52 protein-coding genes and 2 pseudogenes (2 of these 54 running past the window's edge) are annotated in these 56,370 nt (G+C 70.8%); 28 read left to right on the forward strand and 26 right to left on the reverse strand.

All coding sequences use genetic code 11. The annotated features are described in order from the left end of the window. The 9 genes from ACWD0A_RS20885 to ACWD0A_RS20925 form a co-directional block, all read right to left on the reverse strand. On the reverse strand, positions 1-205 hold the 5' portion of the coding sequence (locus ACWD0A_RS20885) for an MCE family protein (RefSeq protein ID WP_451300154.1). The gene continues 953 nt to the left of window position 1, outside the view; 205 of the gene's 1,158 nt are visible here — the first part of the coding sequence; the start codon lies at positions 203-205; its stop codon lies off the left edge, out of view. Further along, on the reverse strand, positions 202-1,206 hold the full coding sequence (locus tag ACWD0A_RS20890; protein ID WP_451300156.1) for an MCE family protein: 1,005 nt from the start codon (positions 1,204-1,206) through the stop codon (positions 202-204). Before ACWD0A_RS20890 ends, ACWD0A_RS20885 begins: the two co-directional genes overlap by 4 nt. Continuing rightward, on the reverse strand, positions 1,203-2,240 hold the full coding sequence (locus ACWD0A_RS20895; protein WP_392322717.1) for an MCE family protein: 1,038 nt from the start codon (positions 2,238-2,240) through the stop codon (positions 1,203-1,205). Before ACWD0A_RS20895 ends, ACWD0A_RS20890 begins: the two co-directional genes overlap by 4 nt. Then, positions 2,237-3,505, reverse strand: a complete 1,269-nt coding sequence (locus ACWD0A_RS20900; RefSeq protein ID WP_451300158.1) for an MCE family protein — start codon at positions 3,503-3,505, stop codon at positions 2,237-2,239. The genes ACWD0A_RS20895 and ACWD0A_RS20900 overlap by 4 nt, the downstream gene beginning before the upstream one ends. A gap of 6 nt (positions 3,506-3,511) precedes the next feature. After that, positions 3,512-4,330: an MlaE family ABC transporter permease gene (locus ACWD0A_RS20905; protein WP_307712735.1), complete on the reverse strand. Its 819-nt coding sequence runs from the start codon at positions 4,328-4,330 to the stop codon at positions 3,512-3,514. Between the two features lie 3 nt (positions 4,331-4,333). Continuing rightward, the gene (locus tag ACWD0A_RS20910; RefSeq protein ID WP_307712734.1) at positions 4,334-5,104 is read right to left on the reverse strand and encodes an MlaE family ABC transporter permease; all 771 of its coding nucleotides are present in this window, start codon (positions 5,102-5,104) and stop codon (positions 4,334-4,336) included. Next, positions 5,101-6,057: an ABC transporter ATP-binding protein gene (locus ACWD0A_RS20915; RefSeq protein ID WP_451300160.1), complete on the reverse strand. Its 957-nt coding sequence runs from the start codon at positions 6,055-6,057 to the stop codon at positions 5,101-5,103. Before ACWD0A_RS20915 ends, ACWD0A_RS20910 begins: the two co-directional genes overlap by 4 nt. 1,149 nt (positions 6,058-7,206) lie before the next feature. After that, the gene (locus tag ACWD0A_RS20920) at positions 7,207-8,226 is read right to left on the reverse strand and encodes an RNA polymerase sigma factor (RefSeq protein ID WP_451300162.1); all 1,020 of its coding nucleotides are present in this window, start codon (positions 8,224-8,226) and stop codon (positions 7,207-7,209) included. A gap of 130 nt (positions 8,227-8,356) precedes the next feature. Beyond that, on the reverse strand, positions 8,357-9,400 hold the full coding sequence (locus ACWD0A_RS20925; protein ID WP_451300164.1) for a lytic transglycosylase domain-containing protein: 1,044 nt from the start codon (positions 9,398-9,400) through the stop codon (positions 8,357-8,359). Between the two features lie 199 nt (positions 9,401-9,599). Here ACWD0A_RS20925 and ACWD0A_RS20930 point away from each other — a divergent pair, with 199 nt between their 5' ends. From ACWD0A_RS20930 to ACWD0A_RS20965, 8 genes and pseudogenes are all read left to right on the forward strand, one after another. Next, positions 9,600-9,848, forward strand: a complete 249-nt coding sequence (locus tag ACWD0A_RS20930; RefSeq protein WP_451300278.1) for a hypothetical protein — start codon at positions 9,600-9,602, stop codon at positions 9,846-9,848. Further along, positions 9,845-10,222 carry a helix-turn-helix domain-containing protein gene (locus ACWD0A_RS20935; RefSeq protein ID WP_451300166.1) on the forward strand — a complete coding sequence of 126 codons (378 nt, stop codon included), beginning with the start codon at positions 9,845-9,847 and terminating at the stop codon, positions 10,220-10,222. The genes ACWD0A_RS20930 and ACWD0A_RS20935 overlap by 4 nt, the downstream gene beginning before the upstream one ends. Before the next feature lie 151 nt (positions 10,223-10,373). Next, complete coding sequence (gene uraD, locus ACWD0A_RS20940) at positions 10,374-10,895, forward strand: 2-oxo-4-hydroxy-4-carboxy-5-ureidoimidazoline decarboxylase (RefSeq protein WP_451300168.1); 522 nt, start codon at positions 10,374-10,376, stop codon at positions 10,893-10,895. Continuing rightward, complete coding sequence (gene uraH, locus ACWD0A_RS20945) at positions 10,892-11,284, forward strand: hydroxyisourate hydrolase (RefSeq protein WP_451300170.1); 393 nt, start codon at positions 10,892-10,894, stop codon at positions 11,282-11,284. The genes uraD and uraH overlap by 4 nt, the downstream gene beginning before the upstream one ends. A 5-nt stretch (positions 11,285-11,289) precedes the next feature. Beyond that, positions 11,290-12,213 (forward strand): factor-independent urate hydroxylase, encoded by a 924-nt coding sequence (pucL, locus tag ACWD0A_RS20950; RefSeq protein ID WP_307712727.1) that lies wholly within the window; start codon positions 11,290-11,292, stop codon positions 12,211-12,213. A gap of 163 nt (positions 12,214-12,376) precedes the next feature. Beyond that, positions 12,377-12,712 (forward strand): annotated as a pseudogene (locus ACWD0A_RS20955) (solute carrier family 23 protein); the annotation flags it as partial. A gap of 51 nt (positions 12,713-12,763) precedes the next feature. Beyond that, a complete protein-coding gene (locus tag ACWD0A_RS20960) occupies positions 12,764-14,164 on the forward strand; it encodes an 8-oxoguanine deaminase (protein ID WP_451300173.1) in 1,401 nt (466 codons plus the stop codon). A gap of 247 nt (positions 14,165-14,411) precedes the next feature. Beyond that, positions 14,412-15,839 carry a nucleobase:cation symporter-2 family protein gene (locus ACWD0A_RS20965; protein WP_451300175.1) on the forward strand — a complete coding sequence of 476 codons (1,428 nt, stop codon included), beginning with the start codon at positions 14,412-14,414 and terminating at the stop codon, positions 15,837-15,839. A 72-nt stretch (positions 15,840-15,911) separates the two neighbouring features. On the opposite strand, the gene ACWD0A_RS20970 is transcribed toward ACWD0A_RS20965, so the two are convergent. From ACWD0A_RS20970 to ACWD0A_RS20980, 3 genes are all read right to left on the reverse strand, one after another. Continuing rightward, on the reverse strand, positions 15,912-16,769 hold the full coding sequence (locus ACWD0A_RS20970; protein ID WP_451300177.1) for a chitosanase: 858 nt from the start codon (positions 16,767-16,769) through the stop codon (positions 15,912-15,914). 150 nt (positions 16,770-16,919) lie between these two features. Continuing rightward, positions 16,920-17,588 (reverse strand): 3'-5' exonuclease, encoded by a 669-nt coding sequence (locus tag ACWD0A_RS20975; RefSeq protein ID WP_451300179.1) that lies wholly within the window; start codon positions 17,586-17,588, stop codon positions 16,920-16,922. Positions 17,589-17,689: 101 nt separating this feature from the next. Continuing rightward, on the reverse strand, positions 17,690-18,316 hold the full coding sequence (locus ACWD0A_RS20980) for a TIGR03086 family metal-binding protein (RefSeq protein WP_451300181.1): 627 nt from the start codon (positions 18,314-18,316) through the stop codon (positions 17,690-17,692). Between the two features lie 158 nt (positions 18,317-18,474). Between ACWD0A_RS20980 and ACWD0A_RS20985 the strand changes: the two genes are divergently transcribed. Beyond that, positions 18,475-20,640 (forward strand): hypothetical protein, encoded by a 2,166-nt coding sequence (locus ACWD0A_RS20985; RefSeq protein WP_451300183.1) that lies wholly within the window; start codon positions 18,475-18,477, stop codon positions 20,638-20,640. 37 nt (positions 20,641-20,677) lie between these two features. Beyond that, positions 20,678-21,214 carry a hypothetical protein gene (locus ACWD0A_RS20990; RefSeq protein WP_451300185.1) on the forward strand — a complete coding sequence of 179 codons (537 nt, stop codon included), beginning with the start codon at positions 20,678-20,680 and terminating at the stop codon, positions 21,212-21,214. Positions 21,215-21,307: 93 nt separating this feature from the next. Here the strand turns inward: ACWD0A_RS20990 and ACWD0A_RS20995 are convergent, their stop codons facing one another. The 4 genes and pseudogenes from ACWD0A_RS20995 to ACWD0A_RS21010 form a co-directional block, all read right to left on the reverse strand. Then, positions 21,308-21,514 carry a DUF397 domain-containing protein gene (locus tag ACWD0A_RS20995; protein ID WP_451300187.1) on the reverse strand — a complete coding sequence of 69 codons (207 nt, stop codon included), beginning with the start codon at positions 21,512-21,514 and terminating at the stop codon, positions 21,308-21,310. Further along, positions 21,511-22,302: a helix-turn-helix domain-containing protein gene (locus ACWD0A_RS21000; RefSeq protein WP_451300280.1), complete on the reverse strand. Its 792-nt coding sequence runs from the start codon at positions 22,300-22,302 to the stop codon at positions 21,511-21,513. Before ACWD0A_RS21000 ends, ACWD0A_RS20995 begins: the two co-directional genes overlap by 4 nt. Positions 22,303-22,375: 73 nt before the next feature. Further along, positions 22,376-23,836, reverse strand: coding sequence for an IS607 family element RNA-guided endonuclease TnpB (gene tnpB, locus ACWD0A_RS21005; RefSeq protein WP_451300189.1), 1,461 nt, complete (start codon positions 23,834-23,836; stop codon positions 22,376-22,378). Next, positions 23,833-24,410, reverse strand: a pseudogene (locus ACWD0A_RS21010) (IS607 family transposase). The gene tnpB and the pseudogene ACWD0A_RS21010 overlap by 4 nt, the downstream one beginning before the upstream one ends. Positions 24,411-24,749: 339 nt before the next feature. On the opposite strand from ACWD0A_RS21010, the gene ACWD0A_RS21015 reads away from it, so the two are divergent. The 5 genes from ACWD0A_RS21015 to ACWD0A_RS21035 all read left to right on the forward strand — a co-directional run bounded on the left by ACWD0A_RS21015 (position 24,750) and on the right by ACWD0A_RS21035 (position 31,544). Then, positions 24,750-25,265, forward strand: coding sequence for an ATP-binding protein (locus tag ACWD0A_RS21015; protein ID WP_451300191.1), 516 nt, complete (start codon positions 24,750-24,752; stop codon positions 25,263-25,265). A gap of 89 nt (positions 25,266-25,354) precedes the next feature. After that, entirely contained in the window at positions 25,355-26,539 is a 1,185-nt protein-coding gene (locus ACWD0A_RS21020) for a helix-turn-helix domain-containing protein (protein WP_451300193.1), read from the forward strand. Next, positions 26,536-27,078: a hypothetical protein gene (locus tag ACWD0A_RS21025; RefSeq protein WP_451300195.1), complete on the forward strand. Its 543-nt coding sequence runs from the start codon at positions 26,536-26,538 to the stop codon at positions 27,076-27,078. The genes ACWD0A_RS21020 and ACWD0A_RS21025 overlap by 4 nt, the downstream gene beginning before the upstream one ends. A gap of 879 nt (positions 27,079-27,957) precedes the next feature. After that, entirely contained in the window at positions 27,958-29,880 is a 1,923-nt protein-coding gene (locus tag ACWD0A_RS21030; protein WP_451300197.1) for an ATP-dependent nuclease, read from the forward strand. 266 nt (positions 29,881-30,146) lie between these two features. Further along, positions 30,147-31,544, forward strand: coding sequence for a PIN-like domain-containing protein (locus ACWD0A_RS21035; protein ID WP_451300199.1), 1,398 nt, complete (start codon positions 30,147-30,149; stop codon positions 31,542-31,544). A gap of 54 nt (positions 31,545-31,598) precedes the next feature. On the opposite strand, the gene ACWD0A_RS21040 is transcribed toward ACWD0A_RS21035, so the two are convergent. Both ACWD0A_RS21040 and ACWD0A_RS21045 read right to left on the reverse strand, forming a co-directional pair. Next, positions 31,599-31,844: a hypothetical protein gene (locus tag ACWD0A_RS21040; RefSeq protein WP_451300201.1), complete on the reverse strand. Its 246-nt coding sequence runs from the start codon at positions 31,842-31,844 to the stop codon at positions 31,599-31,601. Between the two features lie 385 nt (positions 31,845-32,229). Then, entirely contained in the window at positions 32,230-32,451 is a 222-nt protein-coding gene (locus tag ACWD0A_RS21045) for a hypothetical protein (RefSeq protein WP_451300203.1), read from the reverse strand. Between ACWD0A_RS21045 and ACWD0A_RS21050 the strand changes: the two genes are divergently transcribed. The 5 genes from ACWD0A_RS21050 (at position 32,444) to ACWD0A_RS21070 (ending at position 37,292) form a co-directional block, all read left to right on the forward strand. Next, entirely contained in the window at positions 32,444-32,800 is a 357-nt protein-coding gene (locus ACWD0A_RS21050) for a hypothetical protein (protein ID WP_451300205.1), read from the forward strand. The two genes, ACWD0A_RS21045 and ACWD0A_RS21050, sit on opposite strands and share 8 nt — an antisense overlap. Positions 32,801-32,853: 53 nt before the next feature. Then, entirely contained in the window at positions 32,854-33,543 is a 690-nt protein-coding gene (locus tag ACWD0A_RS21055) for a response regulator transcription factor (protein ID WP_451300207.1), read from the forward strand. After that, complete coding sequence (locus tag ACWD0A_RS21060) at positions 33,540-34,838, forward strand: ATP-binding protein (protein WP_451300209.1); 1,299 nt, start codon at positions 33,540-33,542, stop codon at positions 34,836-34,838. The genes ACWD0A_RS21055 and ACWD0A_RS21060 overlap by 4 nt, the downstream gene beginning before the upstream one ends. Positions 34,839-35,172: 334 nt before the next feature. Further along, positions 35,173-36,705: a hypothetical protein gene (locus tag ACWD0A_RS21065; RefSeq protein ID WP_451300211.1), complete on the forward strand. Its 1,533-nt coding sequence runs from the start codon at positions 35,173-35,175 to the stop codon at positions 36,703-36,705. A gap of 161 nt (positions 36,706-36,866) precedes the next feature. Continuing rightward, positions 36,867-37,292: a hypothetical protein gene (locus ACWD0A_RS21070; RefSeq protein WP_451300213.1), complete on the forward strand. Its 426-nt coding sequence runs from the start codon at positions 36,867-36,869 to the stop codon at positions 37,290-37,292. Positions 37,293-37,412: 120 nt separating this feature from the next. Here the strand turns inward: ACWD0A_RS21070 and ACWD0A_RS21075 are convergent, their stop codons facing one another. Continuing rightward, positions 37,413-38,246, reverse strand: coding sequence for a CAP domain-containing protein (locus ACWD0A_RS21075; RefSeq protein ID WP_451300215.1), 834 nt, complete (start codon positions 38,244-38,246; stop codon positions 37,413-37,415). 292 nt (positions 38,247-38,538) lie between these two features. Here ACWD0A_RS21075 and ACWD0A_RS21080 point away from each other — a divergent pair, with 292 nt between their 5' ends. From ACWD0A_RS21080 to ACWD0A_RS21095, 4 genes are all read left to right on the forward strand, one after another. Beyond that, complete coding sequence (locus tag ACWD0A_RS21080; protein WP_451300217.1) at positions 38,539-39,474, forward strand: fibronectin type III domain-containing protein; 936 nt, start codon at positions 38,539-38,541, stop codon at positions 39,472-39,474. A 148-nt stretch (positions 39,475-39,622) separates the two neighbouring features. Further along, on the forward strand, positions 39,623-40,489 hold the full coding sequence (locus ACWD0A_RS21085) for a PhzF family phenazine biosynthesis protein (RefSeq protein WP_451300219.1): 867 nt from the start codon (positions 39,623-39,625) through the stop codon (positions 40,487-40,489). Between the two features lie 281 nt (positions 40,490-40,770). After that, the gene (locus ACWD0A_RS21090) at positions 40,771-41,322 is read left to right on the forward strand and encodes a DUF6232 family protein (RefSeq protein ID WP_451300221.1); all 552 of its coding nucleotides are present in this window, start codon (positions 40,771-40,773) and stop codon (positions 41,320-41,322) included. After that, on the forward strand, positions 41,322-41,681 hold the full coding sequence (locus ACWD0A_RS21095) for a hypothetical protein (protein WP_451300223.1): 360 nt from the start codon (positions 41,322-41,324) through the stop codon (positions 41,679-41,681). Before ACWD0A_RS21090 ends, ACWD0A_RS21095 begins: the two co-directional genes overlap by 1 nt. Positions 41,682-41,751: 70 nt before the next feature. On the opposite strand, the gene ACWD0A_RS21100 is transcribed toward ACWD0A_RS21095, so the two are convergent. Next, entirely contained in the window at positions 41,752-42,258 is a 507-nt protein-coding gene (locus tag ACWD0A_RS21100) for a hypothetical protein (RefSeq protein ID WP_451300225.1), read from the reverse strand. A 288-nt stretch (positions 42,259-42,546) separates the two neighbouring features. Here ACWD0A_RS21100 and ACWD0A_RS21105 point away from each other — a divergent pair, with 288 nt between their 5' ends. Further along, the gene (locus ACWD0A_RS21105) at positions 42,547-43,872 is read left to right on the forward strand and encodes a penicillin-binding transpeptidase domain-containing protein (RefSeq protein WP_451300227.1); all 1,326 of its coding nucleotides are present in this window, start codon (positions 42,547-42,549) and stop codon (positions 43,870-43,872) included. Between the two features lie 24 nt (positions 43,873-43,896). Here ACWD0A_RS21105 and ACWD0A_RS21110 read toward each other — a convergent pair whose 3' ends face one another. From ACWD0A_RS21110 to ACWD0A_RS21120, 3 genes are all read right to left on the reverse strand, one after another. After that, entirely contained in the window at positions 43,897-44,352 is a 456-nt protein-coding gene (locus ACWD0A_RS21110; protein WP_451300229.1) for a hypothetical protein, read from the reverse strand. 14 nt (positions 44,353-44,366) lie between these two features. Beyond that, positions 44,367-46,010 (reverse strand): restriction endonuclease fold toxin-2 domain-containing protein, encoded by a 1,644-nt coding sequence (locus ACWD0A_RS21115; protein ID WP_451300231.1) that lies wholly within the window; start codon positions 46,008-46,010, stop codon positions 44,367-44,369. A gap of 179 nt (positions 46,011-46,189) precedes the next feature. Continuing rightward, on the reverse strand, positions 46,190-47,302 hold the full coding sequence (locus ACWD0A_RS21120) for an NADAR family protein (RefSeq protein ID WP_451300233.1): 1,113 nt from the start codon (positions 47,300-47,302) through the stop codon (positions 46,190-46,192). A 258-nt stretch (positions 47,303-47,560) separates the two neighbouring features. On the opposite strand from ACWD0A_RS21120, the gene ACWD0A_RS21125 reads away from it, so the two are divergent. Beyond that, positions 47,561-50,152, forward strand: coding sequence for an MXAN_6230/SCO0854 family RING domain-containing protein (locus ACWD0A_RS21125; protein ID WP_451300235.1), 2,592 nt, complete (start codon positions 47,561-47,563; stop codon positions 50,150-50,152). Between the two features lie 58 nt (positions 50,153-50,210). Here the strand turns inward: ACWD0A_RS21125 and aceB are convergent, their stop codons facing one another. Together aceB and ACWD0A_RS21135 are read right to left on the reverse strand one after the other, a co-directional pair. After that, positions 50,211-51,842, reverse strand: coding sequence for a malate synthase A (gene aceB / locus ACWD0A_RS21130; protein ID WP_451300237.1), 1,632 nt, complete (start codon positions 51,840-51,842; stop codon positions 50,211-50,213). A 257-nt stretch (positions 51,843-52,099) separates the two neighbouring features. Next, the gene (locus ACWD0A_RS21135; RefSeq protein ID WP_451300239.1) at positions 52,100-52,720 is read right to left on the reverse strand and encodes a nucleotidyltransferase family protein; all 621 of its coding nucleotides are present in this window, start codon (positions 52,718-52,720) and stop codon (positions 52,100-52,102) included. A gap of 169 nt (positions 52,721-52,889) precedes the next feature. Between ACWD0A_RS21135 and ACWD0A_RS21140 the strand changes: the two genes are divergently transcribed. Beyond that, complete coding sequence (locus tag ACWD0A_RS21140; RefSeq protein WP_451300241.1) at positions 52,890-54,818, forward strand: protein kinase domain-containing protein; 1,929 nt, start codon at positions 52,890-52,892, stop codon at positions 54,816-54,818. A gap of 132 nt (positions 54,819-54,950) precedes the next feature. Further along, positions 54,951-55,262: a DUF5955 family protein gene (locus tag ACWD0A_RS21145; protein ID WP_451300243.1), complete on the forward strand. Its 312-nt coding sequence runs from the start codon at positions 54,951-54,953 to the stop codon at positions 55,260-55,262. 330 nt (positions 55,263-55,592) lie between these two features. Here the strand turns inward: ACWD0A_RS21145 and ACWD0A_RS21150 are convergent, their stop codons facing one another. Beyond that, positions 55,593-56,370, reverse strand: the 3' portion of a protein-coding gene (locus ACWD0A_RS21150; protein ID WP_177149093.1) for an IclR family transcriptional regulator. 23 nt of this gene lie beyond the right edge of the window; the window shows 778 of its 801 coding nt (coding positions 24-801); the start codon falls outside the window, past its right edge — the gene reads right to left on this strand; it ends in the stop codon at positions 55,593-55,595.

Here is a 56,370-nt window from a genome sequence, read left to right on the forward strand (position 1 = left end):
TGACCTCACCGACGCGTACGCCGAGCACCCGCACGTCGGAGCCCGGGTAGATGCCCACCGTGCGCGGGAAGTACGCCGTGACGCGCATCGGTTCCTCGCGCGGCCACAGCACGACCGCGGCGCAGACCAGGAGCGCCGTGGCGACGGCGGCGGCCGTCAGCCGGGCCGTACGGCCCTTCGGGTTGAAGCGGATGCGGCCCTTCATCGCGACCCTCCTGTCCGGGGGACCACCGGTGCGGCGACCATGTTCTGGATGTAGCTGTCGAACCAGCGGCCGTTGCCGAGGGTGTTGGTGAAGACCCGCACGTACGGAGCGAGCAGGGCGACGCTGCGGTCGAGACTGGCCTGGTTGCGCTCCAGCATCCGCACCACCTGGTTCAGCCCTTTGAGCGCCGGGCCTATCTCCTTCTCGTTGTCCTTGACGAGGCCCGACAGCTGGATGCCGAGCGCCGCCGAACTCTTGAGCAGCGCATGGATGGCCGCCCGGCGACGGGATATCTCCTTGAAGAGTGCGTCGCCGTCCTTCACCAGGGTGGTGAACTCACCGGAGCGTTCCGCGAGCACCTTGGTGACCGAGTTGGAGTGCTTCAGCAGCTCGCGCAGGTCCTCGTCACGCGAGGCCACCGTCTTCGAGATCTTCGACAGTCCCTTGATCGAGGCGCGTACCTCCTCCGGCGAGTCCTCGAAGGTCGTCGAGATGGTGTCCAGGGCCTTCGCCAGCTGCTCGGTGTCGACCTTTTCACTGGTGGTCGTCAGATCACTGAACGCCTGGACGACGTCGTACGCCGGGGTCGTGCGCTCCAGCGGGATCTCGCTGCCGGGCCGCAGCTGTCCGGACCCCTTCGGCTGCAGGGCCAGGTACTTCGAGCCCAGGATCGTCTTGATCCGGATGGCCGCGCCGGTCCTCGTGCCGAACTTCGGGTCTCCCTTGACGCGGAAGACGACCTTCACATGGTCGCCGTCGAGATCGACCTCGTCGACCTTGCCGACCTTGACCCCGGCGATGCGCACCTCGTCACCGGGCTTGAGTCCGCCGGCCTCCGAGAACGCGGCGCTGTAGGTGTCGCCGCTGCCGATGACCGGCAGGTCGTCGGCGTTGAACGCGGCCGTCGCCAGCAGGGCGAGCGTGGTGAGGCCGACCGCGCCGATCACCACCGGGTTCCTGTCGCGGAACGGGCCGAGCCTGGGCAGGATCCGTGTCGTCATCCGCCGCACCTCGCCCGTGCCACGTGCAGCTCCGGAGTGATCACCTCTCGGGTCTTCGGCAGCACGATCCGGCCGTCGAAGTCACAGAGGTAGAAGTTGAACCAGGAACCGTACGAGGCGGTCCCCGTCAGCTTGTTGAGCTTGTTCGGCAGCCGCTTCAGCACGCCCTCCACGGTCTTCTCGTTGTCGTTCAGCGTCTTGGTGAGGTCCCTCAGCTCGGCGATGTCGCCCTTCAGCGGCGGCCGGGCGTCCTCGAGCAGACCGGAGGTCGCCTCGGTCAGCGAGCCGATGTTCTCCAGCGAGGACCCGATCGGCTTGCGGTCGGCGGACAGTCCGGAGATCAGCCGCTGCAGCTGCTTGAGCAGCCCGGAGAACCGCGCGCCACGCTTGTCGAGGGTCTGCAGCGTGGTGTTCAGGTTGTCGATCACCGATCCGATCAGCTCGTCCCGGTCGGCGAGGGTCGTGGTCAGGGACGCGGTGTGCGCGAGCAGGCTGTTGACCGTGCCGCCCTCGCCCTGCAGCGTCTTGATGATCTCGGTGGCGAGCTGGTTGACGTCCTTCGGGCTGAGCGCGGCGAACAGGGGCTTGAAGCCGCCCAGCAGCGCGTTGAGGTCGAGCGCCGGCTGCGTCCGCGCCAGCGGGATCGTCCCGCCCGGCTTCAGCCTCGTCCCGTCGCCCGCCCCCTCGGTGAGCGCCACATAGCGCTGGCCGACCAGGCTCCGGTAGCGGATGACCGCACCGGTGCTGGTCAGCAGCGGCCGGTCGTGGGAGACGGTGAAGGTCACCTCCGCCAGGGTGCGGTCCTTGATGCGGATGTCCTCGACCTCGCCGACCCGCACTCCCGCGACGCGGATGTCGTCGCCCTCCTCCAGGCTGGTGACATCGCTGAACACCGCACGGTAGGTGTGCTCCGGGGTGAAGGAGAGGTTGACGATCGTCGCCGCGAGCAGCGTCGTCGCCAGGATCGTCACCACGCCGAAGAGAAGGAACTTGACCAGCGGTGCCGCGGTCGCGGTGGCCCGTGAAGCCTTCATGCCACACTCACCGCCGTCCCGCGTGCCATGGGCCCGAAGAGCAGCGTCGCCACCGCGGGCACCCGGTCGGCGGGCACCCCGAGGACCGGCGCGACCAGCGAGCCGACGGCCCGCTGCTCGGCCGCCGTCGCCGAGACCGGCCCGGCTCCGGGCGGGCCGCCGGCAGCGACATCCTTCGTACCGTCGTCGAGCTTGGTGTGGCCCGACGGCACGGAAGGGTGGGGGAGGCTTCTGCAGTTGGGGCCGGAGCGATCGGCATAGCGCGGTTCCTCACCGGGTCGGTACGCGGGTCGCGGATGGACGAATTCGAGGGTGATACGCATCTCGCCGCCCCTGAACGCCTTCTCCGACTCCCTGGTCTGGCGCTCGAGGCCCTCCAGGAGACACGGGTACTCGGGCGAGTAGCGGGCGAACAGGTCGAGGGTGGGGCGGGAGACACGGCCCAGGGTGATCAGCCGCTCCCCGTTGTCGTCGAAGAACTTCTCCGCCGTGCCCGCGACCTTCGCCGTTCCCGTCAGGGCGGCGGCCAGCTGCTCGCGCTTCTCCACGATCGTGCGGCTCGTGGTGACGGAGTTGCGCAGGATGTTCATCAGGTCCGGTGCCGCGTCCCCGTAGACCTCGGCGACATCGGCGAAGCGGGAGATGTCCTCCTGCATGGACGGCATATGGGGGTTGAGCTTGCGCAGATAGCGCTCCAGCCGGACCAGGTTGTCGCCGATGCGGTCCCCGCGCCCTTCCAGCGCGGTGGAGAACGCGTGCAGTGTGGCGTTGAGATCCGCGGGCCGCACGGTGCGCAGCAGCGGGAGCAGGTCGTTCATCAGGTGCTGCACCTCGATGCCGGCCCTGGTGCGGTCCTGGGTGATCACGTCACCGGCCCGGATGTGCCGGCCGGACGAGCCGGGCGGCGCCACCAGATCGACGAACTTCTCACCGAAGAGCGTCTTCGGCAGCAGCCGTGCCCGCACATCGGCCGGGATCCGTTCGACGTGCTCGGGCTTCAGAGCGATGTCGAGCGTCGCCTTCTCCCCGTCGGCCCGCACCTCGCGCACCTCGCCGACGAGCAGTCCGCGCAGCTTCACGTCGGCCCGCGGGTCGAGCTGGTTGCCGAGCGTGTCGGCCTCGAGCGTGATGCGCACCACCGAGGTGAACACCTGCTGATACGCGGCCACGGAGAGCGACAGCAGCAGGGCGATGACGGCGAGGAACACGATGCCGTACAGCCGCAGCCTGCCACTGCGTGCCGCGGCGCCTCTTTCGATGCTCATCGGCCCCTACCCCGCTATCCGTACGGTCGTGTTGGCGCCCCAGATCGCCAGGCTGAGGAAGAAGTCGAGAATGTTGATCGCCACGATCGAGGTCCGCACCGCACGCCCGACCGCGACGCCGACACCGGCCGGGCCACCGCTCGCGTAGTAGCCGTAGTAGCAGTGCACCAGGATGATCACGACGGCGAAGACGATCACCTTGCCGAAGGACCAGAACACGTCGACCGGCGGCAGGTACTGCTGGAAGTAGTGGTCGTAGGTGCCGGTGGACTGCCCGTAGTAGCCGGTGGTGATGGTGCGGGCGGCGAAGTACGAGGACAGGAGCCCGATCACGTACAGCGGGATCACCGCGACGAACCCGGCGATCATCCGCGTCGTCACCAGGAACGGCAGCGACGGGACGCCCATCACCTCGAGCGCGTCGGTCTCCTCGCTGATCCGCATCGCGCCCAGCTGCGCGGTGAACCCGGCCCCGACCGTCGCGGAGAGGGCCAGGCCCGCCACCAGCGGGGCGATCTCGCGGGTGTTGAAGTACGCGGACAGGAACGCCACGAAGTTCGACGTGCCGAGCTGGTTGAGCGCCGCGTATCCCTGCAGGCCGACCTCGGTGCCGGTGAAGAACGACAGGAACGCGATCACACCGACGGTGCCGCCGACGACGGCGAGCGCGCCACGGCCGAAGCTCACCTCCGCGAGCAGTCGCAGGATCTCCTTCTTGTAGCGGCGCAGGGTGCGCCCGGTCCAGGCCAGCGAACGGCCGTAGAAGGACAGCTGCCGGCCCAGCTCCTCGAGCTGAGGTGGCAGCACACGGTTCAACAGCGGCATCGCTCAGCCCCTCTGCGGAACGATTTGGAAGTACACGGCGGTCATCACGAAGTTCGTCACGAACAGCAACATGAAGGTGATGACCACCGACTGGTTCACCGCGTCACCGACGCCTTTCGGGCCACCCTTCGCGGTCAGGCCCTTGTACGAGGCGACGATCGCGGCGATCGCCCCGAACACGAGTGCCTTGAGCTCCGCCGCCCACAGGTCGGAGAGCTGGGCGAGTGTGGTGAACGAGGCGAGATAGGCGCCCGGAGTGCCGTTCTGCAGCACCACGTTGAAGAAGTAGCCGCCGGCCACCCCGACCACCGACACCAGGCCGTTGAGCAGCACCGCGACCAGCATCGTGGCCAGCACTCGCGGCACCACCAGGCGGTGGATCGGATCGATGCCGAGCACCTGCATCGCGTCGATCTCCTCGCGGATCTTGCGCGCGCCGAGGTCCGCGCAGATCGCCGTGCCGCCCGCCCCCGCGATCAGCAGCGCCGTGACGATCGGCGACGCCTCGCGCAGCACGGCCAGCACCGAGGCCGCGCCCGAGAACGACTGGGCGCCCAGCTGCCGGGTGAGACTGCCGATCTGCAGGGCGATCACCGCGCCGAACGGAATGGACACCAGGGCGGTCGGCAGGATCGTCACACTCGCGACGAACCACGCCTGCTGGATGAACTCCCGCGCCTGGAAAGGCCGTTTGGGGATTGTCCGCAGGACGTCCAGTCCCATCGCGAACAGACTGCCGGAATGCCGCAGGGCACCCGTGGGGGACCAGCTCATGCGCCCGCCGCCTTCCCGCGCACAGCCGCGCGCATCTGTCGCAGGGACTCGCGCTCGGCGATCGCCTCCCAGCGGGGAGGCCGGTCGATGCCCTTGGTGGGCAGCAGCCGGGGTGTCAGCTCGGGTATGCCCTGCTGCTCGTCGTCCGCGTCCCCGAGCTGGGCGAGTTCCTGCTCGACCTGGGCGGCGTCCTTCTCCTCCGCCATCCCGATCGGGCCCTGCATGCGGCCGTTCAGGAACTGCCGCACGACCGGTTCGTCGCTGGTCAGCAACTGCTCCCTCGGGCCGAACATCACCAGCTCCCGCCGGAACAGCAGCCCGATGTTGTCCGGCACCTGCCGGGCCGAGGCGATGTCGTGCGTGACGATGAGGAACGTGGCGTCGATCTGGGCGTTCAGGTCGACGATGAGCTGGTTGAGGTAGGCCACGCGCACCGGGTCGAGTCCCGAGTCCGGCTCGTCGAACAGGATGATCTCCGGGTCGAGCACGAGGGCGCGGGCGAGTCCGGCGCGTTTGCGCATGCCGCCGGAGATCTCGCCGGGCAGCTTGTCCTCGGCGCCGAGGAGGCCGACCATGTCCATCTTCTCGAGGACGATCTTGCGGATCTCGCTCTCCGGCTTGCGCGTGTGCTCGCGGAGCGGGAAGGCGATGTTGTCGTAGAGGTTCATCGACCCGAACAGCGCGCCGTCCTGGAAGAGGACGCCGAACAGCTTGCGGACCTCGTAGAGCTCGTGTTCGCGCAGTGTCGTGATGTCCGTGCCCGCGATGCGGATCGATCCGCGTTCGGGCTTCAACAGTCCGACGAGGGTCTTGAGGAAGACCGACTTGCCGGTGCCGGAGGGCCCGAGCATGACCGAGACCTCACCGGCGGGCAGGGTCAGGGAGACGTCCTGCCAGATGACCTGGTGCCCGAAGGACTTCGTGAGCCCTTCCACACAGATCTCGACACCCATCCGGTTCACCCTTCAGCTGTGGAGCGGTCCGACACCTGCTCTACGGGGAGGGCCGCCGCGTCCGTCGCGCCGAAGCGAAATTTTTTTCGGGCGGGTTACGGGAGAGTGCCAGGCGACGCCTCCGGGGGCGCTGCCCCGGCCCGCGCGCCTCCGTCGCAGGCGGGGCTGCTTGTGCGCCACCGCCCCCGTTGGGGCTCCGCCCCAAGCCGTGCCGCCTCAATCGCCGGCGGGGCTTGATTCGGGGCTCTGCCCCCGCGCCCCAATCGCCGGCGGGGCTTGTGGTCGGAGGCACACTCGTTGGGGCTCCGCCCCAAAACCCCGCGCGTCAGTCGCCGACGGGGCTGGATTGCGCTGGGCGACGTCAGCCCGTCCGGCGCGAGGCCGCCGCGCGGAGCGCGGTACGGGACCGTGGCGGAGCCCTGAAGGCCTACGGCCGCGAGGCCGTAGGGGACGAGGACACCGCGCGAGGCGCGGCACGGAGCCGGGGCGGAGCCCCGAGATGCGCGGCCGGCAGGGGGCAGGCGCCGGGGTGGGGCGGAGCCCCGAGGTCGCGAACGTAAATAGTCTGGGGCACTGGCTGTCGGGCCCCGCGCGCGCCGTTCGCTGCGCGAAGTCGGCCCGTCCGGTACTCGAGGCCACCGATTGCGAAGCTCGGTACCGGGCCGCGGCGGAGCCGCGAGGCGCGCAACCGTGCGAAGGCGGTACGAGGCCGGGTGTCAGCCGCGAGGCGCGCGGATGGCAGGGCGCAGGGGCCGGGCGGAGTCCCGAGGCCCGCGCGGAGGCGCGCACGAGGCCGGGTGTCAGCCGCGAGGCGCGCGGACGGCAGGGCGCAGGGGGCGGGCGGAGTCCCGAGGCCCGCGCGGAGGCGCGCACGAGGCCGCGGTGCCAGCCGCGAGGCGCGCGGCTGGCACCGCGCAGGCGCCGGGCGGAGTCCCGAGGCCCGCGCGGGGCGTCGTACGGGACGGGGCCGCAAGGCGCGCGGACGGCAGGGCGCAGGGGCCGGGGCGGAGTCACGGCGTCGCTAACGCAAAGGGACTGGCGGCGCGGGCTGCCGGGCCCGTGCGCCTTTTCCGCCCGGCGCGCGAGGCGCGGTGCGGGGTCTGGGGCGGAGCCCCAGTTACGGGTAGGGGCGGGGAGGGGAAAACTCTCCTACGGGAGCGTCGGCACCGGGACCGGCACCGACGGCGTCGGCACCGGCGGAGGCGTGAGCTCCGGGAGCTGCGAGGTCGCGGACGGGACGTCCGGGACCGGCACCTCGGGGACCTCGACGCCCTCCGGCAGCACCGGCAGCCGCGGCACCGACGACGTCCTCAGCGGCAGCGGCGGCAGCGACACCTCCGGCAGCGGCAGCTCCGGCAGCACCGACTCCGACCGCCGCTCGGCGCCGCCCGACGGCACCGGCTGCTCCTCCCGCGAGCCGAGAGGCGACGGCGTGGTCGGACCGGGTCCACCCGGCCCCGGCTCCTGCGAGGTCGCGACCGCCGGCGTCGCCGGGCGCGGGCCGGGCGTGTCCCCACCGGGCGCGTACGGCAGAACGAGACCCGCGACCGCCAGCGTCGCCGCCGTCGACGCCACGGCGACCGCCTGGGCGTGGCCACCCCGCGGCCGGCCGCGGCCGCACAGCCACAGCGCAAGAGCGAGCGTCGCCGCCAGCGAGTTGCGCAGCGTCCGCCGGGCCCTGGCCAGCAGGGACTCGACGGTCCGGTAGCTCAGGCCCATCTTCACGGCGACCTGCCCGACGTCGAGGTCCTCCGACTTCAGCCACAGCGCCTCGGCCTGCCGGGCGGGCAGCTCACCGCTGCGTACGGCCAGCCACCGCGCCTCCGCACGGTCGCACACCGCCTCGTCCACCGGAGCCGGCCGCGGCGGGTGCAGCGTCGGGCTCGTACGGACCTCGGCCTCGCGGCTGACCTGGCGGTGGCGGTCGACGCACAGCCGCATCGTCACCGTCGTCAGCCAGGCGCCCAGCCGCTCGTCGTCCAGGTGGGGCTGCTCCGCGGCACGGAGCATCGCCTCGTGCACGGCGTCCTCGGCGTCCTCCATGCTGACGGACCGGCGCCGGGCGACCCGGAGCAACTGCTCCCGGTGGCTCCAGGCGCGTTGCCAGCGCTCATGCGCCTGCTCGGCGCCCTGTCCACCGGAGTGCTCAGGCTGTGTGTCCGTCGCCATGAGGGCCCCCTTGCTCTCACCACCGTCCGCGTGCTTGTCCGGCGGATGGCGACATTACCGCCCGGTATCCGGAGTTGTGGAGGGGGAGAGCCCCATCGAGTCCTTTCTGTTGCCGGAGGGGGCGTGGGGATCAGTCTCCGCTGGTCAGTGAGGTGGGCAGAGTGGCTCCAGGAGGCATTGGGACAGGAACGGGCAGTGACGGCACCGGCTGCGCGGGACCGGTTGTGCCGGCCGGCTCGGTCGGGCGCGCGGACGGCGACGGCGAGGGAGCCGCGGACCGCGACGGGCCCGAGGACGACGGCGACGGCGCGGGCGACGGCTTCTTCGCGCCGGACGCCGCCGGTTTCGCGGTGCGTGTCGGCTCCGGCGAGGGACGTGCCTCGCCGCGTGACCCTCCGGCGGCCGCGCTGTCGGGCACCACCGTGTGCCCGTCGAGGTAGTACGCGAACCACGCCCGCACGGTGAGCAGGTACGCGGTGGAGTGGTTGTAGCCGAGAAGGGCCCGGTCGAGGTCGCCCGCGTCGGACAGGTCGCGCCCGCCCGCGCACAGGTAGCGACCGGCGGCGAGGGCCGCGTCGAAGACGTTCCCCGGGTCGCGGAGCCCGTCGCCGTTGCCGTCCGCGCCCCAACTCGCCCAGGTGGAGGGGATGAACTGCAGGGGGCCGACGGCGCGGTCGTACTCGGTGTCCCCGTCGTACCGGCCGCCGTCGCTGTCCCGGATGAGAGCGAAGCCGTGGCCGTCCAGGCGCGGCCCGAGGATCGGCGTGAGCGTGGTGCCGTCCGCGGCCACCCGGCCGCCGCCGGCCTGTCCCGACTCGACCTGCCCGATCGCCGCGAGGAGCTGCCAGCGCAGCCCGCAGCCGGGGGCACTGCGGGCCAGCTCCGATTCGGCGGCCCGGTACGCGGCGAACACCGTGGCGGGCAGCGAGCCGACCGACGCCGTGGCCGGTGTCCCCGCCGGCCGTTCCCCGGTGCCGCTCACGCCCGGCACCCGCAGCGGCGGAAGCTCGGTGCGGTACGTGCCGTCCCCGGACACGCCCGGCCCCTGCGAGGGCTCGGCGCTCCGCTGCCCCGCGGGCGCGGCGGTCCCCGGCCCCTGCGACGCGGTGAGCGCCGCCATCGCCGCGGTCGCGACCGCCGTCGCCCTGACGCCTCTGCGCGTACGTCCTGTCATCTGTAGACCCCTCCTGCCTCCGCCCACCGGACGTCCGTCCGAGGCTCCCGTCACCTGCTCTACGCACAGCCGCCGCGGGTCCGTCGCGTGCCCCGCACGTTTTTCGCGTTCCGCGGGGCAGAGGCCACGGGCCGGCCCCGGAGCCGGGTTCCGGGGCCGGGTCCCCGCACGTAAGGGCCGCGGCTACCGTGGGGGCATGGTGCGACTGAGAGTGGAGTTCACGACCGAGCCGTTCGACCTGGATGAACCGCCCGCCCACGCGCTGGCGGTCCGCGAGGTCGTCCAGGGCGCGGGTCTGGACAAGGTGGACGTCGGTCCCTTCGGCAACACCGCCGAGGGCGGCGCCGACCAGGTGCTCGGCGCCGTCGACGCGCTGCTGCGCAAGGCGCTGGAGACCGGTGCGACCCGCGTGTCCCTGCAGGTCAACGTGGTGGAGGGGGAAGGATGACCGGGCCTGCGGACCACGCGCTCGCCCGGGCGGTCAAGCCTCTCGTCGACGCCATGGGCGGAGTGCTGATCACCCCCGGTGAGGCCGCCGAGGACGACGTCGTGCTGAGCTGGGAGGGCGAGGAGGTCGTCGCCGTGCGCCTGCCGCAGCTCGCGGACTCCCTCGACCACATCCTCGCGGCGCTGGAGCGGCAGCACGGCAAGCCCCTCGCCGATCTCGACCGCAAGACGAAGCAGTCGGTCGTCAGGACACTGGAGGCGCGGGGCGCGTTCTCCGTACGCCACGGCGTCGAGACGGTGGCGGGCGCTCTCGGCGTCAGCCGCTTCACCGTCTACAACTACCTGAACAGGGAGAACGCGGCCAAGGGCGACTGAGCGCCGGCCGACTGTCGCCGCCGTCCGGCTCTTCGGGCGGCGGCTTTTGTGTACGCGAGTTTTCAACAAAGTGTTGACGTCGTGTTCCGGAGGGCGTTAGCTATCCGCAGCCCGTCCGACGCACCACGATGAACAAGCCACGGAGGCTCCCGTGACTTCACTCTCGAACCCGGGCCTCGCCCGGTTCAACGCCTCCGAGGACAGCACGGCCCAGGCCGCGCTGCACGAGGTGTGCGCCAGTTCGGCCTGGGGGAGCAAGATCCTCGCCCAGCGGCCGTACGCCAGCACCGAAGCCCTCTTCGAGGCCAGTGACGCCGCCATGGCCGAGCTGACCGCCGACGACCTGGCCGAGGCGATGGCCGGTCACCCGCCGATCGGCCGGCCGAAGCCCGGCGACCCGACCTCCTCCCGCGAGCAGAGCGGCATGGCCGGGGCGTCCGAGGCGCTCAAGGCCGAGATGCTCGAACTGAACCTGGCCTACCAGGAGAAGTTCGGCCATGTCTTCCTGATCTGCGCCACCGGTCGTACCGGTGAGCAGATGAGGGACGCCGTCCGCGAGCGGATCGAGAACTCGCCCGAGGAGGAGCGGGAGATCGTCCGCACCGAACTGGGCAAGATCAACCGTATCCGGCTGACCCGCCTCGTAGAGCTCGCAGGGGAAGAAAGCGCATGAGCACGGAAACAAGCGCATCGGTGTCGACGCACATCCTGGACACCAGCATCGGCCGCCCCGCCGAGGGCGTCGCCATCACGCTGTCGGCCCGCAGCGGCCCGGACGCGGAGTGGGCGCCGCTCGGCGGATCGGCGACCGACGCGGACGGGCGCTGCAAGGACCTGCCGGCGCTGCCGGAGGGAACGACCCATGTACGTCTCGACTTCGAGACCGAGACGTACTTCGTGAAGAAGAAGCAAGCCGAGGCACAGCAGGACGCCCCCGCGCTACGGGACAGCGGCGTGTTCTTCCCCGAGGTGGCGATCACCTTCGCCGTCGTACCGGGCGAGCACTACCACGTACCGCTGCTGCTCAACCCGTTCGGCTACTCCGTTTACCGAGGGAGCTAGCAGACATGCCCACGATTCTCGGCCAGAATCAGTACGGCAAGGCAGAGAACCGCGTAGTCAGGATCACGCGGGACGGCGACACCCACCACATCAAGGACCTGAACGTCTCGGTCGCCCTCTCCGGCGACATGTCCGACGTGCACCTGTCCGGTTCGAACGCCAACTGCCTGCCGACCGACACCACCAAGAACACGGTGTACGCGTTCGCCAAGGAATACGGCATCGAGTCCGCCGAGCAGTTCGGCATCCACCTGGCCCGTCACTTCGTGACCAGCCAGGAGCCGATCCATCGGGCGCGCATCCGGATCGAGGAGTACGCCTGGGAGCGCATCGAGGCGTCCGACGCCAACTCGAAGTTCATCGGCTCCGACGAGGTCAAGCACTCCTTCGTCCGCAAGGGCCAGGAGACCCGGGTCACGCAGATCACCTACGACGGTTCGTCGTGGCAGGTCATCTCCGGTCTCAAGGACCTGATCGTGATGAACTCGACGAACTCCGAGTTCTGGGGCTACGTCAAGGACAAGTACACGACGCTCCAGGAGGCGTACGACCGCATCCTGGCCACCCAGGTGTCCGGCCGCTGGCGGTTCAACTGGACCGACGACGAGCAGAGGATGCCCAACTGGGAGAAGTCCTACGAGCAGGTCAAGAAGCACATGCTCCAGGCCTTCGCCGAGACGTACTCCCTCTCGCTGCAGCAGACGCTGTACCAGATGGGCTCGCGCATCATCAACAGCCGCAACGAGATCGACGAAGTCCGCTTCTCGCTCCCGAACAAGCACCACTTCCTGGTCGACCTCGAGCCGTTCGGCCTCAAGAACGACAACGAGGTCTACTACGCGGCGGACCGCCCGTACGGCCTGATCGAGGCCACCATCCTGCGGGACGGCGTCGAGCCGCAAATCCCGGTCGACATGACCAACCTCTGACGCGGGACCGATCCGCCCCCGCCGCGGCCGGCGGGGGCGGATCCGGACCGGAGGGAAGACCATGGCACACCCTGCAACAAGGCCGGCAGCACAAGGCCCGTGCAATGCCCCGCCGGTTCACCCGGTGGATGAGAAGCTCCCCCTCGCGCGGCCCGTTCCCGCCGGCGGCTTCCCCGCCTCCGCCTACGCCCAGAACGTCGGCGCGGTTTCCCTCACCCGGGGGCGCAGCCGCTACGCCGTCGCCGGCGGAGTCCTGCTCGTCCTCGGCGCCTTCCCCGTCCTCGGCGCGGTCGTCCCGCTCGTCCCGATGCCCGTCCTCGGCGGCGCCGGCATCGTCCCGCTCGCCGCGCCCACCTTCCACGCCGATTACCCGGCCCGGGCGCAGACCGTCCTCGGCTCCGGGATCAGCGCCGGAGCGCTCCTCGCGGTCCTGCTCAACCTGTTCTTCCACCAACTCGGCACCCGCAGCCGCCAGGCTGTGGCACTCAAATCCTCCTAGGGTCCTGCCGTGCCCTCACCGCCACCCGCCACGTCAGAAGAAGGAAGCACCATGGCACCTTCGGCAGCCCACGACAGCGCCGTCGAGCGCATCGTCGTCGAGAACTGTGCGATCGCGACGGTCGACGCCGGTGACACCGAGTACGCCTCGGGCCACATCGTCGTCGCCGGCAACCGTATCGAGTCGGTAGGAGCGGGACCCGCCCCCCAGGGCCTCGAGAACGTCGTACGCCGCGTCGACGGCACCGGTCATCTCGCGACGCCCGGCCTGATCAACACCCACCACCACTTCTACCAGTGGATCACCCGGGGCCTGGCCACCGACCACAACCTCTTCAACTGGCTGGTCGCCCTCTACCCGACCTGGGCCCGCATCGACGAGCCCATGGTCCGCGCGGCCGCCCAGGGCTCGCTCGCGATGATGGCCCGCGGCGGCGTCACCACCGCCATGGACCACCACTACGTCTACCCGCGGGGATCCGGCGACCTGTCCGGCGCGATCATCGGCGCCGCACGCGACATGGGCGTACGCTTCACCCTCGCCCGCGGCTCCATGGACCGCGGGAAGTCGGACGGCGGCCTGCCGCCGGACTTCGCCGTCGAGTCCCTCGAGGGCGCCCTCGCCGGTACCGAGGAGACCATCGACGAGTACCACGATGCCTCCTTCGACGCGATGACGCAGATCGCCGTCGCGCCCTGCTCCCCGTTCTCCGTCTCCACCGAGCTGCTGCGCCAGGGTGCCGAACTGGCCCGCCGCAAGGGCGTGCGCATGCACACCCACGGCTCGGAGACGGTCGAGGAGGAGGAGTTCTGCAAGGAGCTCTTCGGCATGGGCCCCACCGACTACTTCGAGTCGACCGGCTGGCTCGGCGAGGACGTGTGGATGGCGCACTGCGTCCACATGAACGACTCCGACATCGAGGCCTTCGCCCGCACGAAGACCGGTGTCGCGCACTGCCCGTCGTCCAACGCGCGCCTCGCCGCCGGCATCGCCCGCGTCCCCGACATGCTCAAGGCGGGTGTCCCGGTCGGCCTCGGCGTCGACGGCACCGCTTCCAACGAGTCCGGCGAACTCCACACCGAGCTGCGCAACGCGCTGCTGATCAACCGGCTCGGCGCCCACCGCGAGGCCGCCCTCAACGCCCGCCAGGCGCTGCGGCTCGGCACCTACGGCGGCGCCCAGGTCCTCGGCCGCGCCACCGAGACCGGTTCGCTGGAGTCCGGAAAGCTCGCCGACCTCGTGCTGTGGAAGCTCGACACGCTCGCGCACTCCTCCATCGCCGATCCGGTCGTCGCGCTCGTCTTCGGCGCCGCGGCGCCCGTCACGCTCTCGCTCGTCGACGGCAGGACCGTCGTCGAGAACGGCCACCTGACCACGGTGGACGAGGACGCCATCGCCCGCACCACGCGGGACGAGGCGCAGCGCCTCGCGCGGATCGCCGCGCAGGGCTGACCCCAGGGAAGTCCGGCCGGGGGGGACGGCCCCCGGCCGGCGGCCGCGGACCCGAGCGGGGTCCACGGCAGCCCTCGCCGGGGGGTGCGCGCGACAAAGGCGCGTACCCCTCGGTGAAGGTGACTCGTGCCAACAGGTTCCGGCACGGTCACCTTCCGCACCACCGGTCTGGGCGATCCGGTATGTGCACGCCGCATCAGAGCAACGACCGCATCACCTGCACCACCTCCATGACACCCATGTCCCGATGACGTGTTACCCGACCGGAGGCACCGCCGTGGCCGCGCACACCTCGACCGCCGAGGCACCAGACCGGAAGCATCCGGTCGACGAGACCCTTCCGCCGTTCAAGATGTTCACCACCGGGCTGCAGCACGTGGCCGCCATGTACGCGGGTGTGGTGGCCCCGCCGATGATCGTCGGTCCCGCTGTGGGCCTCGACGCCAAGGACACCGCGTTCCTCATGGGCGCGAGTCTGTTCACCGCCGGAATCGCGACCCTGCTGCAGACGCTCGGCTTCTGGCGCGTCGGCGCCCGGCTGCCGTTCGTCAACGGCGTCTCGTTCGCCGGTGTGACGCCGATGGTCGCGATAGGCCGCGACCGCGGATACGACGGGATCGCCGTCATCTTCGGCGCGATCATCGTCGCCAGCGTCCTGGGCTTCGTCCTGACCCCGTACTTCTCGAAACTCGTCCGCTTCTTCCCGCCCGTCGTCACCGGCACGGTCATCACCCTGATCGGCGTCTCGCTGCTGCCCGTCGCCTTCAACTGGTCGCAGGGCGGCAACCCCGTCGCCGACGACTACGGTTCGATGAAGAACATCGGCATGGCGGCGCTCACGTTCGTCGTCGTGCTGGCCCTGCGCAAACTGCTGCGCGGCTTCCTCCAGCAGATCGCGATCCTGCTGGGTCTGGTCGTCGGCACGCTCGTCGCCCTGCCGCTCGGCATGACGAACCTCGACGCCATCAAGGACGCCGGCCTCGTCGGCTTCCCGACGCCGTTCCACTTCGGCGCACCGCAGTTCGAGATCGCCGCCATCGTCTCCATGTGCATCGTGATGCTGGTGTGCATGACCGAGTCCACCGCCGACATGCTGGCGCTCGGCCGGATCGTGGAACGCCCCGCGGACGAGCGCACCATCGAGGGCGGCCTGCGCGCCGACACGCTCGGCTCGGCCATCAGCCCGCTCTTCAACGGCTTCATGTGCAGCGCCTTCGCCCAGAACATCGGGCTCGTCGCGATGACGAAGGTCCGCAGCCGCTTCGTCGTCGCCGCGGGCGGCGGCATCCTGATCCTGCTGGGCCTGTGCCCGGTGGCCGCCTCGGTGATCGCCCTGGTGCCGCTGCCGGTCCTCGGCGGCGCGGGCATCGTGCTCTTCGGCACGGTCGCGTCGAGCGGTATCCAGACGCTGGCGACGGCGGCCCTGGAGAAGGGCGAGAACGCGCTGATCGTGGCCGCCGCCGTCGGTGTCGGGCTGATCCCGATCGCGGCGCCCGAGTTCTACCACGCCTTCCCCAAGGACCTGCTGGTGGTGCTGGACTCGGGCATCTCCACCGGGTGCATCGTGGCGATCGCGCTCAACCTGGCCTTCAACCACCTGGGGACGAAGGACACGTCGCCGGAGGACGCCTCGTCGGAGCCGGGCAAGGTCCCGGCGCAGGCCGCCGTGCACTGAGCACGCGGACACGACGCGACGGGCGGCCCGGAACTGTTCCCGGGCCGCCCGCCGCGTCGTTCGGGGGCGGCGTCAGCCGATGTGGTAGCTGTCGCCGTAGACCTTCCAGTCCAGCGGTGTGTCCAGGCGGAGGTTGCCCTTGTTCAGGAAGACCCGCTGCGCGGTGTCCACGCGGCTGGTGTCCTCGTGCGCCTCCTCCTGCTTCATCGCCCAGACGCGGGCGTCGAGGAACGCGTGCAGGTACGCCTTCTCGTCGCCGCCCCGGGCCGGCGGCCTGGCCTTCGCCAGCGCCTTCCTGCGGATGCTGCCGAAGCTCGTGCTGTCGCCGCCGTCGCCGTGCATCACGATGGCGTCGTAGTAGACGAACTGACCGAGCACACCGAGGCCGTCCTGCTTGCCCCGCTTCACGGCCGGGTCGAAGTACACGCGGTCGCGCTCGTCGTTCTGGGCCTTCTTGAACGCCGGGTCCTCGGCCGCCTTGCGCCAGTCACGGGTGAAGCCCGGGTCGAGCCCCTCGTGCGAGTCGGTGCCGTCGACCTTCCGCAGCGCGGGCAGGTACTTCGCCAGTACGTTGCCGGGTTTGCGCTGGGTGTAGAGCTCGACCAGGTCGAGCATGTCCCCGGTGCCGGAGCAGAAGCCGATGATGCCGGCGGTGTAGCCGCGGCCGTCCCCGATGTCCTCGATGTACCTGTACTGGGCCTTCCAGTCGAGCGAGGAGTTCTCCGCACTGGAGACGATCCGCATGGCGATGTCCTTCTTCGCCGGGTCGTCCAGTCCGACGGCGGCCACCGCCGACGGACTGCTGTGCTGCTCCGGTTCCGTGGCGCCCGCCGCGACGGCGGTGGCGGGAAGGGCGACGAGAATCGCCCCGAGTACCACGCGCGGGAGGAGTCCGAGCCGGTTGCGGGTGCGCTTGTGGGGGGTGGGCACCGTGCCTCCAAGGGGAGTTCGCCGAGGATTTACCCTGTTAGGAAACTTTCCTACCAGCCTGGACCGGGTCGCGTACACCCCCGCGGGCGGTCCGGTTGCGGCCGATCGTTCCTGCTGCCGCATGGGAGATCCGGGTGACGGGGAGGAGCCTCAGTCGGCCTCCGCCGCCGTTTTCGTCTCCGGCTCCCAGAGCATGAGGTTGCTGAACAGCTCCGCCTGCTCGACGGCGTCGTCCAGGGCGTGGTGGGTGTGCCGGCGCGCGGACAGCAGCGCCGGCGGCATCGTGCCCTTGGCCACGGCACGGAGCGGCAGGCGGGCCTTCGTCGCGTACAGGGTCTTCATGTCCAGGCAGCCGGAGTGGCCGAACGGGCTCCCGCCGGTGAACCGGATCAGGTACCAGTAGAGGAACGTCCAGTCGTACGACGCCGGATACCCGCACATCACCGGCTGCGCACCCGCCTCACGAGCGGCCTCGCGCACCCAGGCGGCGAACTGGGCCATCACCGCCTCCGGTTCGCCGCCCTCGCGCAGCAGACGCTCGCGGTCGAGACCGCTGACGGCAAGCGCCTCGGGCACGAAGTCGTCGCTGATGGGCCGCAGTTCGCGGTAGAAGGTGCGTGCCTCGGGATCGGCCGGCGCGTAGCCGTCCGCGTCCTGACGGCCCGCGACGGCCGCGCCGAAGCTGATCATCGAGTACGGGCCCGGGATCGGGCCGTCGGCCTCCACGTCGACGGAGATGTAGAGCGAGGGCTTCGGATCCGGACGGCGCGATGTGCGTGATGTGCGTGATGTGCGTGAACTGCGTGACGGGTGCGACATGGAGGGAGCATGGCAGGGCCGGGCCGGCGTCTCCCGCGGATTTCGGCGCAGCCGCAGGCCGGCGAGGGCCGGGCCAGGGGCCCGGACCCGGCCGCGCGGGGTCAGCGGGCGTCCGCCGGCGTCCAGTCGGGGCGACGGCCGCTCAGGCCCACGATCCGGTCCAGCAGCGGTGCGCCGTCGGGCACCGCCACCACCGGACCGAAGATGCCCTCCCGCAACGCGTCGTCGCCCGTGGGGGTCAGCATCTCCCGCGACACGGTCATGCTCGCCTCGTCGGGCGCGTACGGCAGGCCCGTGGCGCGGGCCAGGTCCCAGCCGTGGATGACGAGCTCGTTCAGCGCGACCCGGCCCGCCACGGCCCCGGGCAGCGCGACGCCCCCGGCCTGGGTCATGCCCTCCCACGCGCCCGGCCCCCTCCAGGCCTCGACCAGCTCGTCCAGGCGCTGCGGAATCGCGGTGCGCCAGTCGTCGGCCAGCACCGGACGCTCGTCGTCCGGGCTGCCCTCGGTGGTCGGGCCGAGATCCTTGCGCGCGGCCTCCCGGAAGGCCGTGGCCAGCCCGTGGATGTGGGCCAGGATCTCCCGCACGGCGTACGCGGGACACGGCGTCGGGTCGCCCAGCTTCTCGTCGCCGATGTGGGGGAGCAGTCTCACGATGCCGTCGGCGGCGGACCGGAGGTCGGGTACGGGTGTCGTCCCGGAGGCAGCAGGTGTGGCAGAGGCAGTCATGCAGGGGTGACCGGCCGCGGCCCCGGAACTCATCGGCGCGCCGCGGGGGAGGCCGTCCGCCCCGCAGGAGGCGCAGGTGAGCCGGTCGCTCGCTCGATCGGGCTACCCCGCGTCCGGTGGAGCCGCCTACGGCGTGCCCGGTTTCATACGCTCCCCGCGTGACTCGTACCACTGCGCTGAACACCGGACTCGACGACTTCCTCGCCTGGGCCGCCAGGGAGCGGGGCACCGCCCTGCCCGCGCGCCCCGCGGACGCGGTGCTGACCCTGCTCGCGCTGCGCGGCGCGGACCGCAGGAGCGGCGTGCCCGAACCGACACCGCAGCTGGTCGCCCAGGTGCTCCACGAGGACCTGCCCGGGCTGCTGTGGGCGTCCGACGAGGAGCTGGCCGCCGTGCCGGCCGTGCTGACGGCGCTCGCGGACCGCGTCCGCGCGGCGGGCCGTCTCAACGCCAAGCGGCACGCCCGGCTGCTCGCGGCGATCGACGACGCCGTGCCCGGCTTCCGCGCCGCCATGGCCGACCCCGCCGGTCTGACGTGGCCGCGCTGGTACGCCTCGCTCCTGAGGGCCGACGGCACGGACCCGGACGACGCCGACGCCGTACGGGCCTGGCTCGACGCGCACGAGCGCACCCCGCGGGCCGACCGGCCCGCGCTCCCCGAGCCGCTGCACCGCTTCGAGATCGCCGGCCGCACCTTCGCCACCCGCGCACGGCTCGCGGAGGCGCTGCTCGGGGCCTTCGCACGGGACACCGCCGGGACCTCTCCGGCCGGTCCGCTGCTCCCGGCCCCGCCCCTCGACGCCGACCGGCCCGACGACGCGCTCGGCGCCGAACTGGAACACATCGCGGACGCGTTGACCAGCCGCTGGACCGCCGCCGGGCTGACCGAGGCGCTCGCCGGGCCCCACGCCGGCCTGGCGCCGAGCCCCGAGGCACTGCCCCACGCCGCACTCGCGGACCGCATGCTCGACGAGCACCTCGACTACTACGGCGCGTCCTCGGTCCCCCTGCCGCCCCCGGCCCGCGTGCCCGCCCCCGGGGACATCCGGGCCCTGCTCCACGCCGCCCCGCTCCCGGCCGCCCTGGCCGCGGGCGGCGACCTGGACGACGAACGGCGGGAGATCTCCGAACGCTGCGGCCTCCCCGGGCCGGCGACCCCCGTCTGGGAGGAGGGCACACCACAGGAGCTCGTCGAGCTGGCCGCCGACATCCTCGCCGCCCAGGTCGAGATGCTGCCCACCGTGAGCGGCCCGCAGGACAACTGGTCCCTGGACGGCGCCCACATCCTCTACTCCCTCTACGAACGCGGCAGCACACCGGACTCGGTGGCCCGCAAGGCCTCCGACACCGACGTCGCGGAGATCCCGCCCGAGCTGGAGGACGCCCCGGCGCAGGTGCCCGCCATCGCACCTGCGGCGTACGAGACGCCGTCCCCCGAAGAGCTGTCGGTGCTGCTCGGGCTGCCCGGCCGGACCGAGGCCGACCGCGACGCGATCGACGCCACAGCCCGCCCCCTGGCCGCGCTCGTCGACCGCCTGGCCGAGACCGGCTGCGTGTTCCGCCGGGGTGACACGTTCGGCCTGACGCCGCTCGGCGGCGCGGTCATGCGGCACGTGATGGCCGCGGGACAGGTCGCCGCGCCCGACGCCGGCACGGTCGCCGGGTGGGACGCGGCGCACACCGTCGCCGCGGTCCGCAACTGGCCCCCGCGCATCGCGGCACGGACCCTCGCCGCCTGGGCCGATCGCAGGGAAGGTGCGGACAAGGAGAGCGGCGCGGCCTGGGTCCCGCTGCTCACCGCGGTCTCCGAGGCGAAGGCGGCCGACCGCCAAGGGACCCGCGTGCGCGAGTGCTTCGCCCTCCTCGACCGGGCCGGCATCCCGAACGCGGCCCTGCGCACCGTGCTCACCGACCCGGTGACCGGCGCCGAGGCGCGCCGCCTCCTGCTCGCGCGCGGCGAGGACGTCCCCGGGGAGAGCGTTCCGCGGAGTGCCCGGGCGACGCTGCTCGCAGAGGAGCTGGACGCACGGTGGACGGACGACATGCGCGCGCATGTGGCGGAGCGGCACGAGAACGGCGGCGCCCGCCTCCCCGGACCGGACGAGATCCCGCCCACCACCCTGCTCCCCTCCTTCGACGAGGAGGCAGCAGCCTGGCCCGGAGGCGCTCCCGCCCTGATCCGGGCCCTCGCCGCCGAGGACCCCGGCACCGCCCACCGCGTCCTGACCGCCCTGCGGGACCACCACCCCGACAAGCGGGTGTCGGAGGCCGCGGCGCACGCCCTGAAGCCCGCACACCGGGCAGCCGGGCGCGGCCGCCGCTGACCCCGTGGCGCCACGGAGTTGCGGATACCGTGGCGTCATGTCGGCGTTCACACAACAGCTTCCGGCCCTGCTGGGTGTGGTGATCGGCGCACTCGGTTCCTACATGGCGATCATGCGCGGTGACCGGGCCCGTTTCCGGCGCGAACAGGCGGCGCGCTGGGAGGAGCGGCGGCTGGCGGTGTACTCCGACTACGCGCGGTCCCTGAAGAAGTCGGTCACCCTGACGTACCGGGTCGCGGCCCACCTGGGCAACGACCCGCATCCGCACCCCCTTTCACCCGAGGACGCGGCGCCCCTCCTCGCCGCGGCCAGCGACGCACGCGACCCGTCGGGCGAGGCGCTGCTGATGCTCGGCTCCCGTGACGTGGTGCAGAAGGCGCGCGAATGGGTCGTCGTGGTGCTGGAGATGGAGAGCTTCCTGCGCGAGGGCCGACGCGCGCCGGACGCCTGGTCGGCCCTGCTGGCGAAGCAGCGCGCGGCTCGGGAGACGTACTACGCGGCCGTGCGGGACGACTTGGAGCTCTCACCCGGCCACTCCGGCCGCTGGGAGCTGCCGCCGGTCCGCGACCGGTAGCAACGGCGGCCTCTCCGCGCGTGCCGGGGCCGGGACTCGCGCGTCCCCTAGACCGGTGCACTGCGGTGACGGGGCGTCGTCCTTCTTGAGCCCTCAGTCCCGCGCGGCGAACTCCACGAAGGCCGCCCACCCCTCGGCGGCCACCCGCAGGGTCGGCCCCGCCGTGACCTTCGAGTCGCGGACGTGGATGGTGCCGGGACAGGCCGCGACCTCCACGCATTCGCCGCCCGACCCGGTGCTGTAGCTGCTCTTGAACCAGGCTGCTTCGGGCACAGCCTGTGCGGGCTCTTCGACGTTCATGCCTCTCCCAGCAACTTCTCGACGAGTTCCAGCGATTCACGCGGAGTGAGCGCCTGCGCCCGGAGGATCCCGTACTGCTCCTCGAGATCCCGGACCGACGTCCGATCCGTGTAGAGGCGGCTGTCCTTGTACGCCTCCACATACGCGATCCTCTGCCCTTCTTTCGTCTCGATCAAGGTGAAGGGACCTTCCAGCCCAGCATGCTCCTCCTGCGCGATCGGCATCACCTGGATTTCGACGTTACGGCGATGCCCATGCAGCAGGATCTGCTCCAGTTGCCCCCTCATCGCAGCGCGTCCTCCATGAAGACGGCGCAGCAGGAACTCCTCGATGACGAAGCTGATCGTGCGCAGCGGGGTGCGGGAGAAGATTTCCTGGCGGTCGAGTCGTGCTGCGACTCGTTGAGTAATGGTCTCCTCGCTCAGAAGCGGACGCCACATTCTGAACACCGCCCGCGCGTACTCCTCCGTCTGCAAGAGCCCGGGGACGGCCTTCGTCGCGTACACGTGGAGGGCCACCGCCTGCGCCTCCAACCGCGCCGCATCACGGAAGAACGCCGGGTACTGTGCCCGCGCGACCTCCTCCTTGCTCGCTTTCGGTAACCCGCCCGCGTCCAGCAGCTCGTCCGCCTTGTCGATGAACTTCGGCGGCGGAATGCGACGCCCCTGCTCGAACGACGCGATCGTCGACGCCGAGTACCCCGTCATCGACCCGAACTCGGCCCGCTCCAGACCCGCCCGGATCCGGCAGAGCTTCACCTGCTGCCCGAAGAGAGACGCGTGCAGGATCCCCGACCGTTGCTTTGATCAGCAAGTGATCTCAGCAATCCCGGCGTTTCCGCTGGAATGGTCCGTAACGGTCTCACCAGAGCGCGAGTTGCGCTCCGGTGTCCTGTTGACGGTCTCCCGTTTCCTTCCCTGCCCGGAGGCTGGGGATTGTGCCACCTGCCCGCCCCGTCCCGGCCTTGCGGCGCGGGCGGGTGGTGCGGGTCTTGCGGTCGGCTCCACGGGGCTTCGACTCCGCCTGGACGGCGGGGTCCAGGTCTCCGGCCACTCCGGTACCTGTCGTGCGGGTCGCGAGGGCGACCAGGTTGTGTCCGGCATTGGCGTCCCGGTCGAGGACGAGGCCGCAGTTGTCGCACTCGAAGACACGGACGCTGAGGGGCAGTTTGGCTTTCACCACACCGCAGCGTGAGCAGGTCTTCGAGGAGGGGAACCAGCGGTCGGCGACAACGAGGTGCGTGCCGTGCCGGCGGGTTTTGTAGGTGAGCTGGCGTCGGATCTCACCGAACGCGGCATCCGCGACGCGGCGGGACAGGCGGCGGTTTCGGCCCATGCCGGCGGCGTTGAGGTCTTCCACCACGATCGTGCCGTACTCGGATGCGAGGCGGGTCGTCATCTTGTGGAGGGTGTCCTCGCGGAGGTTCGCGACCCGGTGATGGATCTTGTTCCGCACCTGGTTGGCCTTCTCCCAGCGGCGGGAGGGCCGCTGCCCGGTGCGCCGGTCGGGGCCCCGGCGGCGGGAGACGATCCGGCTGGCGCGGCGCAGCTGTTTCTGTGCGCGGTCGAGGTGGCGTGGGTTGGGTTCCTCGCGGAGGACACCGTCGCTGTCCGCGAGGACCGCGAGGGTCTTGATGCCGAGGTCGATACCGACCGCCGCGTCCGGGCGGGCCACTTTGACCAGCTGGTGCTTCTGCTCGACCTGGAGGGACACGAACCAGCGGCCCCGGTCCAGGCATGCGGTGGCGGACAGGATCCGCAGGTTCCCCGCGTCGATGAGGGCTCGCAGGTCAGCTCGGTTCTCGTGAAGGCGCACGGTGCCGATCCTGGGGAGGGTGATGTGTCTGCCGTCAGGCTCGATGCGGATCGTGCCGGTGGTGAACCGGCAGGTCAGGCGCGCTTTGTGTTTCGATTTGAAGCGGGGGATGCCCATCCTTGGGCCCTTGCGCTTGCCGCTCTTGGACTTCGCGTAGTTGTCGAACGCCGCCGACGCGTATGCCAGGCCGGTGTTGTATGCCTCCTTGGAGTTCTCCTTCCACCAGTCGGCGAAGCGAGGGTTGGTGCGCTTGTCCTCGTTGAACGCCTTCCGCAGCGAGGGCAACGACCACGACCGCCACGGAGTCAGCTCGTGCTCGGGGATGCCGTACGACTGCTCGGCCTTCCGCTGCCACCACACGGCGGTGATGTACGCGACCGCCCAGTTGTACGCGGCTCGCGCGGCACCTCCGTGCGAGTGCAGGTGGCGGTCGGCCGTGGTGTTCGGGTCCAGCGCGAGCTTGTGCGCGAGGACGGTGAAGCCCGGCTGTGGCTTGAACTTCTTCATCCGGCCGCCTCCGGGCCGGTGGCGACGGCGACGGCCCGGGCGGCGCGATTCTTCGCGGAGCGGCGGCCGTACAGGCGGGCGCACATCGAGGTCAGGACCTCGGTGATGTCCCGTACGAGGTCGTCGGCGGTCTCTGCCGGGTCAAGGACAACCAGGCGCCGTCCCGTGGCTGAGAGAGCGGCTTCCAGGTGCTCGACGCCGAACCGGGCGAGACGGTCTCGGTGCTCGACCACGATCGCCCCCACACCCGGGTCTGCGAGCAGGCGGTGCAGCTTGCGGCGGCGCCCGTTCAAGCCGGAGCCGACCTCCGTCACCACGTCAGCGACGGCGAGCCCTGGGCCATTGCGCCCTGCACGGTACGGGCGACCTGGCGCTCCAGGTCCGCTTTCTGGTCACCGGACGCGACACGGCAGTACGCCACGACCCGCCCGGCGGCCTGCGGGGCGGCCTCGGTCACGAGCCATGTACCGGACGGCGTTTGGACGACCGGGACCGGCATACGGCCCTCGTTCGCCCAGGTCCACGCGGTCTGGTAGTGCACTCCGTTGCGCGCCGCCCACTCGGAAAGCTTCACAACGTCAGGTTATTCACTGAGAATAACGTCAGGTTATTCACTGAGAATACTGGATATCCACTGAAAGAAATGGGAACTGTTGTTCACCCCGCTTCGTGCTCGTAGCCGTGCTCCGGCTGCTCCTGCTGATCGTCCACGACCCCGTGCCTTCCCGTCCCCGTACCGTCCGCCCGACACACAACGCCACACCGCACACGGCTCCACGTGCTCAACTCCCCACGCCCCGCCCCCGGTCACGCTCTACGCCGCGTACACCGCCGCCCGCCCCCGCGTACACTCCGCACCCGTCACCGCGTCCCTCCTGGTCAACGGTACGCACGGGCCGCCAGCGTTTCCCCCATGAACGGAGCGATTACCCCTGACGTGACACCGGCGCAACCGCCCGCCCTCGCCCGCGAGTTCTCGATGCAGTTCACGTCCACCCCAGGCGGCGCGCGCCTTGCCCGCCGGCTGGTGTCGCACCGGCTGGACGAGTGGGGCTACCCGTACGACTCGACGCCCAACGAGACGATCACCCTCATCGCCGCCGAGCTCACCGCGAACGCCGTCCGCCACGGCCATGTCCCCGGACGGGACTTCCACCTCCGCCTCACCGCAAGCCCGTCCCCGGTCTCGAGCCCGGCCCCGACCGCCACCCTCCGCATCGAGGTCGCCGACACCCGCACCGAGCGCCGCCCCGCACCGGAGGCCGCCGACAACCCGCCGGCCCTCCACGAGGAATCCGGCCGAGGCCTGTACCTCGTCGCCCGACTCGCCGACCGCTGGGGCGTCGCACCTCGAGTCACCGCCCCCGGCAAGCAGGTCTGGGCGGAGCTGCACCTGCCGCCCGCCCACCCAGGCGCCGAGCCCACCTGAGAGCCCGCGCATGCCCGCTCGGGCTGCAGCGGGGAACGCCGCCCCACCACCCCGTTGCGATTTTCGCAACGAATCAGTACGGTAAATGAATGGATGAGACTGTGAGCGACCGCGTACGCAGGGTCATGGAAGCAGCCTCAGTGAGCCAGGCTGCCTTCGCCGCACGAGTGCGGCTCACGCCCGACAAACTCTCGAAGAGCCTGACCGGTGTCCGGCGCTTCACCTCGCTCGATCTCGCCCTGATCGCCGAGGCAGGCGGCACCACGGTCGACTGGCTGCTCACCGGGCGCGCCCCGTCCCAGCCGTCGTTCGCCGCGCGGACCACCGACCAGAGTGTGCCCGAGCGGGACAAAGTGGACCAGGTCACCCAGCGCTACACCGCCGCGTACGAGGTGCTGGAGCTGCTCGGCCGGCTCCCGAAGCTGCCGGCTCTGCCGGACATCCGTACGGACCTGGCCTTGCACATCGACCAGGGGCGGCAACTCGCCGAGGACGCGGCCCGGGGTCTCGCGGCCACGGGGGAGTGGGCAACGGGACGCGAGACCGACGCGCTGATCGCGGCATGTGCCAAGGCGTACGGGGTGGACGTCGCGATCACGGCGTTGCCCGACGGGGTGAACGGAGTGACCTGGCACACCGATACCTTCCGGCTGGTCCTCGTCAGCCCGAGCAGTGTCTGGACGAGACAGCGCTTCACCCTGGCGCACGAACTCGGGCACATCCTCGCCAGGGACGCGCAGGACCCGATGGTCGAGAAGCGGATCCGGCCGGGCAGGGTGAAGGACCTCACGGAGGTCCGAGCGAACGCGTTCGCGTCGCATCTGCTGATGCCGGCTCCCGAAGTCGAGAAGCGATTCACACAGGTTGTCGCCGCCGACGGGCAGCTCGGCAGAGACGCCTTCGCACGCCTCGTGGTCGAGTTCAAGGTGTCACCGAGCGCACTGGCCGTGCGGCTGGGGCAACTGGGGCTGATCGACAAGGACGTTCGGGACCGGCTCCGGGTCCTCACCGCGGAGACGTGCCACCTGGTGGCGGGAGCTGCCGCCGAGTTCCAGCGGCAGCTGGCCTGGGCGGAGGCCCGGCAGTTCCCCGCCCGGATCGCGGATCAGCTCTTCAGCGGTTACACGGCCGGAGAGACCACGCTGCGGCCGCTGGCGTCGCTCCTCGGCGTGGAGGTGGACTGGCTGCACGACGTACTCGAGCCGGAACGCAAGGGCGCGGTCGATGCTCCGGCATCCGACCTCGACGCGAAGGACCCGGTCTTCACTCCATGAGGCTCTGCTGGTTCCCGGACAACACGGTCCTGTGCAATTTCGCTGCCGTCGATCGTCTTCCGCTGCTGGAAGCGGTGCTCGACGGACGAGGCCGCTGGACGCAGGCCGTGGCCTACGAAGCCGAGCAGTCGAGCCGTCATCATCCGCCGCTGCGTGGGATATCGGAGGACGGGTGGCTCAGGGACCCCATCGAGATCACGGACTCCCGTGAGCTGACCGAGGTGGAGCGGGTCCGCAGAGCAGTGTTCGGTGGTGTGGCGTCGCAGCCGCTGAAGCACCTCGGTGAGGCGGAGACGTGCGTACTGATCACCATGCGCGCCGAGTTACGGGACTCGGTGTGGATCACTGATGACCGATCCGCCGGCACCTACGCCCGTCGCAGAGGCATCACGACCAAGGAGACGTACGACCTCGTGCACGAGGCCGTGGCCGGTGGGCTGATCGCTCCCGGCGATGGTCACGGCCTGCTGGGGGCGATGGTGGCCGCGGGCCGTCATCTGCATCGTGTGTCCGGGCGTCCTTCGGAGCTCCAACAGTAGGGCGTCCCCAGGGCTCTGACGCAAAGGTCGGTGGCGTCCGCCGGGCCCGACGCGATGACCGGTTCGTACGGTCCCGCCGAAGACCGAGTTCTGCCGTCAGGTTGCACCGGCGATGTCGCAGTGTGGACGACGACTCTCGGTCGCTCGCAGCAGTTGATCCGCCTGGGTTCGGCGGGCATGTGGCGGGTCCGAGTCGGGTGTACCGGCCGTGCCGACGTCGAGAGAGTGACACGCACGGAGGGCGACGCGTACAGGGTGGAGCGGTACGTGATGGATTTCTGGCCGAAGGCACTCTGACGAAGCGGCTGGTGCGGGGCGAGGGTGCCCGCACCAGCCGCGCCTCAATGGGTCAGTTGATCTTGACGATGCCAGTGCGGATATTCGGGCACGGCGAAATCGTGGTGCGGTACTGATGTTTCCCCCTAGATCACGTGATCTGGTGTGGTCGTGTGGCGGCGGGGTGCCACCGCGGCACCCACTCCTATCGAATGAATGAACGATTCCGTTGATCCGGGGTGCGGCTTGTCCTGATTCGATGCATCCCTGATCGAGCTCAGGGAAGGTAGTGGTCGCTGCTTCGGCCGTGCCGACTCATCCCTGAGCCGTCGTGCCATCGCGGCGGTGTGAACTTCTCTTCGGCGAGAACTGGTCGGGGAGGTGCGGCGCGGGTCCGGGCGGTCGTCGTCACCGTCGCGGCATGGCGGCACGCCGGACCGTCGCCGAATAGAACATACGGGCGTTCGAGGAACTGAATTCCGTGCAAATTAAGCCTGTTAGGCAGACGTAAAATCATCTGATTCATCTGCATGTTGATCGCTAACATCCTGATCGCCACAGAGCGCCTATCGGGGTGCTCCCGCACCACATTTCAGGACGACCGTGAAAATCAAGCGCGTTCGCGTCGAGAACTTCTGCTGCCTGCACAAGGTGGACATGGCGTTCGACGAGATAACCTGCTTCATTGGCCCGACCGGTGTCGGCAAGTCCACCGTGCTCCGGGCTCTCGACTGGTTCTTCAACGGCGAGAAGTCGGTTGCTCTGAGCACCGACGACGTCCATTCGGCGGCCGAAGGTGAGCGCATCTCCGTCGAGGTCGAGTTCGACGGCCTCACCGACCACGACCGCAACGCCCTCGGCCGTTACGCGCCCCAGGGCGCGGAGACCGTGAGCGTCTGGCGGACTTGGGAGGCCGGCGAGGACAAGATCACCGGCAAGGCGCTGGCCTACTCGCCCTTCGAGGAGGTCCGGCGTCAGGACGGTGCCATGGCCAAGCGCAAGGCGTACAACGCCCTCCGTGACAGCGAGCCCGGCCTCGGGCTGCCCAGCGCCGGCAGCGAGAAGGCGGTGCAGGAGGCGATGACCACCTGGGAGAGCGAGCACCGCGAGCGGCTCACAGAGTCCGAGGTCGAGGACACGCACTTCTTCGGCTTCGCGGGACAGAGCAAGCTCGCCGAGCTGATCGACTTCGTCTTCATCTCCGCGGACCTGCGTGCGTACGAGGAGGCCGACGACCGTAAAGCGTCCGCCATCGGCCGCATCCTCGACCATGCCGTGGACCGCACCGAGGCGAACGAGCAGCTCGGCTCCATCGAGGAGACCGCGCACCAGGCGCGTCTGGACGTGCACAGAACGGTGTACGGGCCCACGCTCGACGATCTGTCCGCCGCGCTCTCCGCGGAAGTGGCGCGATTCACCGCCGGGCGGGAGGTGGTGGTGACTCCGATGGTGCAGACGCCCAAGCCCGCCAAGACGTCGTTCCAGGTCAGCATCAAGGACGGCGCCGCGGAGACTTCGGTGCACCGGCAGGGCCACGGCTTTCAACGTGCGCTGATCATTGCCGCGCTGAAGCTGCTGTCCGAGCGGCGGCGGCCGGAGGCGGGGACCCGGACGCTGTGTCTGGCGGTCGAGGAGCCGGAGCTGTTCCAGCATCCCCCGCAGGCACGGACGTTCGCCGAGGTGCTGCGCGGCCTGGTGAGGTCCTCGCCGGACGGCCGCACCCAGGTGATGTACGCGACTCACAACCCCGTCTTCATCGAGCCGCGCAGCTACCATGAGATCCGACGGCTCGGACGCGATGGGACAGAGGAGCATCCGGTCACGCGCGTGCGGCAGATCAACGAGGCCGAGCTGATCCGATCCCTGCCGGACGACCTGGTGAATGAGGGACAGATCAGGAGGCAGGCCGGCATCAAGTGCGCCGGAGCGCTGTCAGAGGGGTTCTTCGCGCGGGCTGTCGTGCTGGTCGAGGGAGACACCGACGGGGCGGTCCTGATCGGATGTGCGGAGCGGGAGCAGCTGAGCCTCGGCGCGCTGGGCGTCAGCGTGATCAGTGTCGGCGGTAAGAACAACGTCGCCCTCTGCCACGCGATCCTGAACGCCCTCGGCGTGCCCTGCTACGTGCTCTTCGACGGGGACTCGGGCAAGGAGGCGCGGAGCCGCCAGGGCATCCAGTACATCCAGGACGACGACGAGCGGCGTGAGAAGGAGCGCAAGATCGAGGAGCAGACCCGAAAGGATCTGCTGCTGAACTCGAACCTTCTCAGCTATCTCGGCGCATCCCCTTCGCCTTGGCCCACCACCGAAGCGGTCGGGAGCCACACCGTGTTCGAGGACCATCTCGAGGCCTTTCTCGACAAGGAATGGCCCGCCTGGGGCATTCGTAAGAAGGAGCTGGTCGCTTCCGGTGACGGCTTCCCGGAGAAGAACTCGGCCACCTACCGGGAGGCGGCCCGGACAGCGGCCACCGCGCCACCGTTCATTCTCCAGGCGGTCCTGGAGAACCTGAAGGCCATGGTCAAATGAGAAGCAGGTCGCCTGCCAAGTGATGGGAGGTGGGGCGGGCCGGCGCCCGCGGTGCGCCCCCTGCCCCACGTGGCACCCCAGCCCCCCGGGGCCTCGCGTCCCGGCCTCCGAACCATGCGGGAAGTCGTTTCGCCTGTTGGGCGGTAGGAGCCGTCACGTAGAAGAGTTGGCCGAGAAGGAGCTCCCCCGCAAACTCAGGGCCTGGAACCATGCCCTCGTGTCTCCGGGGCTCGGTGCCGGGGCGGAGAAGTGGGGGAGCCTGGCAGATGGCGTTCACGGACGAGTCGACAGCGACCGGTGGCGGGCGGGGCATCTACGACTGCGACGGGGCTCATCGGACCCCTCTCAAAGAGGACTACGAGCGCGTCTTCATCTCAGGGATGGTGGTGCTCGACACCAACGTCCTGCTTAACCTCTACCGCTCCAACGAGCGCACGCGCCAGGACACTTTGGCTGTGCTCACGAAGCTGCGCGACAGGTTGTGGGTACCCCACCAGGTCCTGACCGAGTTCTGGCGCAACCGTGAACAGAAGTCCGTCCGTCATCACCACAGCACCAAGGCGAAGGAGACGTCGGCCGCGCTCGACAAGGCGCGCAGGTCGGCCCAGGACGCCGTCGAGCGGTGGATGAAGGACGTCCGCCTGAAAGAGGACGAAGAGGTCACCCAGCAGATCCATGACGGGCTCGGAGTCCTCACTCAATCGCTGGACCTGCTGCGCGAGGTCATCGACGGGCAAGCTGAGCGGGACGCGCTCGCCGGCACGGCCGAGACGCACACCGACCCAGTGCTCACCGAGTTGGAACCGCTCCTGCGCGGGTGCATCGGTGAGCCGCTGCCCGCGGACGAGTACGACAAGGCGGTCCAGGAGGCGGCGAAACGCGCCGATGAGGAAATCCCGCCGGGCTACGAGGACTTCAGGAACAAGCCGCCGGAGCAGGCCGCGGGCGACTATCTGCTCTGGGTGCAGCTGCTGAAGGAAGCAGCACAGCGCGACGGTGATGTGCTGCTGGTGACCGGAGACGTCAAGAAGGACTGGTGGCAGCCACGCGACATGGACATCCAAGCCCGTCCAAGGGCCGAGCTTGTCGTGGAACTGCGCGAACACGCGGGCTCAAACCTTTACATGCTCACGCCCGCCGAACTCCTCACCTGGGCCGAGCAACTGCTCGAAGGGCTGCAGGTGGACCGGGACTCCGTTGACGACTTGGAGCAGTTGCGCGATGCGGACGGGGAGGACGATCTTCCCAAGGCCGGCTGGACCAAGACCAATCTGGGGGAGTTCCTCCTCCGCTTGACGGGACGCTCGCCCTCACGCGTCAAGGTGATCTTGGCAGCGGCGCGAAACGGTGGATTCGTAGACAGAGCGACGGTCTACGAGGTGGCCGGCTATGCGGAGGATCGCCAGCTCAAGGGGTTCACTCGTCCGATCAGCACGGTGGCACGGGAGCTCAAGGACGCAGGCCTGCTCAGTGGAGAGGAGCCGTTCCTGCTCAACACCATTTATGGCTCGGAGGCAGAGCCGTCGTGGGCTTCGGGCTTCCGGATCCCCGACGAGGTGGTTCCGATGGTCATCGAGATGTTCGCGCCACCGCGAGGATCCGCAGACTCCACCAGTGGTGCGCTGGACGTAGAGGACGCGAGCCCGGAGCTTGACCGGCGTTAAGTTGCCTCGCGGCGAACTCGCAGAGTGCTCTGGACGCGGACTACACCGCGGGGTTCAACCAGCGAATAGGGCTCGACGCTGCCGGGCCGCCCGCCCCACGGCCGGACGTTCGTCAGCAGGACGACCGGCGGGCACCACGGTCACGGCATACGACGGGACCTCGGCGACCGTGGCGGTGTGATGCTCCGGTCTGTTCGGCGTGACCGGCCAGGAGTCGAAAGCATCCGTCACCACCAACTGGTTCACCATGACCGTCACGCTGCGCTGGTCCGCCGGCGGCTGGAAGATGACCGGATTCACGCAGACTGACGGGCCCGAGCCGACAGTTCGGCCAAGCTCCGCCGCAATGACACCGTGGCAAGCGCCCGGACTCTCCCCAGCCCCTCACTACCCGAAAGTCGTAGTCCAGGCCATGAGCACATCACCGGCCCCCGCCGCACCAGCCTCGCCCGCCTGGCAGCATTGCGGACACGGCGCCGACCCCGCCACCGCTGGCGCCTGGAGGGGCCAGCCACCGTCGTCTTCGACAACATGCGCGAGCTTCCCGGCCTGCTGACCGCGGCCACCGCACGCTGATTCCGGCCCGCACCACGCCGGCAGGTCGCCATGCGGGACCGCCCGGCGCAGGCCGCCGGCGTCGTGTCGCCCGCGTTGTACCACTCATGCCGGACCGCCCGCTTCGGCCCTAGAACGACGTCTCGCGCACGCTCGCCCGGTCCGAGGGCTCCGTCGTGGCGGTGATCTGCGAGCGGTGCCCGGTCGCGTCGAAGGTCACCGTCAGCGTCTGGGGCGCGCTCTGTGTCGTACTCGCGGTGAAACCCTGGTTCGGTACGGCCGAGATGAGGCACACCCCGCCGCTGCCGTAGCGCACCGTCGCCTTGCCGCCCCGCGACGAGATCGTGTGCACGCCCGAACCGCCCTCCTGGCACCAGTTGCCCGCGCCCTCCCCTGACGGCTCGGCCGGTTCCGTCGACTGCGGCGCGGTGGTCGTCCGGGACGCGGGCGCAGGAGTCACCGGGCGCGGCTTCACCGTCGTCGGGGACGGACTCGGCGTCGCCGTGCGGCTCGGCTTCGGCCTGGGCTTCGGCGACGGGCTCGGGCGCGCGGACGCCGAGGCGTGCGGCGCGGCCGCGAAGTCCTTCGGCGCCGACTGCGCCACCGGCGCGGTCGGACGGGTCGAGCCCACCACGAAATGGATCGTGATCATGACAGCCGTGACGCTGGCCGCGGTGCACGACAGCCAGATCAGCAGGTAACGCAGGAGTCGAGACACGACACCATAGTGACGGACCGGCTAACGTGCCTGCCCATGGCCTGCGTACTTGTCGTCGAGGACGACCCCGTGATCCGTGCCGCCCTGATCGAGGTGCTCACCGGGCACGGGTACGCCGTCCGCACCGCCCACCAGGGATTCGAGGCGCTGCGCGAAGTCACCCAGGCCCTGCCCGACATCGTCGTGCTCGACCTCGGACTGCCCGATCTGGACGGTCTCGACGTCCTGCGCATGATCCGGGGCATATCGCGCGTACCCGTCCTCGTCGCCACCGCGCGCGACGACGACACGGAGGTCATCAGGCTCCTCAACGCCGGAGCGGACGACTACATGGTCAAGCCCTTCTCCGGCGGCCAGCTCGCCGCCCGCATAGCCGCCGTGCTGCGGCGTTCCGCACCGGCCGCGCAGGAACGCGACCAGCAGCCGGTCGTGCAGGTGGCGGACCTCAGGATCGACCCGCTCGCCCGCACCGCGCACCTCGCGGGCCGCGAGCTGAACCTGACCCGGCGGGAGTTCGACCTGCTCGCCTACCTCGCCGCCCACGCGGACCAGGTCATGTCCCGCCGGCGGATCCTCGCCGAGGTGTGGCAACAGCCGTACCTGGAGGACCAGACGGTGGACGTCCATCTCTCCGCACTGCGCAGGAAACTGGGCGAAAGGGCTTCCGAACCGCGCTATCTGCACACCGTGCGCGGTATCGGCATCAAACTGGTCGCCTCGCCATGAGACGAGCACTCGCGGGCATCGCCCTCGCCGTGACCTCCATGGTCGCGCTCTCCTTCCTCATCCCGCTCGCCCTCCTCGTACGCGAACAGGCCAGAGACCGCGTCACCACCGCCGCCGAACAGCGCGCGGGCGCGCTGTCCCCCGTCCTCGCCCTGACCACCAAGCGGTCCGACGTGCAGCAGGCCGTGGCCGAGCTGGACCTGCGCGACCAACTCGCCGTGCGTCTCCCCGGCGGAGAGTTCGTCGGCAGCCCGCACGCACCGGAGGAGGCGCTGGAACGCGCCGTACGGAAGCGCGAGACCCTGGCCATGGACATCCCCGACGGCTGGGTCTACCTCCAGCCCGTCGTCCTGCCCGGCGGCCGGGTCGCGGTCGTCGAGGCGTACGTGCCGGCCGCGGACCTCACCCGCGGCGTAGGGGCGTCGTGGGGCGTCATGTCCTTGCTCGCACTCGGTCTGGTGGGCGGATCGGTGCTGGTCGCCGACCGCCTCGGCGCCCGGGTCGTCCGCTCCTCGCGCGGGCTCAAGAGCGCCTCGCTCGCCCTGGGCTCCGGGGACCTGGACGTACGCGTGGAACCGGACGGCCCGCCCGAACTCCAGGAGGCCGGCGTCGCGTTCAACACCATGGCCGACCGTGTCGTCGAACTGCTCGCCGTCGAACGGGAGATGGTCGCCGACCTCTCGCACCGGCTGCGCACCCCGCTGACCGCGCTCTACCTGGAGGCGGACCTCATGAGCGGTACGCCGGGGGCGCGGCGGATCACCGAGGCCGTCGGCCGGCTGGAGAGCGAACTGGACTCGATCATCGCCGCGGCCCGCACCCCGCTCGCCGCCACAACCGCCTCGCACGGAGCACCGGGGCGGCCGTGCGAGGCGACCGAGGTGGTCGCGCTGCGACTCGACTTCTGGTCCGTCCTCGCCACGCAGCAGGACCGTCTCTGCGAACGTTTCCTCACCCCGCGGCCGACGCCCGTGCTCTTCCCGGAGGACGACCTCGCCGCCGTCGTCGACGCCCTCATCGGCAACGTGTTCCGGCACACCCCGCAGGGCACGGCCTTCGCCGTACGGGTGGAGCGCACCGACCGCCACGTGCTGCTGACCGTGGACGACGCGGGCCCCGGAGTCGAGGACCCGGAGGCCGCGCTCACCCGGGGCGTGAGCGTCGGCGGCTCCACCGGTCTGGGCCTGGACATCGTGGCCCGCGCGGCGCACACGGCCGACGGCGAACTGCACATCACCCGCGCCCCGATGGGCGGGGCGCGGGTGCGGGTGTCGTTCGCGCTGGCGGGTGCCTGAGGAGCGGGCCCACTGGCTCGCGCCCACCGGCTCGGGGGCAGCCGCCCGCGGTCAGCGCCGCGATCTGCCGGTCGAGCAGCTGCGCGAGCTTGTGGGCGGCGGAGCGGGGCGTCCCGCGAGGCCGTTTCCCGTTGGGCGCGGCAAGCAGGTGATGTTCGGCGTGTCCCGGCCTTTCAGTACGTCGACCGGCTGCACGTCCTCTTCATGATGGCCCGGGATTTCCGACACCGGCCTTGTGGCTGTGCATCAGGGAAAGAGGGTCATCTTGACGACCAGACGAAGCGTTCGTCGAGTCCTGCCACTTGTGCTGGCAGCACTCACGCTGGGCTTCGGCATGCCCAAAACGTCTCCGAGCGCCATGGCACAGGACCACGGGGACGCCGTGGTGGCGACCGACCACATCCGGCTGCCCCCGGCGAAGGCCGTGACGCCCAGGGGAAACCTCGAGTCCGAGGACCGACGACAGCCCCCTGCGCCGCTCTCCACCGACACAGAAGAGCGGCGTGCCACGGCCCGAGAGCTTCCTCCGCAGAAGCGTCCGAGCGTCGGTGGCTCACGGTCTTCCGCTCCCCTGGCGCCGCCCGCGGGCCAGTTCGGCTTCGAGGGCCTGAACCAGGGCAGCACCGGCGTCCGCCCACCGGACACGCACGGCGCCGTCGGCCTGAACCACTTCGTGGAGATCACCAACGGCAGGGGCATCGGCGTCTTCAACAAGGCCAACGGCGCCAACGTGCTGAACGTGTCGTTCGCCAGCTTCTTCAGCTATACGACGACGATGATCTTCGATCCACGGGTCGTGTACGACAAGAAGTGGAACCGATGGGTCATCGTCGCCGAGGCGCTTCCCGAGCCGGCCAACCCCTCGGTGCAGAACCTCTTCGTCGCCGTGTCCACGACGTCCGACCCGACCGGCTCGTACTTCCGCTACAGGTTCGACCTCCCGGAGGGCACCGACTTCTTCGACTTCCCGCAGCTGGGCCTGGACCAGGACGCCGTGATCATCACGGGCAACGTCTTCAACGCGTCGCTCACCGGCTATCTCCGCACGCGTGTGCTGGGCCTCGCCAAGGCGGACATCTACAACGGGCGCGCCACCACGTTCCAGTACTTCAACCTCGGGGCGGTGGGTTCGGTGGCGCCTCCCATCGTGGAGGACAACAACGCCAACGCCTTCCTCCTGACGGGCAGCCCCTCCGGGGCCCTGAGGCTGTTCCGGGCCACGGGCCTTGGCCGAAGCAACGCGAGCATCGCCGCGCCGGTGAACGTGCCGGTGCCGGCGTTCTCCGCACCTCCGGACGCGCGCCAGCCCGGATTCGCCGACCGGCTGGACTCGTCGGACGCCCGTTTCCAGAACGCCAGCACCCAGATCGGCAACCAGCTCCTCAACATCCACACCATCGCGGCCGGTTCGCGCCCGACGCCGAAGTGGTACCAGATCAACACCGGCACCAACGCCCTGACCGCGTCCGGGTTCGTCTTCGAATCCGGTGACTCGGACGACTTCAACCCCGCGGTGGTCGGCTCCCCGGTCGGCGGCACCGCGGCCAATCCCATCGGACGCATGTTCTTCACCTGGTCGTCGACCGACGCGGTGGGCTCCGGCCTCCACCACGCCGCGGTCAAGGGCAGCGGACGGTTCGCGACCGATTCCACGACCGTCACTGGGGGCGTGACCTTCGCGGTGGCGACCGGCCCCTACAATCCGTCGTCGGCCCCCGTCGAGCGCTGGGGCGACTACTCGGCGGTCACCATCGACCCGGTGGCCGTCAGCGGCTGTGCGGTCGGCCAGCGTGCCTGGCTCGTGAACGAGCGGCACGTGAGCACGTCCATGTGGGGTTCGAGGATCGGACGTCTCGGTTACTGCTAGGCGACAAGAGACCGGACCACCGTTGAGGCGGGAGGGGCGCTGCGTCGCCCCTCCGCCCTTGTTTTCGCCCGCATGGTGTGTGGCGCATGCCCTCCTACAGTGGAGGTGTACAACGGTTTGCGAGCTGTCGCACGGACGGTTCGGGCTTGAGGAGGAGCACGGTGCGTTCCCGTGTCCTGACCGTGGCCGCCACCGCATCGCTGATGGCGCCGGCGGCACTCGCCTCCTGCGCGGACTCGCCGCACCAGGGGCCCGGCACCGGGCCGAGGGACGCCGCGTCGGGAGTGGCAGGTGTCGTCGTCCTGTGGCCCGTGTGCCCCGTCGAGGGAGCCCCGGAGCAGCGCGAGGACGAGTGCCGGGGGGAACCGACCAAGGCGAGCGTGCATGTACGCGACCGCACCACGGATGACGTTGCCGCGACGGCGCGCGCGGAGCCGGACGGCCGCTTCCGGGTCTCTGTGCGCCCCGACGAGTACACCGTGACGGCCGAAGTACCTGGAACGGAATTCTGCAAGGCTGTCGACGTCACCGTCCGTCCCGGCATGTACGCGGATGTGACGGTCAGGTGCGACACGGGCCTGCGCTGACGGCGCGGGACGCCGTGGGATCCGGTCGTTGCCGGGCGGCTCACTGGCCGCCGGGCGTCCCTTGCGAACACCCCGGGGAGCAAGCGCGGCAGTACGCCCGGCCGGGGCCGCCCTTACGGTCTACCGGCTCGCGCCGAAGTTCTGCGTCCACCACGGGCCGCCGTCGCCGACGTGGACGCCGACGCCCAGCTCCTCGAAGGAGCAGTTGAGGATGTTGGCGCGGTGGCCCGGGCTGTTCATCCACGCGTCCATGACGGACGCGGCGTCGGGCTGCCCCTGGGCTATGTTCTCGCCGAGCGTGGACCAGGCGTACCCGGCCGCCTCGACGCGGCTGGTCATGGTGGAGCCGTCGGGCCCGGTGTGGGACATCACGCCGGAATCGGCCATGACATCGCTGTAGTCGTCCGCGGCCTGCGTCAGCCGGTCGTTGGCGGTGACCGGTCCGCAACCGGCTGCGGCCCGCTCCTTGTTGACGAGCGCGAGGACCTGCGCCTCGGGGCCGCTCGGCGCGCTGTCACCGGCCGCCCGACTCGTCCGGGCCGTGGTGGCGGGCGTCTTCGTCGGCGTGCTCCTGTCCCCGCTCGCCGCGCGCTCGGCCGCCGCCGACCGCTCGGGCGATGCGCTGGGGCTCGCGCTCTTCTCGGACTTCGCCGGCTTGGCGGGGACCGGGCTGTGCGAAGGGGACGGGCTCGCGCTGCCGGTCGCCGGGGGAGACGCGAGAGGGGTGGCGACGCCACCCGCGACCTCGTCGGCCGAGCCGCTCGCGGTGTCGGTGCCGCCGGCCGTCACCCGGTCCGCCTGCCTGCCCTGGTCCCCGCCCGAGAAGGCGGTGACACCTGCGCCTGCCGCGACCGTGATCGCGCCGAGGGCCAGAACGATGCCCCGCGCCCGTGGTGCGCCCTTGGGCCGGGCGTGGGAACGGGACGGCTTGCGGGCGGCTCTGTGGGAACCCATGCGAGGCACCTCGGTGACGGTTCGAAGGATGGTCGGTCCAACGAAAGATCCCGGCAGGCGCGACCGCGCCCACCGGGATTCGTGGGGGGTTGCACGAGAGCGTAGGGGGGACCGGCTCCGGATGGTGTGCCGGACGCGCATCTTCAAGAAGCCATAAGAAAGCCTTGAGGCTGAGGCAAGGTACGTCCCGCCGCAAGGCTTGAAGCGGGCCGGGAGGTGTGCCATACAGGTCTGGACCAATGCTCGTCAGTCTGCCGCCCGCGGAGGCCCGACCGTGCGATGTCCCCCCACCATGGCCGCGTTGGCCTGCCTCGCCGCCCTGCCGCTCGCCGCGTGCGCCGGCGACCATCCGGACACCGAACGCCCCACCACCCCCGCCGGGGTCACCGCCCAGGCGAGCAGCGCCACCACCGTCCACGTCATGTGGGAGACCTCCTCGGACAACAAGGAGGTGACCGGATACGAGGTCTACGAGAAGGGCACCCGGGTCAGAACGGTGCCCGCCACCAAGCACATGGTGGACGTCGACCGCCTGAGCCCCCGGACCGCGTACCGCTTCACGGTCCGCGCCCGCGACGCGGCCGGGAACCTCTCCGGCCCGAGCACGGCGATCTCGGTGACGACCCCGGCAGCGGCCCCGGACGACCGCGGCGTGCCCACGCCCCCGGGCAGGATGCGCGGCACGGTGGACGGCAGCAGGGCCGTGACCCTGACCTGGGCCCCGTCGACGGACGACACGGGTGTCACGTCGTACGACATCTACCAGGAGGACTCCCGCGTCCACAGTGTGCAGGGCACCCGTACGACGGCCCGCGTGACGGGCCTGCGCCCGGGCACGGTCTACACGTTCACGGTCCGCGCCCGCGACGCCGCCGAGAACTCGTCCCCCGACAGCGCCCCGGTCGACCTCACCACCGCACCGGCCCCGGGCGACAGAACCCCGTCCACGGCCCCGACGTCCCTGAAGGCCATGGCCCGCAAGGGGGCGATCGACCTGTCCTGGACGCCCCCGCGCACGGGCGCCCCGGTGCGCGAGCACCGGCTGTACCTGAACGGCCGCCCGGCGACGACGATCGTCTGGGGCGCGGAGCCACCGGCGGGAACAGCCAGGTACACGATGACGATCACGGACCCCCCGGGCACCCGCTACAGCATCAAACTCCGCGCGAAGCTTCCGGACGGCAGGTGGGGGGACTTCTCGGCACAGCGGACGGTGGTGGTGGAGTAGCGGCCCTCCAGGCAGCCGAGGCGATCGGCGAACTCGACGCCGTCCGCGACCGCGACCGCGACCGCGGCCGCGGGCTGGGCGCCGGGCGAGGCCGGGGCGCGGGCTCCCGGCCGGGAACAAACCTCTCCGGTCCCTCGTTCCGCCGATCATGACCACGACGCACGAAGTCCTGCGCTACACCGCCTTCTCCGACGACCCGGCCGGAGGCAACCCCGCAGGGGTCGTCCTCGACGCGGCAGGGCTCGACGACGCCGCCATGCTCGCGATCGCCGCCGAGGTCGGGTACAGCGAGTCCGCGTTCCTGACGGCGCCGCCGCAGGGGCTCGGCGGGGAGCACGGGCGGGCGTTCACCATCCGGTACTTCAGCCCCAGGGCCGAAGTGCCCTTCTGCGGGCACGCCACCGTCGCCACCGCCGTCGCGCTGGGTGAGCGCATCGGGACGGGGGACCTGGTGTTCGCGACGAGGGCGGGGACCGTGCCGGTGACGGTGAGCGAGGAGGGCGGGACGCTCCGGGCCACGCTCACCACGGTCGAGCCGCACAGCGAGGACATCGCCGACGCGGACCTGGCCGAGGCGCTGGCCGCCCTGCGCTGGCCCGCCGCCGACCTGGACCCGGCGATCCCGCCCCACATCGCCTTCGCCGGCGCCCGCCACCTCGTGCTCGCCGCCGCGACCCGTGCACGACTGGCCGAGCTGGCCTACGACTTCGACCGCCTCGAAGCCCTGATGCGCCGCCTCGACCTGACCACGGTGCAACTGGTGTGGCGGGAGGCGGAGCGCGTCTTCCACGTACGCGACCCGTTCCCGGTGGGCGGCGTGGTGGAGGACCCGGCGACGGGCGCGGCGGCGGGCGCGTTCGGCGCGTACGTGCGTGAACTGGGCCTTGTCCCCGAAGCGTCGGTGCTCACGCTCCACCAGGGCGAGGACATGGGCCGCCCCGGCGTCCTGACGGTGGAGCTGCGCGCGGGGGACAGGCGGGTACGGGTGACGGGGACGGGCACGCGGATCGGGTGAGGCAACTCTCCACAAAAGAACGCACACTTGACGAGGGAATCCGGCTTGCCTCCACAACGCGCTGCGTGGTTAATGGTCATCGCTCAGTGATCAGGCACATCGCCCGGACCTCAGGGGACAGACAACCGATGCAGACGACGGAGTCGACCGGCGAGCCGGAGGGCGTACCGCGGCATGCCACGCAGGAGGCCACTCAGGGGGCACCGCCCTCTGCGCCGCCCCCCGGCGTGCCACACGTCCCCGCGCAGCACACGCCGCAAGTCACACCGCCCTTACCTCCGGTGCCACCACAGTTTGTCGGCGGCATCGATCTACGGGTCACCAAACGGCTGCTGTGGGTGGGCGGTGCCGCCTATCCCCTGCGGAACATCGCGCGGGTGTACACCTTCACTCTCCACCCCAAACGCAAGGAAGCGGTCCTGCGCTTCCTGAAGAACCTGGGCATCACACTCGCCGTGGCGCTCGCCCTCACGATCCTCGGCGGCATGGCCGCCTTCGCCAGCCGGGAAGCGGGCGGCGGAATCGTCACGTTCGTCTGGCTCGGCACCTTGGCCACGCTGATCTACTCCCTGGTCGAGATGATCTCCGTTCTGGCGGCGCCGTCCCACTACGTACTGGCCGTGGAGACGTCCGGCCCGTCCACCGCCGTGGTCACCAGCAGAGACCCGCAGCACCTGAACCACCTCGTCGGGCGCATCGCGTACGCGATCGAGCATCCCGACACCGAGTTCCACGTGAGGGTGGACACCATCACGATCAGCCCGAGGAACTACTACTTCGGGGACAACGTCAACATGTACGGCGGCACAGGAAACGTGGGGGTGGCCAACTGATGAGCGGCGACAGCTATTTCTTCGGCGACAACGTCAACATGCACGGCGGCAGCGGCAACACCGGCATCGTCAAGAACCAAGGGGCCGCCGCAGCCGCCCCGCCCGTGTCTCCCGCTGTCCAGGCGGCCGTCGAGGAGCTCCTCCGGCTGGTCGAGGAGCTCCGCGACAAGCTCCCGCCCGCGAGCGCCCAGGTCCTCGACGACTCCCTCCCGGACGTCACGGCCGATGCCACGGCGCAGCCGCAGATCCGCAATCGCGCCCTCCTGGCCATCGCCGGCATCGCCGCGACGGTCGGCGTGATCGGACAGCCGGTCCTCGACGCGGCCAACAGCCTGATGGAGCTGCTGGGCGCCAAGTAGAGAGCGCCGCTTCACCGGCACCGAGGCCGTCGGGTGGATACGTCCTCTGCCCGGCGGCCCTGTCCCGTGGTCATCTGCGGCCGTCGAGCAGGCGGGCGAGGTCTCCCGGCGTCACGTCGAAGGGAAGCCGCCCGTCGTCGAACAGGTGGATGCCGCAGGTGCGGTAGATGTCGTCGGCCGCCTGGGAGCAGATCATCTTGTCCGAACGCGCCACCCGCGAGCGCAGGAAGCGGGTCGCCAGTGGCAGCCGCAGGCGGTAGGCCGCCAGGTAGAAGTACGTCGTCCAGTTGTAGCCGGTGCCGACCCGGCTCCGGGCCTCGGCGACGACGGCGTCCCGCTGGTCGCTCCGCAGCTCCCAGGGGACGACGGCATGCTGTCGGTGCTCGTACTTCGACCAGGGGCTGATGACAGCCCCACCGGGCTGGGCCTCGAAGACGGTGCCGTCGTCCAGGGCGACCGCCACATGCGTCCAGCGGCTCAGGTCTCCGTTGAGGGCCTGGAGCAGCCACACCAACTTTCCGGACAGGCCGCCTATCCGGGTCAGGACGATGGAGCCGGGCAGGGGAGCAGAAGCCATGGCAAGTCACCTCTCATGAGGACCTGCGGATCCGCGAGCCGAGAAGTCGGCATCGTCGTCCAGGTGAGTATTCCCAGCCTGTTGTGCAGTCCAGTCCCGCCCCGTCCCGTCGGCTCCGGCCCTGGACTGTCCCGTGACCAGGCGCCGAAGTCCCCTTGTGCAAGTGCCCCCTTCGACGGCGACCTCCTCCGACCAGCAGGAGGGGGTACGCGGCTCGATAGGGTGATCACCATGAGGCCGATCAGTCGACGCGCAGCGGGCTCAGCGACGTTGTACGCACTTCTTCCCGTGCTTGCTCTGGGCTGCACCGCGGGGGCGGACTCCGACGGCGGGAGCGGTGCCAAGGGCAAGGAGACGCCGCCCGGCGCTACGCAGGACGTGCCTCGCCCCGTCGAAGGATTGGGAGACATCATCGTCGCGGGCCGACCGGTCACCGGGGCGGAGCCGTCGGGGCACCCCAAGGTCCCCTACCGGCGGACTTACGAGGCTGGTTCGCTGTACGCCGCCGTGACCGGATATCGGTCGATGGCTTACGGCCGGACGGGCCTTGAAGCGATCTACAACGACGAACTGTCCGCGGGTGTCGGAGCCGGCGGCAGCTCCGGCCATGTGGTGACCACGATCAGGCCTGAAGCCCAAGAGTCCGCGGCCCGGGCCCTGGGCAGCAGAAGGGGCGCCGCGGTCGCTGTTGATACGGACACCGGCCGGATCCTGGCGCTGGTCAGCACACCGTCGTACGATCCCTCGCGCTTCAGCGGCAACGCGACTTCGGACGAGGAGGCGTGGAAGAAACTGCAGGACGACAGCGACAAGCCGATGCTCAACAGGGCGGTGCGTGACGCTGTACCGCCACGCCACACCTTCTACCTCGTCGTTGCGGCGGCCGCGCTCGAGGAGGGGCTCTACGGGTCGGTCGACGATCCGACACGTGCGCCCCTGCCGTACACACTGCCCGAGACGACGACCGAACTCGCGTCCGAGGCGGCCTCGTGCGCTGATGCCTCGATCAGGACCGCTCTGCGGCACGCGTGCGACAACGTCTTCGCCGCCATGGCCGTAGAACTGGGGCATGACACCCTCGCCCGGACGGCCGAGAACTTCGGCTTCAACGACGAGGCCCTGTACACGCCCCTGTTGGAAGCAACGAGCACCTTCCCCACGGAGGGTGACAGGGACTACCAAGTGGCTCTTTCCGGCATCGGATGGGGTGAGGTGCGTGCCACACCCCTCAGGATGGCGGAGGTCATGGCGGCCATCGCCAACGGCGGCCGACGGACGGCCCCCACGATGGTCGACCGAATCGTCCTCAGCGACGGAACTGTGGTGGGGCCACGGCGCAGTGCTGTGCCACGACGCCAGGCCATCAGCCGAAGGACCGCCGACCAACTGCGGTCTGCGCTCGAGACCTCTGCCGGTGTCGGCGGCATCACCGGCTGGGTCCAGCCGGACCGGACGTACGATGCCGAGCCGACCTCATGGTGCCTGTCGTATGCCGAGGACAAGAAGGGCCGGACGATCGCGATCGCTGTTCGGGTGGAAGATCCCGGCAGCGCGAAGGGCGATGTCCGACCGGCGGTCGCTGTGGCCGATCGGATCAGGGCGTCCGTGTCCTAAGCAGCCGGTCATGTCCGAACAGGGCTACGGTTCGTCGACGGCTTCGAGGTGCCTGTGCATCTCCGCCCTGATTGCCTCATCGCCGCCTTGCGTCGGCAAGGGCCACGGATCTTGTTCCCCGTTCGCCATCGCGAGACTGCTGGAGAAACGGACGAGGTTCGGCGCGGGTGCGAAGGAGTCACGGAGCCAATGCGCGAAGACAGCGGCCTCGTCGGCGGTCACGTCGGTGAGCGTGATGTACGCGTAGTCCGGCGCTTCCATGGCCGCCGTGCCGTCGATCCACACGTCCGGCCCGAGTTCGACTTCGAAGTCGAGCACGCGCATGGGGTGGATGCCCGAGGTCCGGTACTCCATGGTGGGCTCGGGGAACGCCTGCCGCAGGGCACGCTCCAGCGACTGCAGCGTGGACTGCCAGGCCCCTCCGGCGCCCTGGGGCGGATAGAAGGCGAAGTTGGTGCGGATGTTTCGTTCGGTCGGCACTGTTTTCCTCTGAGTCACGGCACGTATCGCGTCGAGCCGGGCGTACCCGTCATCGCCATCATGGACTGCCAGTACGCGGCGTTGTCCCTTCCGTTGGTCACTATTTCCAGGCCCCGTATCTCGCTGTTCGCAGGGTTCGCCATGGCTTGTTTGTAACGGACGAGTTCCTTCTCGTCACCGGCGTACATGGCATCCACGACGGGGTCCCAGGCGATCTTTCCCTTGTCGTTCACCTTGACCGGCTTGGCCAAGGTGTCTTCGACTCTGTCGAGGGACCGGAAGCTCTTCTTCTTGCAGTCCGGGTCCCGGACGTGCTTCGCCTCGACAAGGTGACCGTCGGCCGGACGTACGCCGTCGACCATCAGGCCGCGTTTTCGGCCCGCCAGCGGGACCTCACGTTCGGGGTAGCCCGCGATGCGCAGTTGGTACGCGTTGTCCGGGCTGTACGGACCGCCACCGCCGGCAAGTCCGCCGGGTGTGAGAGAGCTTGCCCAGGCACGGAACTGCTGCTGTTCCGAGGCGGTGAGCAGACGGCTGGTACCGGGCGCGGGCGGAATCGGGTCGGCGAAGGGTATGCCGGGGTCGACGGGGTTGACGGCGGGCAGCAGCGCCGGAGGCGCACCTGTGAAGGAGGCCAGTCTGATCGGCACGGGTATGGGTATGCGGATGGGCGGCGGCAGGAACGGAACCCCAGGCAGGCCGGGAGCTGTCGGCCCCTCGGGCTGTGGCAGCCTGACACGCTCCGCTGACGAGTCCAGCGCGTGTGCCACATTACCCAGGTCCTGTATCCAGGGGTCGCTGAGCACCGCGTCGTGCAGCCCGCCGTCGTATCCGTTCGCCCCGAACATCGGCTGGTCCCAGGGCATGTCGACGGTGAACAGATCGTTCTGGTGATGCTGGATCTTCTCCTTGGCCGCCTCGACGTGGTCCGCGTACCGGTCGCACGCCTTGGCCAGCTGCGAACAGGCGGCGACCAGGTTGGTCACCAGGGGCTCGTCCGCCTCTGCCTTGGCCGGCGGGCAGGTGAGGCCGACGAAGTGTTTGACGTACGCGCGGAAGGCGTCGGCGGCCTCACCGGAGTGAGCCTTGCCGGCAGTGCCGGAGTAGGTCTGCGCGTCTTCCAGGAACCGCTGCATCAGGGAGCCGGCCTGGCGCCAGGACCCGGCGACGTCCCGGATCTTCTCCTGTGAGCCCCGGAAGCGGTCGCTTCTTCCCACGGGGGCGTACTGGTCGTACCAGGCGGTCTCACCGACCACTTCGGGCAGTTCCCGACCGAGCCCCAGGTAGTTCTCTGTGCAGTCGGCTCCCGGGTCGCCCATGCCCACGGTCAGATCGACCTGTTTCCCCAGGAAGGCGGAGACGAGCTTGCTCTCCTGGGACATGAACTCACGGGCGGTGCGCATGAGACCGCGGCTTGTCTCCCCGAGAACGTAGGAACTGAAGCCCATCTGGTTCAAGGTGGCGGAGGCCGCCGATACGTACACCTTGGCGAACGCCCGCCCTGCGTCGTCGTCTCCGGCCATCCCGTGCTGCCGTGCAAGCTCGTGACCGAGGGCAATGGCGGTGTCGCGGGCACCACGCATGGACTCGATGAGTCCCATGGAGCCGCGGATCATTCCTTCGGCGATGAACTTCAGGTCAGGCGTGAGTCCGCTCACTGTGCTGCCTCCCCGTTTGCAGACGTGAGTGATCAACTTAGTAGGGCTCTGCGGCCACGTCTGTACGGGTATCGGCCGAGTGCCTGAAGGCACGAGGGGCTGGCTGCTTCGTGCCGGTGCGCTGTCCTGTTCGGGCGGCACCTGTGCCGGGGCGGCCCCCGGCGACTACGCCGGACCCGTCACCCCAAGCCCGCCCGCTGGGCGTGCAGTTCCGAGCGGATCAGTTCCAGCAGGCGCCCCACCCAGTTGCGGCCGCGGCCCGCGTTGTCGCCCCAGAAGGCCGAGTCCGCGTCGGCGTAGACGAGCGTCGCGTCGGCGGTCGACAGCAGGAAGTCGGCGAGGTCGGGGTGCTGGGCGTACTTGGCGCGCAGCAGGCGGTGCATGACCGCGGTGCGGGCGTGCTCCCAGCCGTCGCGCTGCGGGGCTTCGGCGGCGAGCCGGGCCGCCGCGGCCGCGGTGTCGGCGGTCGTGATCGCCTCGCGGGCAGCGGGATCCGCGGTGGACAGTGCCCAGTACGCGTGCGCCGCCGAGGGATACGTGACGCCGTCGATGTCGACCGGCGCCGGGAAGTCCGTCCGCAGCGACTTCTTGTTCTGCGCGTCCGAGGGCTTCAGCGGGTAGACGTGGGGGACGTGGATGCCCGGGGCGTGCGGCGTCGCGGGGCCGTCCGCAGGGACGCGGGAGGGCCGTTCGGCGATCCAGCGGGCCCGGTCCTCGAGGAAGGCGATCGCGTCGTCGTACTCCTCCTGGGGCACCGGGTCGTCCGGCCACTCGTCCGTGTGTCCGCCCGGTCCCGCAACGAGGACCTTGAGCGGTTCGTCTCTGCGGTCCATGTCGCCGAGGGCGTAGATCCGCTGGGTGACCGGGATGGCGTGGTACGCGGCGCGGACGTCGGCGCGCCTCTCCTCGGTCCGGTCGGCGAGGAACGCGTCGACGGCCGCCAGGCACCGGTCCGTCGAGTCGGGGCGGCCGTTGAGCTGGTCGATCGTGTCCCGGACCTCGGCGAGCATCACCTCCGGGGTGAGCCAGGTGTGCGGCTCGTAGAACGTCCAGCCCGCCAGGTCGTGGCCCGACGCCCGGGCGCCTTCGGGGAGTTCGGTGGCGACCCAGCCGCTGCGGAGCTTCTGCTCGAACTCGTCGAGGGTCACCAGGCCCCAGCAGTCGACGAGCCCGTCCGCGTAGATGAACAGGTCGGTGAGGAAGTAGTCGCCGTTACGGATGAAAGCATGACGCCACGTACCGGGGACGCGGACGCCGTCCGCCATGCGATGGGTGACCCGTCTGCCGATCATCGCGCCATTGTGCAGGTTCCTCGCCGGCACAGGGGCACGAGGTGAGTCCCCGGCACGGAAGCGCGGGCGGAGGACCGGCCGGAGAGACGGATGACCGGCCGGAAAACCGGATGATCAGTACCTATGCCCCCTGTTATCTTCGTGACGCGCGGGGCGGCTCCCGGGTGTGCTTCCTTCATCAACTTCCTTTGACGAAACAGCGTGCCCACTTCCCGCCCCGCGCAGCACCCGGTCATCCGGGGAGGGGGAGAACCAGACGTGTCCAGCACCACCACCAGCCGTGCCACCACCACTCCGCGCAGCCTCGCCGCCGTGCTCCTCGCGCGGCGCGGCACCGTCTACCTGCCGGAGGGCGGGAACGTCTCCGAGCCCGCCGGGCACGTGGGCGCCGCGCTGCTCGAGGCAGATCTCGTCGAGCGCGGGTATCTCGTGGCCGCCCCGCTGCGCGCCGCGTTCGCGGCGCTCGACGCCCGGGCCCTCGGGGAGACGGGCCGGGAGCTGCTCCAGGACATCGATCGGGAGACCGGCGCCGACCGGCCGCATGAACCCCTGCTGCGCGGATTCCCGGACAGCACGCCGCGCAACACGTACGCGCACTACGTCGCCCGCGTCCTCACGGTGCTGTTCCAGCGGCCCGAGCAGCCATGCGTGCTGTGCGGCACGGTGGACTCGGTCGTGCCCGTCGCGCCCTGCGCCCACCTCGTGTGCGGCACCTGCTTCGACGGCGCCGACTTCTCGGCCTGCCCGGTGTGCGAGCGGCGCATCGACCCCGCCGATCCGTTCCTGCGTCCCCAGCGCCCGCGCCGGATCTTCTCCCGCCGCCCCGCGCGGCCCCAGCGGCTGCGACTGCTCGCGTACGGCGGCGATCTGAGCGACCGTCAGCGGGATGCCGCCCGGGAACTGGACACGCTGCTCGCCCGGACCGGCGCCCTGACCCCGCAGGACACCGACGACCTGGACGCCCTGCTGGCCGCCCGGACCCGCGACGGACTCGACCGGCTGCCCGCCACGGTGCCGGGCCGCGAGACCAAGGCCCGTCTCGTCGCCTGGCTGCTCGCCGACCCCGCGGACCTGCCGGCCACCCTGCCCTTCGCCACCGGTCTGATCGACACCGCCACCGACGTGCTGCGGGTGCTTGCGGTCCGTTCCGGCGGCGACGCCGGGCTCGTGCGGATCCCGCGCTTCGCCCGCGTACCCCGTCCGCTGCGCCGCGCCCTGCTGTCGGCCCTGGACGCTCTCGACCCGGCGCAGGCGGCCCAGGACATGCGGCGGTACCGGCGTGCCTGGATCCACGCCGCGGAACTGCTCCACCCCTTCGAGCACACGGACCGGTACCCCCGCGCGGCAGTCGCCTTCGCCGCGCTGCGCGGCACGGCGCTCGGCGACGACGCCCTGTCCCTGGCCCTGCGCAAGGCCGCGGTCGGCGTCGACGGCATCGACGTCACCGGCCCCGCGGTGACCGTACGCACCTGGGGCGGCCAGGTCGAGGCCGCTCTCGCGGACCGCGACCTCGGCCGTGCGCTCGCCCTGCTCGGCCGGCGGCCGGGCGAGCTCGTCCGCCGCCTCGACCACCTGCTGCGCCTCGCCGGTGACGGGGACGAGGGCCGCGACGTCGTGACCGCGCTGGAAAGGGCCGTCGGGCGCGTGGCGCCGGCCGTGGTGCTCTCCGCGCTCGGCGCGATCCGCACCCGTACGCGCGAGCGCACGGTACGGGTGTTCTTCCCCAAGGGCGCGGCAGCGCGGGCCCATGTGACCGACGACGGCAGGCCGCCGCTCCCCACCGGGCTCGTGCGGTCGGTCACCGGCGTGCTGACGGCGGAGATGCTGCGCCGCGCCGGGGAAGCGGCACCCGTGGAGGTCGCGGTGGTGGACGCGGCGCTGGACGGCGTCGTCGCGCCGTTCACCGAACGGACCGCGTCGCGGGCCCTGGTGACCCTGCCGCGCGGCAGCGAACTCGCCGTCCCGGACGGCACCACGCTGCGCCTGTTCCTGCACTGGATGGAGAGTCCCGCCTCGGGACGCACCGACCTCGACCTGTCGGCGGCCATGTTCGCCGCGGACTGGCGGCACATGGGGGAGTGCGACTACACCAGGCTGCGGTACGAGGGCACGGCGGCCGTGCACTCGGGCGACCTCCAGAGCGCCCCGCCCCCGCTCGGCGCGTCCGAGTTCGTGGACCTCGACCTGGAGCGGCTCGCCGAGGCCGGGGTGCGGTACGTCGTCGCGGTCGTCTACTCGTACAACAACGTCCCCTTCGGCGACCTGGCGGACGCCTTCGCCGGGCTCATGGTGCGGGACGCGCCCGGGAACGAGGGCCCCGTGTTCGACGCGCGTGCGGTGGAGCAGCGCTTCGACCTCACCGGCAGCAGCCGCGCCTGCGTGCCGCTGATCGTCGATGTGCAGGCGCGCACCATGCGCTGGCTCGACGTGGTCAAGGGCGTCACGGGCACGCAGCACGCGGTGTGGCGGCACGCGCACGCGCTGGCGACCCTCTCCCACCGGCTCACGGAGCTGTTCGCGTCCGGCGCCCGCGTCGGCGTGGGGGAGCTCGCGGTGTGGCAGGCCGCGGCGCGGGCCGCCACCGTCGTCCTGCGCCACACGGACGGTTCGCGGAGCGTGTACGCGCGGCGGGACGGCGAGGACGTGGCCGCCTTCGCGGCCCGCATCGGCTCACCGGAGACGGACCCGGCCGAGCCGTCGGCACGGCCCCGGCTGGCCTTCCTGCTGCGCGGCGACGTCGACGTGGCCGACGGCGGGGAGGTGTTCGCCGTGTACCCGTACGCGCAGGACGCGACGCGCGTGCGCCTGATCGCCGCCTCGGACGTCGTCACGGCCCTCGCGCCGCGCTGACACGCCACCGCCCCCGGTGCTGTGCGGTACCGGGGGCGGTGGGCGTCAACGGGTGGTGTCAGCCCTCCAGTTGCTCGTACGCCGGCAGCGTCAGGAAGTCCTCGTACGACTCGTCCAGCGCCACCTTCAGCAGCAGGTCGTGCGCCTGCTGCCACTTGCCGGCGGCGAACGCCTCCTCGCCCAGCTCCGCGCGGATCGCGTCCAGTTCCTCCGCGGCGACCTTGCGGGCCAGCTCCGGGGTGGCCCGCACTGTCTTTCCGGCGTGCTCGAAGACCACGCCCGCGTTGATCCACTGCCAGATCTGGGAGCGTGAGATCTCCGCCGTCGCCGCGTCCTCCATCAGGTTGAAGATGGCGACCGCGCCGAGGCCGCGCAGCCACGCCTCGATGTAGCGGATGCCGACCTGGACCGCGTTGCGCAGGCCCTCGTAGGTGGGCCTGGCGTCCAGGGAGTCGATGGCGATCAGGTCACCCGGCGCCACCGAGACGTCCTCGCGCAGGCGGTCCTTCTGGTGGGGCTTGTCGCCCAGCACCGCGTCGAAGGACGCCATGGCGATGGGGACCAGGTCCGGATGGGCGACCCACGAGCCGTCGAAGCCGTCGCCGGCCTCACGGTCCTTGTCGGCCTTGACCTTCTCGAAGGCGACCTTGTTGACCTCGGGGTCCTTGCGGGAGGGGATGAACGCCGCCATGCCGCCGATCGCGTGCGCGCCCCTCTTGTGGCAGGTGCGGACCAGCAGTTCGGTGTACGCGCGCATGAACGGAGCGGTCATGGTGACCGCGTTGCGGTCCGGCAGGACGAACTTCTCTCCGCCGTCACGGAAGTTCTTGACGATGGAGAACAGGTAGTCCCAGCGGCCGGCGTTGAGGCCGGAGGCGTGGTCGCGCAGCTCGTAGAGGATCTCCTCCATCTCGTACGCCGCCGTGATCGTCTCGATCAGGACGGTCGCGCGGACGGTGCCCTGCGGGATGCCGACGTAGTCCTGGGCGAAGACGAAGATGTCGTTCCAGAGGCGGGCCTCCAGGTGCGACTCCGTCTTCGGCAGGTAGAAGTACGGCCCCTTGCCGAGGTCCAGCAGGCGCTGGGCGTTGTGGAAGAAGTACAGGCCGAAGTCGACCAGGGAGCCCGGCACCGGGGTGCCGTCGACCCGCAGGTGGCGCTCGGTGAGGTGCCAGCCGCGCGGGCGCATCACGACGGTCGCGAGCTCCTCGGCGGGGCGCAGGGCGTAGGACTTGCCCGACCGCGGGTCGGTGAAGTCGATGCGGCGCTCGTAGGCGTCGATCAGATTGAGCTGGCCGAGGACCACGTTCTCCCAGGTGGGGGCCGAGGCGTCCTCGAAGTCGGCGAGCCAGACCTTCGCGCCGGAGTTGAGCGCGTTGATGGTCATCTTGCGGTCGGTGGGTCCGGTGATCTCCACCCGGCGGTCGTTGAGGGCCGCGGGCGCCGGGGCGACCTTCCAGGAGTCGTCCGCGCGGATGGCGGCGGTCTCCGGGAGGAAGTCCAGCGTGGAGGTGCGGGCGATCTCGGCGCGGCGGGCGGCGCGGCGGGCGAGCAGCTCGTCACGCCGGGGCGTGAACCGCCGGTGCAGCTCTGCCACGAACGCGAGGGCCGCGTCGGTCAGGACCTCTTCCTGCCGGGGCAGGGGCTCGGCTTCGACGATGGCCAGCGGGGACGGCGCTGGTGCGGACATGAGCTGTCACTTCCTTCAGCGAGCATTTCAGCGAGCTTCTAGCGAGCGTCGCGGGCTTCACGAGGGGCGCCGGGCGGCCGCCCGGCGCCACAGCGTGGCACTCAGTGCCAAGGCTCCGGGGTACGGCCGAGGGGCGCCCTCCGATGGTCGGGCGCTTCTGAACAGTGGATAGTAGTTACCGCATGGTGGAAGTTCAATGGTTTGTTGATATCGAGATTCTCCGGGTCGACAGAACGTGTCGCTCAGTGCCACGCCGCTCACCCAAGGTGCCTCAGGTCCCCGGGCGTGTCGATGTCGTACTCCTCCGCCACGTCCCCGCACTCCACGAGCGTCAGCTCGCCCTCGTGCGCCGCCACGTACGCCCGCGCCCCGCGGTCCCCGACCGCACTCGCCGCGATGTCCGCCCAGCGGTCCGCGCCGAACACGAGCGGATGGCCCCGCTCGCCCCCGTACGCCGCGGCCGCGAGCGCCGCACGCGACAGACCCGCGGCCCGCACCCGCGCGACCGCCCGCGCGCCGATGCCCGGCTGGTCCACGAGCAGGACCAGCACCGCGTCCACGCCCTCGGCGGGCAGCGAGGCGAGCCCTGCCCGCAGCGACGAGCCCATCCCGCTCTCCCAGTCCGGGTTCTCGGCCACCGTGCACCCCGCCAGGTCCGCCGCCTCGCGCACCGCGTCGGCCGCCGCGCCCAGCACGACATGAACGGGGCCGCAGCCGCCCTCCCGGAGGACCCGTACGGCGTGCTCCACCAGTGGCCTGCCGTGGTGCGTCAGCAGCGCCTTCGGCCGGCCGCCGAGCCGCCGCCCGCCTCCCGCCGCGAGCAACAGGCCCGCGACGACGGGCGCTTGGGGACCGGAGTGCGGCTGAGGGTGTGACATGAGGACTCCTTGGTCCATTTCGGGGCACGAGGACCGGCCGGCGCGTCCGGGCATTTCGCGCGGGCTGCAACCGCGCGGCCCACCCCGGCCGTCCGACGTGGAGAGCATGGGGTGACCTTGGATAAGGTTCACCTCCAATACTGAGGTTCGCCATGGGGGACGAGAGTCGATGAGTGGGCGCGCGCACCAGGGAGCGGTGTTCCAGCCGCTGGGTGAGGACGATCCGAAGACGGTCGCCGGATACAGGATCGCAGCCCGCCTCGGCGCCGGCGGGATGGGCAAGGTCTACCTGTCGTACACACCCGGCGGCCGGCCGGTCGCCATCAAGGTGATCCGGCCCGACTTCGGCCAGGACGCCGAGTTCCGCCGCCGTTTCGCCCAGGAGGTGCAGGCCGCGCAGCGCGTGCAGGGCCTGTTCACGGCACCCGTGATCGACGCCGACCCGGACGCCGAACAGCCCTGGCTCGCCACCGCCTACGTGCCCGGTCCCTCCCTCTCCGACGCCGTCGCCCAGCACGGCAAGCTGCCGGTGGAGACCGTGCTGCTGCTCGTCGCCGGCATCGCCGAGGCGCTGCAGATCATCCACGGCGCGGGCATCGTCCACCGCGACCTCAAGCCCGCCAACGTCCTGCTCGCCGCCGACGGCCCGCGGGTCATCGACTTCGGCATCGCCCGCGCCGCCGACGCCACCTCGCTGACCAGCAGCGGTGTCACCATCGGCACGCCCTCGTTCATGGCTCCGGAGCAGGCCGCGGGCAGCCATGTCACACCCGCGACCGACATCTTCGCCCTCGGCCAGATCGCGGCCTACGCGGCCACCGGCAAGGCGGCCTTCGGCGAGGGCACCTCGCACGGGGTGCTCTACCGGATCGTCCACGAGGAGCCCGACCTCACCGAACTCCCGGACCAGCTGCGCGAACTGGTCACGCGGTGCATGGTGAAGGACCCCGCGGGCCGCCCCTCCGTCGCCGAGATCCTGAGCATCTGTCAGGCGGCCAACGGTGAGACGGTGCTGCGCCGTCCCGAGGAGTGGCTGCCGAGCGTGGTCGCCGCCGAGATCAGCACCCGCAAGGCCGCGCCCGCGCCGCCCGCGACCCCGCCGGCCGGGCAGCCGCCGGTCGCCGGGCAGCCCCCCGCGCAGCCGGCCGCGGCCCCCACCCACATGCCCACCGCGCACGCGGCGCCGTCGACGCCGCCGCCCGGGTTCGGCCCTGCGCCGCAGCCGCCCACGCAGCCGCACGGTCCCTCCGGTCCGCAGGGCCCGTACGGACAGCCCCACTCGCAGCCCCCCGTGCAGCCGGGTACCCAGCCGCAGCCGCACGCCCAGCCGACGTACGGCTACCCGCAGCCCGGCGCGCAGGGCCCTGGCTACGGCTATCCGCAGACGGCCGCCCACGCGCAGCCCGGCGGCCCCGCCCCCTACAATCCCGCCGGCGCCACCGGCCGGACGGCTCCCGCCGCGCCCAGGAAGAAGACGGCGCGCAATCTCGCCATCGCCGTCGCGGTCACGCTGGTGCTGGGCGTCGCCGTCGGCGGCGGTACGTACTTCGCCCTGTCCGGCGACGACAAGGGCAAGAAGAACCAGAGCCAGGACAAGAGCGGTTCGGACAAGCAGAGTTCGACCCCGAAGCCGGACGGCACTGCCTCGGAACAGGGTGACGGCGGCAGCGGTGTCGACTCGCCGCCGGACGAGCCGGTCGCCGACCCGACGCCGAAGACGTACACCGGGATCAACCTGGTGGACCGGTACCACCTCACCCTCGACGACGATCCCGTCAAGCCCGTCGACGACGACTCGCCCTCGGACGTCTACTACAGCGACATCAGCGAGCAGATCCGGACGGAGAACGGCCGGTACATCCTGCTGCGCAGCGGCCAGACGGCCAGTCTCGACACCTGCCGGAACGAGACGCGCTACGCGACCAGCATCGACCTGGACGTCCTGTCGAAGGGCGCCAAGTTCTGCGTGCTGACGGATTCGGGGCATGCGGGTGTGGTGACCTATCAGGGGAAGTCGCCCGACACCGATCCCAGCCAGTTCATCACGCTCGATGTCATCGTGTGGCGTAACGCGATCGATCCCGCCCCTTCGTCCTGAATTCTGTCCTTACTGTGGCGCGTCGCGGGCCGGATGGCGTTAACTGGCCCGCACCCCGCGGACGTTTCGCCGTCCGGCGGAACGCGGTCGCGGGCACAAGGACGTGCGAGGGGCTGGGCTTTGTTGCAGAGCGTGGGGCAGACGCGGGTGACAGGGAGCGGCGAGGAACCGAGAGCGGCGGTATTACGTGCTGCGGTCGCGCAGCTCCGGCGTGAACTGGCCGGGTACCGTGCGGAGTTCGGCGACCGGGCGATCGCCGAGGACGAACTGGCCGTTCTGGCCGCGATGATCGCCGCGGGCGACCCGGAGATCCCGCGCATGCGCCGCTCGCTGCTGCTCATCGCGGGTGCGATCGGGTCGGTGAGCGCGCTGTCGCCGGCGCTGATGCAGGTGAGGAATGCGGTGGACACGTTCGGCGACGTGCCGCCGCGACGGAAGGTCTGACACCGGCGGCGCCCCCGCCCTCCCCGAACCGGGGGCTCCACCCCGGGCCCCACGCTGCCCCTGGCGGGCGACTCCCCGGGGCTGCCCCTGGCGGGCGCGGCTTCGGGGCTCTGTCCGGCGGAGCCGGGACTCCCGCCCTGCTCAGGCGCCGGGCGGGCGGGCTCCGCCCCGGGCCGGGCGCTCGGCGCTCTGGCGGGCGTGGGCTTCCGGGGCTCTGCCGCCGGACCGATCGGGCATGTCGGCCCTCGTCGGCGTTCGAGGCGCGGGGCTTGGGGCGGAGCCCCAACGGGTGCGTCAGGTACGCAACGCCGGACGCGGACGGGCGCGCGCTCAGGACTGGGGGGACGTGCTCGCCAGGGCCGTGGAGAGGTCGTGCGCGACCTCCTGGAGGATCGGCACGATCTTCTCCGTCGCCGCCTCCGTCACCCGCCCCGCCGGGCCCGAGATCGAGATCGCCGCCGCCGTCGGGGAGTTCGGCACGGGGACCGCGAGGCAGCGCACGCCGATCTCCTGCTCGTTGTCGTCGACCGCGTACCCCGCCCGGCGGACCTGTTCGAGCGCGGCGAGGAAGCCCTCGGGCGTCGTGATCGTCTTCTCCGTCGCGGCCGGCATGCCGGTGCGTGACAGCAGGGCCCGTACCTCGTCCGCCGGGGTATGCGCCAGCAGTGCCTTGCCCACGCCCGTGGAGTGCGGCAGGACGCGCCGGCCGACCTCGGTGAACATGCGCATCGAGTGCTTGGAGGGCACCTGCGCCACGTACACGATCTCGTCACCGTCCAGGAGGGCCATGTTCGCCGTCTCGCCGGTCTCCTCGACCAGGCGGGCGAGGTAGGGGCGCGCCCAGGTGCCCAGCAGCCGGGACGCGGATTCGCCGAGCCGGATCAGCCGGGGGCCGAGCGCGTAGCGGCGGTTGGACTGCTGCCGTACGTACCCGCAGGCCACCAGCGTGCGCATCAGCCGGTGGATGGTCGGCAGGGGGAGCCCGCTGCTCGCGGACAGCTCGCTCAGCCCGACCTCGCCACCGGCGTCGGCCATGCGTTCGAGCAGGTCGAAGGCGCGCTCCAGGGACTGCACGCCACCACTGGCGGCGGGCTTGGCTGCGTCGGTG

The organism is Streptomyces sp. NPDC002867 (genome assembly GCF_053591895.1).

Coding starts and splice junctions, on each gene's coding strand:
- ACWD0A_RS20890 (WP_451300156.1), bottom strand. CDS start 1,206: ATGACGACACGGATCCTGCCCAGGCTCGGCCCGTTCCGCGACAGGAAC.
- ACWD0A_RS20895 (WP_392322717.1), bottom strand. CDS start 2,240: ATGAAGGCTTCACGGGCCACCGCGACCGCGGCACCGCTGGTCAAGTTC.
- ACWD0A_RS20900 (WP_451300158.1), bottom strand. CDS start 3,505: ATGAGCATCGAAAGAGGCGCCGCGGCACGCAGTGGCAGGCTGCGGCTG.
- ACWD0A_RS20905 (WP_307712735.1), bottom strand. CDS start 4,330: ATGCCGCTGTTGAACCGTGTGCTGCCACCTCAGCTCGAGGAGCTGGGC.
- ACWD0A_RS20910 (WP_307712734.1), bottom strand. CDS start 5,104: ATGAGCTGGTCCCCCACGGGTGCCCTGCGGCATTCCGGCAGTCTGTTC.
- ACWD0A_RS20915 (WP_451300160.1), bottom strand. CDS start 6,057: ATGGGTGTCGAGATCTGTGTGGAAGGGCTCACGAAGTCCTTCGGGCAC.
- ACWD0A_RS20920 (WP_451300162.1), bottom strand. CDS start 8,226: ATGGCGACGGACACACAGCCTGAGCACTCCGGTGGACAGGGCGCCGAG.
- ACWD0A_RS20925 (WP_451300164.1), bottom strand. CDS start 9,400: ATGACAGGACGTACGCGCAGAGGCGTCAGGGCGACGGCGGTCGCGACC.
- ACWD0A_RS20935 (WP_451300166.1), top strand. CDS start 9,845: ATGACCGGGCCTGCGGACCACGCGCTCGCCCGGGCGGTCAAGCCTCTC.
- uraH (WP_451300170.1), top strand. CDS start 10,892: ATGAGCACGGAAACAAGCGCATCGGTGTCGACGCACATCCTGGACACC.
- pucL (WP_307712727.1), top strand. CDS start 11,290: ATGCCCACGATTCTCGGCCAGAATCAGTACGGCAAGGCAGAGAACCGC.
- ACWD0A_RS20960 (WP_451300173.1), top strand. CDS start 12,764: ATGGCACCTTCGGCAGCCCACGACAGCGCCGTCGAGCGCATCGTCGTC.
- ACWD0A_RS20965 (WP_451300175.1), top strand. CDS start 14,412: ATGACGTGTTACCCGACCGGAGGCACCGCCGTGGCCGCGCACACCTCG.
- ACWD0A_RS20975 (WP_451300179.1), bottom strand. CDS start 17,588: ATGTCGCACCCGTCACGCAGTTCACGCACATCACGCACATCACGCACA.
- ACWD0A_RS20980 (WP_451300181.1), bottom strand. CDS start 18,316: ATGACTGCCTCTGCCACACCTGCTGCCTCCGGGACGACACCCGTACCC.
- ACWD0A_RS20990 (WP_451300185.1), top strand. CDS start 20,678: ATGTCGGCGTTCACACAACAGCTTCCGGCCCTGCTGGGTGTGGTGATC.
- ACWD0A_RS20995 (WP_451300187.1), bottom strand. CDS start 21,514: ATGAACGTCGAAGAGCCCGCACAGGCTGTGCCCGAAGCAGCCTGGTTC.
- tnpB (WP_451300189.1), bottom strand. CDS start 23,836: ATGAAGAAGTTCAAGCCACAGCCGGGCTTCACCGTCCTCGCGCACAAG.
- ACWD0A_RS21015 (WP_451300191.1), top strand. CDS start 24,750: ATGAACGGAGCGATTACCCCTGACGTGACACCGGCGCAACCGCCCGCC.
- ACWD0A_RS21020 (WP_451300193.1), top strand. CDS start 25,355: ATGGATGAGACTGTGAGCGACCGCGTACGCAGGGTCATGGAAGCAGCC.
- ACWD0A_RS21025 (WP_451300195.1), top strand. CDS start 26,536: ATGAGGCTCTGCTGGTTCCCGGACAACACGGTCCTGTGCAATTTCGCT.
- ACWD0A_RS21035 (WP_451300199.1), top strand. CDS start 30,147: ATGGCGTTCACGGACGAGTCGACAGCGACCGGTGGCGGGCGGGGCATC.
- ACWD0A_RS21055 (WP_451300207.1), top strand. CDS start 32,854: ATGGCCTGCGTACTTGTCGTCGAGGACGACCCCGTGATCCGTGCCGCC.
- ACWD0A_RS21060 (WP_451300209.1), top strand. CDS start 33,540: ATGAGACGAGCACTCGCGGGCATCGCCCTCGCCGTGACCTCCATGGTC.
- ACWD0A_RS21065 (WP_451300211.1), top strand. CDS start 35,173: ATGCCCAAAACGTCTCCGAGCGCCATGGCACAGGACCACGGGGACGCC.
- ACWD0A_RS21075 (WP_451300215.1), bottom strand. CDS start 38,246: ATGGGTTCCCACAGAGCCGCCCGCAAGCCGTCCCGTTCCCACGCCCGG.
- ACWD0A_RS21080 (WP_451300217.1), top strand. CDS start 38,539: ATGGCCGCGTTGGCCTGCCTCGCCGCCCTGCCGCTCGCCGCGTGCGCC.
- ACWD0A_RS21085 (WP_451300219.1), top strand. CDS start 39,623: ATGACCACGACGCACGAAGTCCTGCGCTACACCGCCTTCTCCGACGAC.
- ACWD0A_RS21095 (WP_451300223.1), top strand. CDS start 41,322: ATGAGCGGCGACAGCTATTTCTTCGGCGACAACGTCAACATGCACGGC.
- ACWD0A_RS21100 (WP_451300225.1), bottom strand. CDS start 42,258: ATGGCTTCTGCTCCCCTGCCCGGCTCCATCGTCCTGACCCGGATAGGC.
- ACWD0A_RS21120 (WP_451300233.1), bottom strand. CDS start 47,302: ATGATCGGCAGACGGGTCACCCATCGCATGGCGGACGGCGTCCGCGTC.
- aceB (WP_451300237.1), bottom strand. CDS start 51,842: ATGTCCGCACCAGCGCCGTCCCCGCTGGCCATCGTCGAAGCCGAGCCC.
- ACWD0A_RS21135 (WP_451300239.1), bottom strand. CDS start 52,720: ATGTCACACCCTCAGCCGCACTCCGGTCCCCAAGCGCCCGTCGTCGCG.
- ACWD0A_RS21140 (WP_451300241.1), top strand. CDS start 52,890: ATGAGTGGGCGCGCGCACCAGGGAGCGGTGTTCCAGCCGCTGGGTGAG.